At 41.5% G+C, this 57671-nt stretch carries 47 protein-coding genes and 1 riboswitch (1 of these 48 running past the window's edge); of the genes, 38 read left to right on the top strand and 9 right to left on the bottom strand.

Annotation, left to right across the window (positions count from 1 at the left end; translation table 11 throughout):
• The 3 genes from K1F36_RS14405 to K1F36_RS14395 all read left to right on the top strand — a co-directional run.
• Positions 1-988, top strand: partial view of a xylulokinase gene (locus K1F36_RS14405; RefSeq protein ID WP_220114466.1) — the 3' portion only. 500 nt of this gene lie to the left of the window's left edge; only the last 988 of its 1488 coding nucleotides appear in the window; the start codon falls outside the window, past its left edge; it ends in the stop codon at positions 986-988.
• Positions 988-2313: a xylose isomerase gene (gene xylA / locus K1F36_RS14400; protein WP_220114465.1), complete on the top strand. Its 1326-nt coding sequence runs from the start codon at positions 988-990 to the stop codon at positions 2311-2313. Before K1F36_RS14405 ends, xylA begins: the two co-directional genes overlap by 1 nt.
• Positions 2314-2480: 167 nt before the next feature.
• Complete coding sequence (locus K1F36_RS14395; protein ID WP_220114464.1) at positions 2481-3518, top strand: LacI family DNA-binding transcriptional regulator; 1038 nt, start codon at positions 2481-2483, stop codon at positions 3516-3518.
• A gap of 333 nt (positions 3519-3851) precedes the next feature.
• On the opposite strand, the gene K1F36_RS14390 is transcribed toward K1F36_RS14395, so the two are convergent.
• The 5 genes from K1F36_RS14390 to K1F36_RS14370 form a co-directional block, all read right to left on the bottom strand.
• Positions 3852-5162 carry a metal-dependent hydrolase family protein gene (locus tag K1F36_RS14390; RefSeq protein ID WP_220114463.1) on the bottom strand — a complete coding sequence of 437 codons (1311 nt, stop codon included), beginning with the start codon at positions 5160-5162 and terminating at the stop codon, positions 3852-3854.
• A gap of 36 nt (positions 5163-5198) precedes the next feature.
• Entirely contained in the window at positions 5199-5846 is a 648-nt protein-coding gene (locus K1F36_RS14385) for a head GIN domain-containing protein (RefSeq protein ID WP_220114462.1), read from the bottom strand.
• Between the two features lie 3 nt (positions 5847-5849).
• Positions 5850-6629: a sterol desaturase family protein gene (locus tag K1F36_RS14380; protein WP_220114461.1), complete on the bottom strand. Its 780-nt coding sequence runs from the start codon at positions 6627-6629 to the stop codon at positions 5850-5852.
• A gap of 332 nt (positions 6630-6961) precedes the next feature.
• Complete coding sequence (locus tag K1F36_RS14375) at positions 6962-8620, bottom strand: tetratricopeptide repeat protein (RefSeq protein WP_220114460.1); 1659 nt, start codon at positions 8618-8620, stop codon at positions 6962-6964.
• A gap of 252 nt (positions 8621-8872) precedes the next feature.
• Positions 8873-9847, bottom strand: a complete 975-nt coding sequence (locus tag K1F36_RS14370; protein WP_220114459.1) for a GlxA family transcriptional regulator — start codon at positions 9845-9847, stop codon at positions 8873-8875.
• 256 nt (positions 9848-10103) lie between these two features.
• On the opposite strand from K1F36_RS14370, the gene K1F36_RS14365 reads away from it, so the two are divergent.
• The 15 genes from K1F36_RS14365 to K1F36_RS14295 all read left to right on the top strand — a co-directional run bounded on the left by K1F36_RS14365 (position 10104) and on the right by K1F36_RS14295 (position 24602).
• The gene (locus K1F36_RS14365; protein ID WP_220114458.1) at positions 10104-10607 is read left to right on the top strand and encodes a DinB family protein; all 504 of its coding nucleotides are present in this window, start codon (positions 10104-10106) and stop codon (positions 10605-10607) included.
• Positions 10604-11020 (top strand): VOC family protein, encoded by a 417-nt coding sequence (locus tag K1F36_RS14360; protein ID WP_220114457.1) that lies wholly within the window; start codon positions 10604-10606, stop codon positions 11018-11020. Before K1F36_RS14365 ends, K1F36_RS14360 begins: the two co-directional genes overlap by 4 nt.
• Positions 11021-11042: 22 nt before the next feature.
• Positions 11043-11486, top strand: coding sequence for an SRPBCC family protein (locus K1F36_RS14355; RefSeq protein ID WP_220114456.1), 444 nt, complete (start codon positions 11043-11045; stop codon positions 11484-11486).
• A 34-nt stretch (positions 11487-11520) separates the two neighbouring features.
• Positions 11521-11943: a VOC family protein gene (locus tag K1F36_RS14350; RefSeq protein ID WP_220114455.1), complete on the top strand. Its 423-nt coding sequence runs from the start codon at positions 11521-11523 to the stop codon at positions 11941-11943.
• A 29-nt stretch (positions 11944-11972) separates the two neighbouring features.
• The gene (locus tag K1F36_RS14345; protein ID WP_220114454.1) at positions 11973-12218 is read left to right on the top strand and encodes a hypothetical protein; all 246 of its coding nucleotides are present in this window, start codon (positions 11973-11975) and stop codon (positions 12216-12218) included.
• A 107-nt stretch (positions 12219-12325) separates the two neighbouring features.
• Positions 12326-12536: riboswitch (cobalamin riboswitch) on the top strand.
• A gap of 159 nt (positions 12537-12695) precedes the next feature.
• Positions 12696-15017 carry a 5-methyltetrahydropteroyltriglutamate--homocysteine S-methyltransferase gene (gene metE / locus K1F36_RS14340; protein WP_220114453.1) on the top strand — a complete coding sequence of 774 codons (2322 nt, stop codon included), beginning with the start codon at positions 12696-12698 and terminating at the stop codon, positions 15015-15017.
• 47 nt (positions 15018-15064) lie between these two features.
• Entirely contained in the window at positions 15065-15556 is a 492-nt protein-coding gene (locus K1F36_RS14335; protein WP_220114452.1) for a PAS domain-containing protein, read from the top strand.
• Positions 15557-15636: 80 nt separating this feature from the next.
• Positions 15637-16005: a hypothetical protein gene (locus K1F36_RS14330; RefSeq protein ID WP_220114451.1), complete on the top strand. Its 369-nt coding sequence runs from the start codon at positions 15637-15639 to the stop codon at positions 16003-16005.
• A 168-nt stretch (positions 16006-16173) separates the two neighbouring features.
• Positions 16174-16974 (top strand): MbnP family protein, encoded by an 801-nt coding sequence (locus tag K1F36_RS14325; RefSeq protein WP_220114450.1) that lies wholly within the window; start codon positions 16174-16176, stop codon positions 16972-16974.
• Between the two features lie 48 nt (positions 16975-17022).
• Positions 17023-18075 carry a cytochrome-c peroxidase gene (locus K1F36_RS14320; RefSeq protein WP_220114449.1) on the top strand — a complete coding sequence of 351 codons (1053 nt, stop codon included), beginning with the start codon at positions 17023-17025 and terminating at the stop codon, positions 18073-18075.
• A 4-nt stretch (positions 18076-18079) separates the two neighbouring features.
• Positions 18080-19060 (top strand): transporter, encoded by a 981-nt coding sequence (locus tag K1F36_RS14315; RefSeq protein ID WP_220114448.1) that lies wholly within the window; start codon positions 18080-18082, stop codon positions 19058-19060.
• A 283-nt stretch (positions 19061-19343) separates the two neighbouring features.
• Positions 19344-19943 carry a nicotinamide riboside transporter PnuC gene (gene pnuC / locus K1F36_RS14310; RefSeq protein ID WP_220114447.1) on the top strand — a complete coding sequence of 200 codons (600 nt, stop codon included), beginning with the start codon at positions 19344-19346 and terminating at the stop codon, positions 19941-19943.
• The gene (locus K1F36_RS14305) at positions 19930-20967 is read left to right on the top strand and encodes an acyl-CoA dehydrogenase family protein (protein ID WP_220114446.1); all 1038 of its coding nucleotides are present in this window, start codon (positions 19930-19932) and stop codon (positions 20965-20967) included. Before pnuC ends, K1F36_RS14305 begins: the two co-directional genes overlap by 14 nt.
• A gap of 56 nt (positions 20968-21023) precedes the next feature.
• Positions 21024-21455 (top strand): hypothetical protein, encoded by a 432-nt coding sequence (locus K1F36_RS14300; RefSeq protein ID WP_220114445.1) that lies wholly within the window; start codon positions 21024-21026, stop codon positions 21453-21455.
• Between the two features lie 132 nt (positions 21456-21587).
• Complete coding sequence (locus tag K1F36_RS14295; RefSeq protein WP_220114444.1) at positions 21588-24602, top strand: VPS10 domain-containing protein; 3015 nt, start codon at positions 21588-21590, stop codon at positions 24600-24602.
• Positions 24603-24644: 42 nt separating this feature from the next.
• Here the strand turns inward: K1F36_RS14295 and K1F36_RS14290 are convergent, their stop codons facing one another.
• Positions 24645-24863, bottom strand: a complete 219-nt coding sequence (locus K1F36_RS14290) for a hypothetical protein (protein WP_220114443.1) — start codon at positions 24861-24863, stop codon at positions 24645-24647.
• Between the two features lie 3 nt (positions 24864-24866).
• Positions 24867-25364, bottom strand: coding sequence for a DinB family protein (locus tag K1F36_RS14285; RefSeq protein WP_220114442.1), 498 nt, complete (start codon positions 25362-25364; stop codon positions 24867-24869).
• Between the two features lie 232 nt (positions 25365-25596).
• Between K1F36_RS14285 and K1F36_RS14280 the strand changes: the two genes are divergently transcribed.
• The 11 genes from K1F36_RS14280 to K1F36_RS14230 all read left to right on the top strand — a co-directional run bounded on the left by K1F36_RS14280 (position 25597) and on the right by K1F36_RS14230 (position 44236).
• Positions 25597-26559, top strand: a complete 963-nt coding sequence (locus K1F36_RS14280; RefSeq protein WP_258539083.1) for a helix-turn-helix transcriptional regulator — start codon at positions 25597-25599, stop codon at positions 26557-26559.
• Positions 26560-26577: 18 nt separating this feature from the next.
• Positions 26578-27186: an alpha-ketoglutarate-dependent dioxygenase AlkB family protein gene (locus K1F36_RS14275; RefSeq protein ID WP_220114440.1), complete on the top strand. Its 609-nt coding sequence runs from the start codon at positions 26578-26580 to the stop codon at positions 27184-27186.
• Between the two features lie 94 nt (positions 27187-27280).
• Positions 27281-30034 (top strand): helix-turn-helix and ligand-binding sensor domain-containing protein, encoded by a 2754-nt coding sequence (locus K1F36_RS14270; RefSeq protein ID WP_258539080.1) that lies wholly within the window; start codon positions 27281-27283, stop codon positions 30032-30034.
• Between the two features lie 262 nt (positions 30035-30296).
• A complete protein-coding gene (locus K1F36_RS14265; protein ID WP_258539079.1) occupies positions 30297-33329 on the top strand; it encodes a SusC/RagA family TonB-linked outer membrane protein in 3033 nt (1010 codons plus the stop codon).
• 10 nt (positions 33330-33339) lie between these two features.
• Positions 33340-34890, top strand: a complete 1551-nt coding sequence (locus tag K1F36_RS14260; protein ID WP_220114438.1) for a RagB/SusD family nutrient uptake outer membrane protein — start codon at positions 33340-33342, stop codon at positions 34888-34890.
• Positions 34891-34901: 11 nt separating this feature from the next.
• Positions 34902-36698: a LamG-like jellyroll fold domain-containing protein gene (locus K1F36_RS14255; protein ID WP_220114437.1), complete on the top strand. Its 1797-nt coding sequence runs from the start codon at positions 34902-34904 to the stop codon at positions 36696-36698.
• A gap of 57 nt (positions 36699-36755) precedes the next feature.
• Positions 36756-38135 (top strand): glucoamylase family protein, encoded by a 1380-nt coding sequence (locus tag K1F36_RS14250; RefSeq protein WP_220114436.1) that lies wholly within the window; start codon positions 36756-36758, stop codon positions 38133-38135.
• Entirely contained in the window at positions 38128-39501 is a 1374-nt protein-coding gene (locus K1F36_RS14245) for a glucoamylase family protein (RefSeq protein WP_220114435.1), read from the top strand. Before K1F36_RS14250 ends, K1F36_RS14245 begins: the two co-directional genes overlap by 8 nt.
• A gap of 1 nt (position 39502) precedes the next feature.
• Positions 39503-40306, top strand: coding sequence for a carboxylesterase family protein (locus K1F36_RS14240; protein WP_220114434.1), 804 nt, complete (start codon positions 39503-39505; stop codon positions 40304-40306).
• A 26-nt stretch (positions 40307-40332) separates the two neighbouring features.
• Complete coding sequence (gene bglX / locus K1F36_RS14235; RefSeq protein WP_220114433.1) at positions 40333-42600, top strand: beta-glucosidase BglX; 2268 nt, start codon at positions 40333-40335, stop codon at positions 42598-42600.
• Positions 42601-42607: 7 nt separating this feature from the next.
• On the top strand, positions 42608-44236 hold the full coding sequence (locus K1F36_RS14230; RefSeq protein ID WP_220114432.1) for a sulfatase family protein: 1629 nt from the start codon (positions 42608-42610) through the stop codon (positions 44234-44236).
• An 83-nt stretch (positions 44237-44319) separates the two neighbouring features.
• Here the strand turns inward: K1F36_RS14230 and K1F36_RS14225 are convergent, their stop codons facing one another.
• Together K1F36_RS14225 and K1F36_RS14220 are read right to left on the bottom strand one after the other, a co-directional pair.
• Positions 44320-45870, bottom strand: a complete 1551-nt coding sequence (locus K1F36_RS14225) for a vanadium-dependent haloperoxidase (protein ID WP_258539078.1) — start codon at positions 45868-45870, stop codon at positions 44320-44322.
• Positions 45851-46858 (bottom strand): transporter, encoded by a 1008-nt coding sequence (locus tag K1F36_RS14220; RefSeq protein WP_220114431.1) that lies wholly within the window; start codon positions 46856-46858, stop codon positions 45851-45853. The genes K1F36_RS14225 and K1F36_RS14220 overlap by 20 nt, the downstream gene beginning before the upstream one ends.
• A gap of 325 nt (positions 46859-47183) precedes the next feature.
• Here K1F36_RS14220 and K1F36_RS14215 point away from each other — a divergent pair, with 325 nt between their 5' ends.
• The 9 genes from K1F36_RS14215 to rimK all read left to right on the top strand — a co-directional run bounded on the left by K1F36_RS14215 (position 47184) and on the right by rimK (position 57237).
• Positions 47184-48014 carry an endonuclease/exonuclease/phosphatase family protein gene (locus K1F36_RS14215; RefSeq protein ID WP_220114430.1) on the top strand — a complete coding sequence of 277 codons (831 nt, stop codon included), beginning with the start codon at positions 47184-47186 and terminating at the stop codon, positions 48012-48014.
• Positions 48015-48207: 193 nt separating this feature from the next.
• Positions 48208-48663, top strand: a complete 456-nt coding sequence (locus tag K1F36_RS14210) for a (2Fe-2S)-binding protein (RefSeq protein ID WP_108244531.1) — start codon at positions 48208-48210, stop codon at positions 48661-48663.
• Between the two features lie 17 nt (positions 48664-48680).
• Complete coding sequence (locus K1F36_RS14205) at positions 48681-50882, top strand: xanthine dehydrogenase family protein molybdopterin-binding subunit (RefSeq protein WP_220114429.1); 2202 nt, start codon at positions 48681-48683, stop codon at positions 50880-50882.
• Positions 50883-51350: 468 nt separating this feature from the next.
• Positions 51351-52805 (top strand): arginine decarboxylase, encoded by a 1455-nt coding sequence (locus tag K1F36_RS14200; RefSeq protein WP_220114428.1) that lies wholly within the window; start codon positions 51351-51353, stop codon positions 52803-52805.
• A 20-nt stretch (positions 52806-52825) separates the two neighbouring features.
• Complete coding sequence (gene speB, locus K1F36_RS14195) at positions 52826-53761, top strand: agmatinase (RefSeq protein WP_220114427.1); 936 nt, start codon at positions 52826-52828, stop codon at positions 53759-53761.
• Positions 53754-54728 carry a deoxyhypusine synthase family protein gene (locus tag K1F36_RS14190; RefSeq protein ID WP_220114426.1) on the top strand — a complete coding sequence of 325 codons (975 nt, stop codon included), beginning with the start codon at positions 53754-53756 and terminating at the stop codon, positions 54726-54728. The genes speB and K1F36_RS14190 overlap by 8 nt, the downstream gene beginning before the upstream one ends.
• A gap of 2 nt (positions 54729-54730) precedes the next feature.
• A complete protein-coding gene (locus K1F36_RS14185) occupies positions 54731-55039 on the top strand; it encodes a hypothetical protein (RefSeq protein ID WP_207032885.1) in 309 nt (102 codons plus the stop codon).
• Between the two features lie 28 nt (positions 55040-55067).
• Positions 55068-55853 carry an RMD1 family protein gene (locus K1F36_RS14180; protein WP_220114425.1) on the top strand — a complete coding sequence of 262 codons (786 nt, stop codon included), beginning with the start codon at positions 55068-55070 and terminating at the stop codon, positions 55851-55853.
• A gap of 13 nt (positions 55854-55866) precedes the next feature.
• Complete coding sequence (gene rimK / locus K1F36_RS14175; protein WP_220114424.1) at positions 55867-57237, top strand: 30S ribosomal protein S6--L-glutamate ligase; 1371 nt, start codon at positions 55867-55869, stop codon at positions 57235-57237.
• The last annotated feature ends 434 nt before the right edge of the window (positions 57238-57671 follow it).

The following is a 57671-nucleotide window of genomic DNA, read 5'->3' as shown; positions in this document are numbered from 1 at the left end:
ACTGACTGGTAAAATAGCTTCAACCATATCAGGTTTATCAGAAGGTGTTTTTTGGGATTTCGTGGAGAACCAGGTTTCCAAAGAGGTCCTAAAACATTATGGAATTCCAGAATCCATGGTCCCCGATACGGTAGATACTTTTGGGAACCAAGGAGAGGTATCCAAAGAAGGTGCACAACAAAGCGGTCTATTGGAAGGTACACCAATTTTGTATCGTTCAGGGGACCAGCCCAACAATGCACTGTCCCTTAACATTTTTGAACCGGGTGAAGTGGCTGCTACAGGCGGCACTTCGGGAGTAGTATATGCCATTACGGACAATCTTTCGGTTAAGGAAAGCTCTCGGGTCAATAACTTTGCCCATGTCAACTATCGTCAGGATACTCACACTAGAATAGGAAAGCTGCTATGTATCAATGGGTCCGGTATACAATATAGATGGCTTCTGAACAACCTAGATGTATCCTCCTATGAAGAAATGAACGATTTGGCATCGAAAATAGGAATTGGTTCGGACGGACTCAGTATAATTCCCTTTGGTAACGGAGCTGAGCGTATGTTGAACAACCAAGATATCGGTACCCGCATTGTGAACCTTGACCTTAATAGACACTCAAAGGCACATCTCTGTCGGGCCGCCTTGGAGGGGATTGCATTTTCCTTTGTATACGGTATGGAAATCATGAGTTCGGATGGCGCAAAGGCAAAGGTTATAAGGGCAGGCAACGATAATCTATTTAGGTCTGCCATATTTGCCGGTACCATTTCTACCCTAATTCAAGAAGAAATAGAAATATACAATACAACGGGCGCCATAGGTGCGGCCAGAGCATGTGCCATATATGAACATGGCCAAGAAAAGTTTACATCTTATATGGACAACGACCATGTGATGACCTATAGGCCCCATGAAAACAAGGAGCTCTATCAAAAGGCATATGAGAATTGGAAAAATGAACTACAACTAATATTAAAAACCAAAAAATAATGGCACATTTAGGCAACAAAGAATATTTCACCGGAATAGGTGATATTAAATTTGAAGGAAAGGAATCCGACAACCCTTTGGCATTTAAATTTTATAATCCGGACCAAGTGGTGGCGGGCAAAACCATGAGGGAACATTTTAAGTTTGCCATGGCTTATTGGCATACGCTATGTGGAACAGGGGGAGACCCTTTTGGACCTGGCACCAAACAGTTTCCATGGTCTGTGGATAAAGACCCAATTAAGGCAGCAAAGGATAAGGCCGATGCCGCTTTCGAGTTTGTGACCAAAATGGGATTCGATTATTATTGCTTCCATGATTTTGACTTGGTGGATGAGGCAGATTCTTTGGCCGAATCCGAAAAACGATTGTCTACCATAGTGGATTATTTGAAGGAAAAGCAATCTGCCTCTGGTGTAAAATTGCTCTGGGGCACCGCCAATTGCTTTTCAAACCCTCGTTACATGAACGGTGCAGCTTCCAATCCCAATTTTGATGTACTGGCCTATGCCGGTGCACAAGTGAAAATGGCTCTGGACGCTACTATTGCACTTGGAGGTGAAAATTATGTGTTTTGGGGAGGTCGTGAAGGATACATGTCTCTATTGAACACGGATATGAAACGGGAGCAGGACAATATAGGCCGATTTTTGGGCATGGCTCGGGACTATGCTCGCAAGCAAGGTTTCAAAGGAACTTTCTTTATCGAGCCAAAACCGATGGAACCCACAAAACATCAATATGACTTTGATGCTGCTACCTCTATCAACTCTATACGGGAATACGGACTGGAGGATGATTTTAAGCTCAATATTGAAGTGAACCACGCCACCTTGGCACAACACACCTTTCAACACGAACTACAAGTCGCAGCCAATGCGGGGATGCTTGGAAGTATCGATGCTAACCGGGGTGACTATCAAAATGGTTGGGACACCGACCAGTTCCCTAATAATGTGCTAGAGGTAACCGAAGCCATGTTGGTCTTCCTCAAATCGGGTGGATTGCAAGGCGGAGGTGTCAATTTTGACGCCAAAACACGAAGAAACAGTACCGATATGGAGGATATTTTCTATGCCCACATAGGAGGCGCGGACACCTTTGCCAGGGCACTTTTGGCCGCTAATGCAATCATTGAGGAATCTTCATACGAAGAACTTTTAAGTCAAAGGTATGCATCTTTTCAAGAGGGTAAAGGAGCTGAGTTCAGCTCAGGAAAATTGGAATTTTCCGATCTTTTTAAGCATGCTCTCGAAACAGGTGAGCCAAAACAGATTAGTGGCAAACAAGAGTTGTTCGAGAACATTGTTGGGAGATTTGTTTAGTACTCCAAATAATTAAAATTCACGTTTATACTGACCGCCCATTGAATTTTTTAAAATTCTGAATGGGCGGTTTGCCGTTAACTAAATTTCTTCTGGAATGCTCCTGCCCTAAAGATGGTTTCGATGATATTAAATTGCTATCTTTTAGAGCTATATTTATGGTATCCATGAAAAAGTTGACCCTAAAGGCCATTGCTGCCCATTTTAATGTATCTGTATCCACGGTTTCCAAAGCTATAAACGATAGCCATGAAATTAGTGAGGAGCTTAAGGTCAAGATCAGGAAATTTGCCAAACAGAACCACTACAAGCCCAATCGTGTAGCCCTCAACCTTTTGAATAGGAACACCAAGACAATTGGCGTGGTGATCCCTAATATTTTGAACTATTTTTTTGTCCAGGTCCTATTTGGTATAGAACAGGTTGCCGATGAAAGGGGATATAGTATTATTACCTGCAGTACCAATGAATCTTTGGGAAAGGAGGTTAAGATTCTGGACTTCTTATGCTCAGGATCAGTGGACGGGGTTATTATTTCTACTGTTGCAGGAGAAGCTCAATTGTCCGAACACATTGCACATTTTGAGGAATTGTTACAAAAGCAGATTCCATTGGTCATGTTTGATAGGGTAACCGAAATGATCGAGTGTGACAAAGTGGTCGTGGACGATATTGAGGCCGGTTACAAGGCCACAAAACATTTTTTGGAAACAGGGTGCCGCTCTTTGGCCATCATAAACCCAATCCCCAATTCTTCAATAGGTCGGTTAAGGATTGAAGGTTTTAAAAGAGCATTGAAGGAACAAGGCATTCCTTTTGATTCAGATATGGTGGTATCGCTCGGAGTTGAGGATGATCTAGAACTTACTCTTTCACTTTCTTTGAACTTGAAAGCACTAAATGGAATTTTGGTCTTTGATGAGATTACTACCGTTAAGGTAATGGACCTTTTGCGCTCCAAGGGCTTTTTGATACCAAAGGATATCTCTGTAATCGGGTTTACCAATGGAGAACTATCAAGATACGCCAGTCCACCAGTAACAATGATCAGTCAGCATGGGCGATTTATCGGGGAGACCTCTGCCAATAAATTGATTGATAGGATAGAGGGAAAGGACGATAAAGCGAAGTTTGAAACTAAGACTATAAAAACAAGTCTTGTGGTAAGGCAATCCACGCTTAGTATGGAACAACAAAATTCTTGAAGTATAAGCGAAGAATATTGGGATGATGGAATTTGCAACGCCCCTGTTTATTAGGCTAGTTTATCTTTCAAGAATTAGTAAAACGTTTCATCATCAACAATCAAACTAATTCCGGCAATGTCTTTAGCAAAAAAGTTAGAAGATACTGCGTTTAGTGGCAAAACCAATCCATGTACTGGCAATCCAGCTAAGTAACCAGTTTTTTTAAAGATTGTAAGTGCTGTTTTGATTACCGTTGTGGTCAGCCAATATTCCAACAAACATCAAGAGAGCAATAATGCTCTCCTGAATTGTAGGGTATGCTCCTTGGTCTACTTTAATATTTCAGCTGGTTTATTTCGATGAATCCCCAATATTTCTATAAACCTTTCCGCCCTTCATTACAAAGACCACATTATCCATGGTGGAAATAAAATCATTTTCCAGATTTCCTTTTACTGCAATAATATCCGCATATGCCATAGGACTTATTGTGCCGATGTCCTTTTCTTTATTTAAGTGCATAGCAGAAATATAAGTGGCGGACTGCAGGATATCAAGGGGTTTCATGCCGGCCTCAAAATAGGTTCGCAGCATATCTGTGGATGATTTACCACGACTGACTTCCATTTTGGTATAATTATCGGAACCTGCCACAATGGGAACCCCTTTTTCAATAGCTGTCATTAACCTCTTTTTTCCTCTACTAATATATCCATTCACCCAATCCATGCCATCTAAGTCATCACCTATTAATTTGGCGTAAGTTTCCATATAAGACCTGCTGTTTTCCGTAGGAACAAGAAAAATCTTTTTTTTAGCCATGAGGGTCAATGTAGAATCGGTTAAGTTGAATCCATGTTCAATACCGTCCACACCAGCCTCTATGGCATTTCTTGCAGATTCATTGGTAATACAGTGTGCAGTTACAGTGAGGTCATATGCATGGGCCATTTCAACTATGGCAGACATTTCTTCTATGGTCAAAAATGCTTTGTTGGGAAGGTTGTCCGCACAAATTTTAATGAGGTCCACATTTTGGTTAACGTGTTCCCGGACAGCATTTTTTGCATCTTCAGAAGATTTAATGATTCTATATTCCAGATCAATAATATTTTGATGCTGATGTGTTACTCCATAAACTTGACCTCCAACAGCACTTAAAATAGGGCCGGCGGCAAAGATTCGTGGACCATCAATGGTTCCCTCATTAATTGCATCGCGAAGGGCCACATCCAAATACAGCCCAGAATTGCCCAAATCCTTAATACTGGTGATTCCTTCCTCTAGATAGCTTTCTGCTCTTTTGGCTCCCCGTAAAGCCCGTAATGCATCACTTTCCATGGTAAGGGTCTGTATACTGTGGTCTGCAAAATCTTCATTGGCCTCTTGGGAAAAAAGAACATGGGTATGAGCATCGATCAATCCGGGAAGAACTGTATAATCGGACAGGTCAATTACCTTTTTGTCTTTGTCCATCTTACGGAACCCGGTAATGGATTTTATTGTGGAGCCTTGAATATGAATAATCTTGTTGGGCAATAATTGATTGCTCTTACTGTCATACAAAAAGCCGGCCTTGATGAAAACATCACTTTGTTGCCCAATTGATTTGGTGTGAGGGTATAAGAAAATCAGCAGGAAAATAACGAGTACTCTGGTCATGTCCAGCTCAATTTAAGAAATTTTTTACGGCTATACTTAGTTTTCATCAATCACATTTCCGCTTCCCAAGATATTTTTGGTTACGTGTGGATTTCCTTTGTAGAATACTTTGGCACTGCCATCGATTTTCACATCAAGTTCGTCCGTACAGCTGATTTCTACATCTCCGGAACCCATAATAGCTATTGAACACTTATCGGCTAAAAATGAAAATCCGGAAATTCTGCCACTTCCTTCGTTTTCTATACGTAATGTGTTTGATGTTCCTGAGAGACTGATGTCGCCAGAACCCAAATTATCCAAATAAAACTCTGGACTTTCCACGTTGGCAACTTTCAATGTGCCAGAACCTTTATTGGCAACACCGTTCAATCCTTTTGCCATAATTTCGACGCTGACATCAATATTTTTATAGTTATGTCCCGAAGTAAGGTAAATTTCCAAGACACCGTCTTTGATTTCTGTTTTAACAAGGCCGATGATGTTGTCATCGGCCGTTATTTTTACACTTTGGGCATTACCTTGAACAATGTTCACATTTGCTATTCCATCCACTGAAATAGCGATAAATGCATTGAGTTCCCTGTTTTCAGTAGTGAGCACACCTGAACCGGAGATATCATCCGATGTACATGATACAAGGGACATCACTACTAATACTATTCCAACAATACTATTCTTCATTTTCTATTTTGATTGATTTTCCTTGCTTATGTCCTTGAAAAAAAGCATTTCTTTAATTCTTTTTGAAGCTCCATCATAGAATCCAGTTTCATGTGAATAACCCTTGGGGTTATTGAAAGTGCCAAAGATGATATCGAAAATGGGCAGGTCGGAATAATTGTACGCATGTATACCCTTGGCATGGTGCACGGTATGGCTTTCAGGTCGTTGGATGAGATATCCTAACCATTGCGGGGTAACAATATTACTGTGCTGAAAAATGCCCAAAAACACGGTAGTCAATAAGATAATGGTGGACGCTCCAGGGGTAAAACCAGTAATTCCAACTAGGCAAAGACTTCCTAAAAGCGTAAAACCTGCCATGTCCATTGGGCTAAAGTAAAAGGCACCGTACGTATCTATACGTTCTGCACTATGGTGCATTTGATGGAAAACTTTCCACAGAAAATCGCTTTTATGAAGGCTGTAATGCCAAAGAAACAGGCCAAATTCATAAATAACTACACCTACTACCGCACCTCCTAAATCTCCCAAGAAGGACAAATCAAAAAGCTGGTATTTAGATATATAACCGTCCCAAATTAGAGGTAAATAACTGGATAGGTAAAAAAACACTCCGAAAGTGAGCAGTCCTCTGGTTTTCCAATTCTTGACCTTTGGTAGCTCCCTGGCAGGAAACAACGCCTCCCAAATCATTAAGCTTGCATACATCCCCAAGACAACCAAGGAGATAGGGTCCAATAAAATTTCTAGCGGTGTAGGTAAATTTTGTAGTGTCTCCATGATTGTTAAATTTTAGATTTAAACTTAGCGTTGAACTCCATTTTCCTTCTCTTCTTTATGGCCCATAATCCTTCATTGGATTGATAGGCCTCAATAAATAATTGTCGTTTCATTTTTAATTGATTTTTGAATTGATGAATAAACACGGGTGTATCCCGCTGATTTTGAGAGCGCAAACCTAGCGTGACAATTTTAAATCAAAAAAAAGGGGGAGGTATATGGAGTGTACAGCGTAAGAATAAGAAGTAGACTTGATTGCCTATCAGGTAGACATCAGGTAGACAAAATGTATTCTGAATATTGTAAAATATTGAAAATCAATAAATTATTTTTTATTTAAAATCCAACAAAAAATCAAACAAATCTGTTTCAGGAGACAGGTTCAACTTTTTTCTGAGCCTGTAGCGAGCTGTTTTTGTACTCTCCGGGGAGATGCCGAGGATGTTGGAAGCCTCTTTGATGGATAAATTGAGCCTGGTGAGGGCGGCAACTTTTAAGTCATTTGCACTTAAATCGGGGAATTGTAGCTTCAAGTTGGTGAAAAATTCAGGATGTACATTTTCAAAATGTTGCTTAAAGTCTTCCCAATCCTTTTCCTTGCCCTGATTTATTTTTATGGTTCTTTCCATATCGGTCATAATTTTGCTGACCTGATTTAATGTAGTTGCTTTTTTTGCATCTTGTATTTTGTTCTGGAACTCATCCAATAACTGATTTTTTTGAACAAAGTTCATGGCATATGAAGTAAGTTCCCGGTTTTTGGTATCCAGTTCACCCTCTAGGTCCATACCTTTGAGCTGTTGGTTTTCCAGTTCTTTTTGGGCAATAATATTTTGTTGTTCCAGCAAATGTTTTTGGTTTTTTGAACGTTGCCTCATGCTTTTGATCAGGAAGAAAGATAATAGGGCAATGATCCAAATACCGCCGATCAATATCCATTGTATGATTTTGCTCAATTGCTGCCTTTTGGAAAGCTGTTCCAGTTCGTTTGTCTTTTGCTCCAGTTCGTTCCTGAATTCCAAACCGGCAATTTGATGGGATTTTTTAATGGTAAAGAGAGAATCCTTTAAATCTACATATCGGGAGAAATAGTATAAGGCCGAGTCGTTTTGTTGGGTCTGTCTTTTAAGATCTGCCAAATTTTTTAAAATTGACAATTGATAATTTTTCAGGTTCATTTCATTGGCCCTGCTCAGTGCTAGCTTAAAATGCATGTCGGCCAACTCATACTCTTTTTCCATGGTAAACATTCTGCCAAATTGAAGCAGGTTGCTCACCATACCATCTTTATCGTCTATTCTTCGCCCAAGAGTCAACGATTGCCTAAAATGGTAATTGGCCTGTTCTAGGTCGCCCTGTTCCAAATATACACGGCCCAACCGATTGTGGGCCTCTGCCATACCATATTGAAAATTGTTTTTGGTATGAATATTAAGTGCATTGCTGATATTGGTGTGGGCTTTGTCCAACCGCCCTGTTTCCATTTGTAGGGTCCCCAACTTTGTATACGCAGTGGCAACTCTGTTATCCAAATTTAGCTGACTAAATCCATTGATGGCCTCGCGGTAATTTTTAAGGGCCAACGAATCTTCATCGATATCGGCATACACCATGCCTATATTTAATTTTATGTTGGAGACCCCCTCAAGGTCATTTAAGCCTTCATACAGTTCCAGTCCTTCATAAAGATCAAAGAGAGCATTTTTTGACTCACCGAGCGTCCAATGTCCTACTCCTGACACCCTTTTGGCGAAAGCGGCACCCTTGGAATACTTTATTTCATCAGCCAATGCATAGGCTTGCTGGCCCAACTTCACTGACTCCGCGGGGTCCCTTATCCATAAATCATACCCCTGTTGGGCTATGCTATCGATTATTTTTGTCTCGGGACTTGTTTGTTGGTGGTTTGGTTTGTCTTGTGAAAAGATACTGAAGCTAAAAACAAGCCAAAACAACAATGTCCAGAAACAGTTTGTAATGCGAGGTTCCATTACTGGCTGATTTAGATATTTTGGATTAAAAATTCTAAAATTAAAGAATTGTATTGAATTGAAAATCCTATTGTTATCAAATGGCAAAATATGACTGAAATGGAAATAATCGTAGCGCAAGGAAACCTGTCCCTTTGGCTGTTGTGGTTTATTTTCTATAATTGGCTCCACTTCTGCCATTGGTTGGGAAAGGAGCACTATCAAAAAATGTACAAGGTTCAACTTTTGCAATGATGGAGTTTCATAACTACTTCAATTGACTCTACTGTATTTGTTCAAGTATTCCAGAGGAGTGACCCTTGTATGTTTCTTAAAAACATCCCTAAAGGCCTTTGGGTCATTGTACCCCACATCATACATAACTTCATTAACGGTTTTTCTTCCTTTTTCCAGCTCCTTTTTTGCGGCCTCTACCTTAACCCGTTGCAAGTATTCGATGACTGTGTTCGAAGTTGCTTTTTTAAAACGTCTCTCAAAAGTGCGTCGACTCACGGCAACTTTTTCGGAAAGTTCATCCACGGTAATCTTATCCAAGTAGTTTTTTTCTATAAACTCTTGGGCTTTCAAAACCTCTTTATCGTTGTGGGATTTTTGTCCTTTAAAAATAATAAAGGGCGATTGGCTGGCACGGCTGATATCAATTTCAAAAATTTTTGATGATAGGACGGCCATTTCACGGCCTGCAAATTTTTCGACCAAATAAAGATTCAGGTTTAAAGATGAATAGGCCCCTCCACTGGTATACAATCCATTTGAGTCGGTAATGATCTTGTCATCGATCAGGTTAACTTCTGGATACATGGCCCTAAACTCACTTGCAGCCAGCCAATGGGTGGCACAATCCCGTCCATCCAACAAACCGGTGCCGGCCAGTATAAATGCACCAATGCACAAGCTGGCCACCTCGGCACCCTTACCATATTGTTGTTTGATCCAAGGAATAAATGCTTCGTTTTTGGCAACCACCTCCTTGTAATCGCCATGTATGGCAGGGATTATGATCAAATCCGTTTTGTCTACCTCATCAATTGTAGTATTGGGTATAATGCTGAACATTCCATTGCTCAACCTTGCTTTATTATGGGTGCCAACAAGGTGTGTAGAGAACAATGGAGCTTTACCAGCTTTTTTCAAGGCATCATTGGTCATATTGAACATTTTAAAGGTGGCCTCTAAATTGCTCAGGCTAGAATCGCCTTCGGGAACAAGTATCGAAATATGTTTCATATTACAAAAATCAATGGATTGTGGTTGACTTAAAGGTAGACCAACATCTTGTCGTAATCAACCCGTGATATTGACGTAAATGTACCTCTAAAGTACGGATTGGTACCTGTATCTTTGGTAACCTGTTGAATATTAGATAAGAATAAAGGATTGAAAGATTATATTAAAGAAGCTACTATTTGAAACGGGAGAAAATTTTCAGCTCACTTTGGTCTTAACAAACCTTATATATCTCAACATATTAAACATAGATAAAATGGATGATAGAGTTTTAAAAGAATATGATACAACAACATCAAAACTTGTAGGATTGCTTTCCTCATTGACCAATGAGCAACTCAATTCAAGACCTGTAAATGGCGGCTGGACAGCGGGACAGATCGGCGATCATTTGGATAGATCTTATAATGTATCCAATATTTTGATGGGAACCACGGAGGAGGCGGAGCGAGCCCCTGACCAAAAAATGGAGGAAATACGCGAACTATTTTTGAATTTTGATATAAAAATGGACTCACCCAAAGCTGTGGAACCAACCGATAGACCGATTGACAAGAAAAATCTCCTGACCAGTTTGAAGAAGAAAATTGAATGGGTGAACCAAACCTGCAAGGATATGGACCTCTCAAAAACGTGTTTGGATTTTGAAATCCCGGAATATGGTCCGTTCACTCGCCTGGAGTGGATAGGTTTCAATACCGTACATACACAGCGCCATATCCATCAACAGGAACAAATCATTAAATACATTACAGCATGATACCTAAAAAAATCTGGGTAAACCTTGGCGTAGAAAATGTGGAACGAACACAGGAATTTTATCTGGCATTGGGAATTAAGCAAAATGGCATTCCTACAAATGATTTGGTAAGCTTTCTATTTGGCGAGGATGAGTTTGTGATTCACTTTTTTGAAAAAGAAAAACTAAGGACAAGTCTTGAGGGAGAAGTGGCCGACTTGGATCAAGGCAACGAAATTATGTTCACCCTCTCGGCCGGAAGCAAGCAAGAAATCCATGATTGGTTGGATACCGTGAAAAAGTTAGGAGGGAGTATTAGATTTGATCCTAGAAAAGACAGCAAAAAGTTTTATGACGAAAACGGTTATTACGTCGGCGTTTTTGCCGATTTGGATGGGCATTTGTTCAATTTGTTTTGTAATTTGAATGGTTAACCTGTTAAAATTCAAACAAATAATGATACTTCAAAAATTTAAAATAACCATTAATGCTACACCCGAAAAAGTATGGAAAATACTTTGGAACGATAGCACCTATCGAAAATGGACAACTGTTTTTGCGGAAGGATCTTTCGCCGAAACCGATTGGCAGGAAGGAAGCAAGGTTCTTTTTCTCGGCCCCGAAGGGAGAGGCATGGTAAGTCGAATCAAACGGAACATACCCAATGAGCGAATGACCATAGAACATTTGGGAGTTGTTGAGGGAGGTATTGAAAACTTTGAAAGTAAGGAGGCCAATCAATGGGCAGGAGCAACAGAAGATTATACGCTAGAGTCGGTCGATGAAGGAACCCTATTGCGGGTAGAAATGGAGACAATCGAAGAGTACAAGAACTTTTTCGAGGAAACTTGGCCAAAAGCGCTGGAGAAAGTAAAGGAACTGGCAGAAAAGTCATTATAAACACATATATCACATTAATTTAAAACCTTACACAATGAAGCTAAGCCCTTATTTAAATTTTAACGGAAATGCCGAAGAAGCCTTTAATTTTTATAAGTCAGTATTTGGTGGAGATTTTACAGCAGTCATGAAAATGAGCGATGCACCGGACAGCGATAAAATACCAGCAGAAGAAAAGGACCGCATCATGCATATCTCGCTTCCCATTTCCCAGGACATCACATTAATGGCGTCGGATATTTTACCTTCTATGGGCCATTCCCTCAACAATGGTAACAACGTTTACCTATCGTTGCATCCCAACACTAAAGAAGAAGCTGACCGTTTGTTCAAAGGGCTTTCCCAAAATGGTGATATAGAAATGCCCATGGCCGATCAATTTTGGGGAGATTACTTCGGAAGTTTCGTAGATCAGTTTGGTGTTCATTGGATGATCAACTATAACCCAGAATTTTAGTAATCTTTCAAAAATTTACAGAAACCGCTATGCACAACAGTTATATTGAGCAATCTATAAAAATAGTGGAAGTGTTTTCTACCTCTGTGTCATCAATTGAACAAGCTGAATTCCTTTTGGATAAACTCCAAGAGGAATTCCCTTGCTATGAGATCAATTTTGATTTGGAAGATTGTGATAATATTCTCCGTGTAGCGAGTGTTGGTTCCAACATAGATTCCGAAATGGTTATCTTGATTATGGACAAGCATGGGGCAAAAATCCAAATATTATGATTATTTAATGGTCACAATAGGTTGACCATATAAAGAAGGTGTACCCAGAGACAAAAGGAAAATAATATTGCATACATTTACACCTAAATAAGTTCTTTACTTAATTTCTTTATCAAAACGATAGGGGTTCTCGACAAGTCATTGTCGGGATTAAAAGGGAATCGTGTGTAAATCACGAGCTGACGCGCAACTGTAAGTCCGATTCCAATTTGGGATAGCATGTTTTTGCCAATTATGCCATTGTCCACCATATATAGTGGATGAGAAGGCGGCAGAAATCGAACAAGCCAGGATACCTGCCTATATCGTTCCTACTTTGTAGGATTTTGACGGTGCCTTCGCGTAAAGGGCAGGTCGAACGTTTGATGTTTGTTGGTTTTCACCATAAATATTCCCTGCGTTCTTCTTGTTTAAGGCATTGCGAAGTTGAGCTAAGGAGCTTTTATCTAATTATTCAATTTTATAAAAGCTTTAGCAATGAAAACAAGCAATTTGGGCTACCCTAGAATTGGGGCCCACCGTGAGCTGAAAAGAGCTTGCGAAAAGTATTGGTCCAACAAAATTTCTTTGGAAGACCTTATCGAGGCGGGTAAAAGTATCCGAACGGAAAACTGGAAGCTTCAAAAAGAGAAAGGAATCGAACTGATTCCATCCAACGATTTTTCCTTCTACGATCAAGTTTTGGACACCACCTTAATGGTCGGGGCCATTCCAGAGCGTTACAAAAACGCTAAAAAGTCAAGCAAGAACATTTTGGACCTCTATTTTGCGATGGCCAGGGGTTTACAAAAGGATGGAGTGGACGTCATCGCCATGGAAATGACCAAATGGTTCGATACCAACTACCATTACATTGTCCCAGAATTTACAAAAGAACAAGAATTTGAATTGGTCTCTCAAAAAATCGTGGAAGAGTTTAAGGAAGCTAAAAACCTGGGCATTCAGACAAAACCTGTGCTTTTGGGTCCTGTGACCTATTTATTGTTGGGCAAGGAAAAAGAGGAAGGCTTCCAGCGTCTTGATCTTTTACCGAAATTACTTCCCGTCTATCATTCTATTTTGAAAATGCTGGCAGATGCAGGAGCAACGTGGGTACAGTTTGATGAACCTATACTTTCCACAGGTCTTTCAGAAAAGGAAAAAGAAGCAATCGGTAAAGTCTATAATGGAATTACAGAAGCATTTTCGAACCTAAAAATCCTATTGGCCAGTTATTTTGGCGATTATGGCGATAACCTCGATACCGTCCTAAACCTACCTGTTTGTGCCCTGCATTTGGATTTAAGACGTGGAGCGGATGATTTGGATAAAGTTTTGGAAACGGGAAGGCTACATCAAAGTACATCTTTGTCATTAGGTGTTATTGACGGTAGAAATATCTGGAAAAATGATTTTGAATCCTCACTAAGGTTTATTCAGAAAGCCAAAGAAAAATTAGGGGAAGAACGTATCATTATTTCACCGTCCTGTTCATTGTTACATGTGCCCCATGATTTAGATTTGGAGCAAAATGAAGAGGTTCTATCAACCGAAATAAAGAACTGGATGGCGTTTGCCAAACAGAAATTGGAAGAACTCCAAAGCTTGAAAATACTAGCGAACAATCCAGACTACAAGCACCAACAGCTATTTTTGGACAATGTCGCATCCATGGAAAAGAGACGTAATTCCAAACTGATCCATAAAACCAAGGTAAAACAACGGCTCGAACATTTGGAAGCCAAGGATTACCGTAGAGAGTCCTCATTCGATAAAAGAAAAATCCTTCAGGACGAACATTTAAAATTGCCACTTTTTCCTACTACAACCATTGGTTCCTTTCCACAAACGAAAGAAGTTAGGCAAAAGAGGTCACTGTTTAAAAAAGGAGAGCTTACGGAGCAGGGGTATGTGAATTTTTTAATGGAACAAACGTTTGAGACCATTCGTTTACAAGAAAATATAGGCCTAGATGTTCCCGTTCACGGCGAATTTGAACGGAATGATATGGTGGAATACTTTGGAGAACAGTTGGAAGGCTTTACGTTTACCCAAAACGGTTGGGTGCAGAGTTACGGTTCGCGCTGTGTTAAGCCACCGATTATTTATGGGGATGTTTCAAGACCTGTTCCCATGACGGTCTTTTGGACATCGTTTGCACAATCATTGACCAATAGACCTGTAAAGGGAATGTTAACGGGACCGGTAACCATCTTGCAATGGTCCTTTGTCCGGGATGACCAAGCACGCTCCGTGACCTGCGAACAAATTGCATTGGCCATTTTGGACGAAGTACTTGATTTGGAAAAAGAGGGCATCAACATAATACAAGTAGACGAACCAGCAATTCGCGAAGGTCTGCCCCTGCGTAAAAAGGGCTGGCAAACGTATTTGGACTGGGCGATAGGAGCCTTTAAACTGTCCACGAGCGGTGTGAAGGATTCCACACAGATTCATACCCACATGTGTTATTCCGAGTTCAACGACATTATTCAGAGCATTGCGGATATGGATGCCGATGTGATAACCATAGAATGCTCCCGTTCCCAAATGGAATTGTTGGATGCCTTTTCCGAGTTTGATTATCCCAACGATATTGGTCCCGGGGTGTACGACATCCATTCTCCAAGGGTTCCGTCCGAGGAGGAGATCATCAAATTATTGCAAAAAGCAGAAAATGTATTGCCAGCATCCAAATTGTGGGTAAATCCAGATTGTGGTCTAAAGACCAGAGGTTGGGAGGAAACCATCAGTGCGTTAAAGATAATGGTGTCCGCAGCACAGCAGATGAGAGAAACTGTTGGTCAACCATCAAATTAAAATAAATTGGGGCCAATATGCGTATTGGCCCCTTAAACAAAAAGAATATGGTAAACGAAAGTAACATCCGCATTTCACCATTGCTCAGTTTCGACTTTTATTTGGAAAATTATCACAAGTTGATGTTGCAACTCAAAAAAGAAGTTGATTTGAAGCAGATGAAATCACTCTTGAGAAACGATATTGACCACAACATCCAACAGATTATAAAGACAGAGGATTATGATGCCTTGGTGATTACCGATTTAAACCAAGCAATAGTCTGGGTAAACGAGGGTTTTACAGAAATGACAGGCTACCATAAAAAATATGCATTGGGAAAAAAACCTAGTTTTCTGCAAGGAGCCGAAACATCAAAAATGATTAAAAGGCAGATTAAAGAGCAGCTTGTGTCCCATCATTGCTACAAAGGGGCCATAGTAAATTATAGAAAGAGTGGGGAAGCCTATCGTTGCCAAATCAACATCTTTCCAATCTACGGTTCTAAGGGAGACCCCACCCATTTTATTGCATTGGAAAAGGAGTTGCTGGCCGCTTAAAAAAGAAAATTAATTTGCATGATCTTCTTAAGATTGCAACTATCCTGTTTTATCTTTGCAATACCAAATAATCGTTTTCGTTGACGAACCGCAGTCTTCCCATAGTATTCACACTTTTATATATAATGGCCATGTTGCGGCCTGTTATGCCCGTGTTCGAATATATGGTGAACCAAGATTATATTGCGGAATACCTTTGTGTGAACAAGGACAAGCCCATGTTGAATTGTAACGGAAAGTGTTATTTGGCCAAAATGCTACAAGAGGAACAGGACGAGAAAAGGCAAAATTTGCCATCCATTAATTTAGAGGAATATCCAATCGGTTTTGTGAACATCCTTTTCTGTGATTTTGTGGAAATTATATCGGAAACGAACAAGTTGCCCGAATTTATACCGAGTGATCCCAGGCAGTTCGCTCAATCTGTTTTTCACCCGCCCAACTGTTGATTCAAATTTTATTGGTTCTAAGGCTATTTTCCATTTTGGGGTCATAGTCCTATGCAAAAGTATTTGGTGATGTTCATACCGTCCACCATCCAATGCTGCGCAATTAATTTTAACAGGAAATCCAAACCATTATGAAGGATTTCCCATAACCTTAATATTTGAATTAAAATGAAATCATTATATAAATTATCCACCTTACTGTTTCTATTTGTTTCTGTAACCTCTTGTAGTGATGACGATTCTTCCCGAGACGAACTAACGGGATCGGGAATGGTCAAAATTGAATTTGACAATAGTGTTGCAGGAGACGACCTTATTTTGGGCTCTTCGTACACCAACTCCCAAGCTGAGACCTTGACCATAAACCGCCTTAATTACATAGTGAGCAATTTTAGGCTCACCGATACCCAAGGTAATGTGTTTACTTACCCTAAAGAAGCGGGCTATTTCATAACAAGCGAAGAAACTGGTAATACTGAAGTGGTTTTGATGGATGTTCCCGCCGGGAGGTATACCTCTATGACCTTTGGTATAGGTGTGGACCAAGAAAAATACCTTTTGGGGGCAGAAGGCCAAGGTGATTTGTTGACCGAAGCCGAAAGTACTGAGATGATGTGGTCTTGGCAAGCAGGATATAAGTTCCTAAATTTTGAAGGTACGTTCACGTCCTCAACAGTACCGGAAAACACTAATTTTCAAATTCACATGGGAAGCCACGGCTCCAGCTTGGACAACTATAAGGAGACTACCTTGAGTTTGGGCACCGAAGCTTTGGTAAGCGATAAAATGACCCCAATTATTCATCTAGTGGTCAATGCAGGTAATATTCTAGACGGTGACAACAAAATATCGCTGACAGAACAGGCTGTGATTATGGTGAGTGAGGAAAAATCACCAAAGATTGCTGAAAATACCGCGAATATGTTCAGTGTGGATCACGTGCATAACGGAGATGGAAGCTCACATTAAAAGATACTTTGGGCTGTCCTTTTACGGACGGCCCATAAATCAAAAAGTATGAAAACAAAGTATCTTTTTTGGGCAATACCACTTTTGATGCTGGGAGCCTGTAATAACGACAATGGGGAGTATATCGATATAAAGGACAATGAGCCCCTGTCCGTAACCATGCCCTCCAATTTTCCTCCCATGGTATACAACGTGGAGGAAAACCCCCCGACCAAATATGGTTTTGAACTGGGCAAAAAATTGTTCTACGACGGAAAACTGTCCGCGAATGGTTTTATATCATGCGGCTTCTGTCATGAACAACGATTCTCCTTTACGCATCATGCCCATCAATTCAGTCACGGTATAGACGACAAAGAGGGGACAAGGAACACGCCCTCGATAGCCAACATGGCCTTTTTCTCCGAATTTGCTTGGGACGGGGCAACTAGTCATTTGGACCTATTTCCCATAATTCCTATAACAAACGAGGTTGAAATGGGTGAGACCATGACGAGCGTATTGGAAAAATTAAGGGCGGATAGTCAGTATCAAAAGGAGTTCGAAGCAGCCTTTGAAGAAGGGGGCGTCAACCACGAAAACTTTTTGAAGGCGATTGCCCAATTTATGGTGATGATGGTTTCCTATAATTCAAAATATGACAAATATGTGCGAAAAGAAGACGGTGTAGCTTTAACTGAGCAAGAACTCCAAGGGATGCATGTTTTTCAGGAAAAATGTGCAAGCTGCCATACTACGGACCTTTTTTCTGATGGGAGTTTCAGGAATAATGGACTTCCACCAAATCCAAGTATAAATGATATTGGACGGGCCGAAGTGAGTGGAAGCGGGAATGATAACTATAAATTCAAGGTGCCCAGTCTAAGAAATGTGTCGCTCACCGCACCCTATATGCACGATGGCAGGTTCGGCAGTTTGGAATCCGTATTGAATTTTTATCAAAGCGGTGTAGAGGATTCACCTACTCTAGATCCCTTGCTCAAAACTGAAGAAGGTCTTGGAATCTCCCTTGACGATACCGAAAAACTAGCCTTGATCGCATTTTTGGGCACACTAACCGACGACGAATTTATTAATGACGAACGTTTCTCCGAATACTAATTTTATGAAAACATATATAATAACAGCTTTACTGATTATAATGGGCATTTATGCAATGCAAGCAAGCGAAATGCCCGCAAGACCTTGTTACCGGACCGTTTCGTCCCCTTTGATGGAATTTGACGATTTCTGTGATGTTTGCGGTTGTAGCGGCAATGGCGGAAGTATGGGGTTTGGCACCGGACTGAACAACAACTTTATAGGACTTCGGTACATTGGACAGCGCTATAGGTCACGGGATGGCATTTTCTCCAATTCTCCGTGGATCGATGAGAATTTCAATACCATCCAATTATGGACACAGATTCCGGTTGGAAGAAGGTTGATCATCAATGCGGTGATGCCGTATCAATTCCATTCCAGGGAGTTTGCCGATGATACGGAACAGCATATCAATGGGCTGGGGGATGCCACGGTTCTCGGGTTTTATCAAATCCTAAAACAAACACCGGACAGTATCATTTCTATTGAACCACAGCACACTTTACAATTGGGGGGAGGAATAAAAATGCCGACCGGTAAGTTCGATGAAGAAAACCTTGAAGGAAGTGTCAACCCAAGTTTTCAGCTGGGCACTGGTAGTTGGGACTATGTTCTGGGAGCCAATTACGGCGTTACCTATCGAAATTGGGGTCTTTCTGCCATGGTCAACTACACCATCAAAACCAAAAATGATAAAGAATATCGTTTCGGAAACCAGTTCAACTATGCCCTAAATGCCTATAAAACCTATTATTTGGGAACCAATTTCGCTTTAACACCCCAGGCTGGAATTGGTGGGGAACATTTTGAGAAAAACAAGGAGTTTGGGTTTGAAGTGAACGACACAGGCGGAAATGCCCTATTCAGTAGGTTGGGGGTTGAGGTAAATTACAGACAATATGCCTTGGGGCTGTCTTCGATGCTGCCCGTTGCCCAAGATTTGAACAATGGTAAGGTTGAAGTAAAGAGTAGATTTTCGGTCTATCTGAATATCAACATTTAACACATGAAGAGTACCGGGAAGCATTTTGTTTCTTGGTACTCTTATAAAAGTATGGGTAATTAACATCCTTGGAAGTTTATGTGAATCTGTCATGGAACATCTATTACTTTAAAGTATAATTTTTACCTTCGCCGAACATGGGGTGCCCTAAATGGGCTGAGATTATACCCGGAAGTCGAGTACTTCGCACCTGATCCAGGTAATGCTGGCGTAGGGATTTAGGCAAGTTTGCCCGTATTCCAATTTGGGTACCCATGATTTTAAATATAGGTTACTTAAAAGAATGGAATACTTTTCTCAACTCGTGGTGTTACAATGGATCGGAACCCTTTTTGGGGTGGTTCAGGTGTTATTGGCCAGACAGAACAATATCCACAACTATCTTTTCGGCATTATCGCGATTTTGATTAGTATTTGGGTGCTCTATCAATCCCAATTATATGCCGATATCTTGCTCAATATGTATTATCTGGTCATGAGCATTTACGGCTGGTTTTATTGGAAGATGGGCAAGCAAAAACAAGAAGCCCCCATCTCTTATTCCACCAAAAAGGAGCATGGCATAGCTGGGGGCATTGTACTGGGCTGTTTTATTTTGATGGCTTATTGGCTAGGGCAACATACAGATTCCGATGTGCCGTATTGGGATGCCGTGGTCTGCGCTTTTGCATGGGCCGGTATGTGGTTGATGGCCAAACGGAAGATTGAGAACTGGGTCTATTTGAACATCAGTAACCTTATTTCCATCCCATTATTGATTTACAAGGAGTTGTATATCTACGCAGGGCTGACCGCTTTCTTGTTCACCGTTGCAATTTCGGGATACATCAAATGGAAAAAAATCATTGATAAGAAAAACAGCGAGACCTATGCAGGAGCTTGATGCGTTGGATTTTAAAAAACCGATTTTTAGCCAAGAAGTGTTGGAGTGGATAGCCAAAGAAAACCTTTGGAATCTTTGGGTGCCCAAAAAGTATGGGGGACTGGAAATGTCGTTCTCCGAAGGTCTGAAAAAACTTCGATTGCTCGCTAAAACAGATGGTAGCCTTGGCTGGACGGTTACCCTGTGCAGCGGAGCCAATTTTTTTATAGGGAATCTAAAAAAGGAGGTAGCCGACGATATTTTTCTCGATGCCGCAAAACCTGTTTGTTTTGGGGGAAGCGGCGGCGTCTTTGGAACAGCAGAAAGGGATTCCGAAGGATATATTATTTCCGGAACATGGAAATACGCAACGGGTGCTCCCTACCTTACCCATTTCACATTAAACGCAAAAATTCAGGAGAATGGCAATGATATTCTTCAAGAGAACGGTACGCCCATGGTGCGCTCCTTTGTATTGGAAAAAAGTCAAGTAGAAATTATACGGGATTGGGAAACTATGGGTTTAAAGGCAACCGCAACGGAATCATTTAAAGTGGAAAGTAAATGGGTTCATGAAAAATATAGTTTTGTCTATAACCAAGTGCATCAGCCACATCCGATTTTTAAGATCCATTTTTCGTTGTTTGCCGATCTTACTTTGTGGGTCAATTATGTTGGAATGGCAGAGCATTTTCTGGAAGAAGCCAGAAATGTAAGCGCGTCTGAAGAATATACCGTCCCACTCGTTTCAAATCTAAAAAGGGCGGATACCTTGTTGATAGACTATGCCAAAGAAATTGAAGAAGGTATTGAACAAGGCCGCGGGTTTACCGAAAAGTTCATAAATCGAGTTCATCATGAAGCATCTAAATCGGTACAATTGATTTCTCAAAGTATTTTGATGGTCTACCCAAGTTTGGGAATTTTGGCCAGTACAGAAGGTCACCTACTGAATCAGATTTTTAGGGACTATTTTACTGCTACGCAGCACCATATTTTTCGAAAGGGGACTACTGAATCAAGGATCTTTAAAGACTTGGAGTAGAGGCTTGGATGACGCAACTAATTGACAAATCCTCATCTTTAGACAAAAAGGAACCTATGGAAAAGTTAATCTCGAGTTTGGTCGTAATTGTATTATTGAGTCAATTTTCGGCATGTAACAACGATAATAATGGTACTCCAAACCCAACAGATACTTCCATTTTAGGAAAATGGAAATTGACCGCGGCATACATTAGTTCGGGCGGACCACAATACTGGGTAGATGTGGAAGATGGTGAAGAAATTGAATTCCTTTCTGATGGTAGTTTCACTTCGACCAATTACCCAGAATGTAAAGAAGAAGGGTATATCCTTGATGGTGAAACTCTGGTACTGGATTATGATTGTGGAGATACGGAGCTGGTAGCCGAAAACGAAGAAGGCTTGATTACCTTCCATATCGAATTTGAAAATGACCACTTTCTTTTATCCCCAACCAGTGTTATCTGCATAGAAGGATGCAGCTACAAATATGAAAGGATGGATTAACGACCAGTTTAGTTTGTAGAATTCGTAAATAACATTGTTTTAAATAATAAAGCCTGTAATTCCTCTATCATACCATTTTAGATTGGCTAGGTATTTAGTAGATTTGGAAACAAACCAACTTCTAACTAACTCATGACTTTGAAACAGCGCTTATCTTATTTCCTTTTTACATTTTTATTGAGTTGTGCCACCTTTGCACAAGATTTTGAAGCCTTGGAATACCGTACCATAGGTCCCGCTAGGGGAGGTAGGGTAACCACAGTTACCGGAACAGCCATGTTGCCGGGTACTTTTTATTTTGGAGCTACCGGTGCCGGTGTCTGGAAAACCGAGGACTACGGAACCAGTTGGCACAATATTTCCGATGGATTTTTCAAAACGCCTTCTATTGGAGCTATTGAAGTGGCCGCCAACGACCCCAATATTATTTATGTGGGTACAGGATCCGATGGTATCCGTAGCAACATCATTGAAGGAAAGGGAATGTACAAATCCATTGATGCCGGAAAAACGTGGGAACACATCGGGCTGGAAAATGCGGGCCAAATTGGTGCCGTGGAAATAGACCCGACCAATAGCAATATTGTGTGGGTAGCCGCCATTGGAAACGCATTCAAATCAAATAAAGAAAGAGGAATATTTAAAACTACGGATGGCGGCGAAACTTGGGAAAAGGTTTTGTTCGTTTCAGAAGAGACAGGTTTTGCCGATTTGGAACTGCTTCCCGGAAACCCGAATGTCGTCTATGCCGCTGCCTGGAAAGCAAGACGTACCCCTTGGACCATTGATTCAGGTGGGGAGAACAGTGAAGGTGGAATTTATAAATCCGTTAATGGCGGAAAAAATTGGGAGAAATTGGAGGAAGGACTTCCAACGGGATTGATTGGAAAGATTGATTTAGCCGTTTCTCCATCGGACTCCAGAATACTTTATGCGGTTGTTGAAGCACCGAATGAAGATACGGGATTGTACAAATCCGTAGACCAAGGTAAATCCTTTGAACATGTTTCGGATGATGAAAGACTGGTCAACCGACCTTTTTATTACACCAATATTGAGCTGGACCCTACCAATCCAGATATTGTGTATTCCAATGCCAATCCTTTGATAAAATCCACCGATGGCGGTAAATCTTGGAGGCGTATGAGTGTTCCCCATGGAGACAACCATGATATTTGGCTCAATCCGGATAACCCAGACCTGTTGGTTCAATGTAACGATGGTGGGGCAAATATATCCCACAACGGAGGAAAAACATGGTCTACCCAATACAACCAGCCTACGGCCGAGATTTATCAAGTAGCGGTGGATGATCAATACCCTTACTGGGTGTATGGCGCACAGCAGGATAACACAACGATAGCCATCCCAAGTATGGCGCCCACAGCAACTTCCCCTGCCAATGGAAGTATAATGATGGATGTTGGAGGATGTGAAACCGGGCCAGTAATCCCAATGCCGGGCAATCATTATATCGTTTACAACAACTGTAAGGGACGCTTTAGCGTGTACAGTAAAAAAACAGGGCAAAGCCGTGAATATTCCATCGGGGCATCCAACATTTACGGGCATAACCCTAAAGATTTAAAGTATAGGTTCCAACGTGTGGCGCCTATCCATGTTTCCCCATTCGACCCTGAAGTGGTGTACATGGGCTCCCAATTTCTACATAAAACAAATGATGGAGGTAAAAACTGGGAAATCATATCTCCAGACCTAACGGAGAACGACCCTGATAAACAAGTGATTTCTGGTAACCCCATAACAAGGGACATTACCGGTGAAGAATATTACAGTACGCTATATTCCATCAGGGAATCCAAGATAAGCAAAGGTGTGATATGGACAGGGTCCAACGATGGTGTCATTTCGGTCACGAAAGATGGTGGTTCCACTTGGAAGAACGTTACACCTAAAAAATTACCAAAGGGCGGTAGGGTAGAGTCCGTGGAACCATCACAGTTTGACCCGGCAACTGCCTACATCGCTGTAGATCGCCATTTATTGGGAGATACCACGCCTTACTTCTACAAAACCGATAATTATGGCGAAAGCTGGGAGCTGATCAGTACCGAATCCAACGGGATACCATCCGACCATACGGCAAGGGTATTGCGAGAGGACCCCTTACGCAAGGGGCTTTTGTATGCCGGTACCGAGTACGGAATGTTTGTTTCTTTTGATGATGGCGGGTCATGGAAAAAATTCCAACAAAATCTGCCCGTGACACCGATTACCGATATCATTTTGTTCCGTGGAGATTTGATTTTAAGTACTATGGGACGTGGCTTTTGGATTCTGGATAAAGTTACCACCTTAACCGATGAAAACATTACACAATTGGGAGAGACTCCGGTTTTGTTTAAACCTGATGATACATACAGGTACCAGACTCCGTGGGGCGGTGGAGACTTTCCACAATACCCATCTACCAGCGTAATTATTGATTACTACCTACCATCGGATATAGAGGAAGGAATCAGTCTACAGATTTTGGATGCTCAAGGAAAAGAAGTTTCGACTATTGTAAGCGATTCCACAAAATTGAAGGCCGCTACGGAGCTGGTCGAGGACATGAGCCTTAGCATGACTTTTGTTTATATGAACGAGAAATTGGAAGCTAAAAAGGGACTCAATCGTTTTGAGTGGAACATGCAACAAAAAGGAGCATGGGACCAAAATAAAAGAAGGAGATTTGGAAATGGTCCTATGGTATTGCCCGGCACGTATACCGCGAAACTCACCGTAGGGGAGCAATCACTCGAGAAAAGTTTTGAAGTGCTCATGGACCCGAAGCTTGAAGAAGACGGAATTTCTTTGGCCAACATGAAGGAGCAACAGGAACTTCAGTTTAAGGTAATTGATTTGTTGTCGGAAACTCGAAAATTTCAGGATAAGGTCGAAAAGAAGATTAAGGAGTTGGAAAAGTCAAATGCGAGCGAAGCCCAGCTTCAGCCCTATAAAGATGTTTTAAAGGAGCTAAAAAACGATGAAGGAGCCTATCCCGAAGTGGTTATGGTAGCTCAAATTTCGTATCTATATTATATTTTAAGTAGTGCGGACAAAGAACCTGGACAAGAGGAAAAAGACCGTTATCAAGAATTGCTGGCCCAATTCAACGAACTTAAGGGAAAAGTTAATCTATAATTTAAAAGCCCCTTTTTAAAAAGGGGCTTTTTGTTTTACTGCTCAGTGCAATTCTTCACAATGAAAACCATTGTTCTGTAAGAGCGTGGAAATTATTGTAGCCTTCAGGTTCTTGGTTTCGACCCTGAGTATGTTGTCACAATCTTCGAGGTCAAAATTCCAGCAACCATTAGTATCGACCAGCCTGTTCAGCCAAGGACGAAGCTGTTTCACTTCTCCTTTTCGTTTTACGGATGTCTTAAAAACATGGACGGTCATCATAACTTAGCTTCGGTCGTAAAAAAATGGAGGTTCAATATCAAGGGCACGCAGGTAAACATAACCTTGGGCACGGTGGTGAATCTCGTTATCCACAAAATACTGTATACTGGATAAGACGGTACCCTCATACTGCCCAAAAAGTTTTATCTCCTCTTGAAATCTCTCGAGGCTAATTTGGCTCCAAAGTTTATTGATTTCTTCGGTATCCTGGTCCCATTTTTTTAAAAAATCGGCCTTGGTGCTACCGTAGTCACGATGTTCGTCAAATTCAACGGTTTTTCCTGATACGATTTCAGTAAGTCCTGGAACTGCAATGGCAAAAAGTTCTTTGGTCATTTCAGCAAAAGGACGCATCCCTCCAATACTGTAATTAAAAAACTCTTTTTCAGGAAAGGCCTCGATAACCCTTCGGGTAAGTCTTCTGTGTCCTTGGTATTGTTCCAAAAACTGTTCAGGTGTCATTACTTGGGTCGTTGTCTGTTCATTAATGGTGTTTTCCATTTGATTGTGATTTAAAGGTTTATTGTTTCTGAAAACAAAATTAGGAGGGGTGTGTGACAGCCCCGTGTCAGTAGTAAAAATTGAATTCAAAAAAAATACTGTTGACAAGCTGCTGTCATATGTTCCAAATAATTTTGATGGAGACAATGCGTATAAATGATATAATATGAGCAGGAAAACATCTTCCATCCACGGATTGAAATCCTATCTTTGGGAGATAGCTCACGCAATTATGGGAATGGACACCGTAAAACGTTTTGATAGGATAGTTGCTATTTTAATACAGTTGCAGACCAAACGGATTGTAAAGGCACAGGAACTTGCGGACCGCTTTGAGGTAAGCTTGCGTACCATTTACCGGGACGTGAGAACTTTGGAAGCCTCTGGAGTCCCCATTATTAGCGAGGCAGGTGTTGGATATTCCATTATGGAGGGGTATCGATTGCCCCCGGTCATGTTTACACGCGAAGAGGCGGGGAGCTTTGTGGCAGCGGAAAAATTGATGCAACAATTTACGGATAAGTCCCTTGGTGCTTACTACGAATCTGCAATGTTCAAGTTGAAATCGGTTCTTCGGGGCAAGGAAAAGGATTGGGTGGAAGCATTGGAATCCCAAGTTTCCATAGTGCCAGGGCAAGTTTTGTTCAATGATAAGGTGCCCAATGCCCTTGAAATTTTGTTCGAAAGCATTGCAGAGCGGAAACAAGTGTTTTTGAGATATGAATCGTTACGGGAAGAGGCACCCTTAGAGAGACACATAGAGCCTGTTGGACTTTTTAACGAAAATGGATTTTGGTACATTTTGGGTTATTGTCATCTGAGGACCGATTATCGCCATTTTAGAACGGATAGAATCCATAAAATAGCAAGGACTTCGCTTGATTTCTTATTGGAACACGGCACCATTGATGAGCACAGGAAAAAAAAAGAGGAAGTTTCCAAAACCAAGGTAAAAATATTGGTGGAGAAGTCCGTGGCCAAGTATATAAGAGGTCAAACCAAGCATTATGGCTTGGTTGCCAGCGAAGAAAAGGGAGACCAAGTTGAAATGACTTTTATGACGACCGATTGGAAAAATGGTTTTTCCCGCTGGTACCTTATGTTTGGTGACTATGCCAAAATTATTGAGCCGGAAGTGCTAAGGGAGCGGGTTGCCGAAATATTGGAGAAAAGTCAAAAAAGGCTTTCCCGTTAAAAATGCAAAGGACAGAAGATGGATTTATTCAGGAATCAGATAGACCCGAATCAGAATATACTGCCCAAGGACGGCACCGTGAATTATTTCGGACCTATTGTAGCACTGGAAAAAGCTGATTTTTACTTCGAACAACTGCTCAATACCATTCCTTGGGAACACGATGTGGTACATATGTTCGGCAAGCGCATAGTAACCAAGAGAAAAGTGGCTTGGTTTGGTGATAAACCTTTTGAGTACACTTATTCCAACAGCACAAAGAGGGCATTGTTTTGGACTCCCGAGTTAATGGAACTTAAAAAATTGACGGAGAGCCTTTCCATGGAAACCTATAATTCATGTTTGCTCAATGTGTACCATTCGGGTGAAGAAGGTATGGGCTGGCATTCCGACAATGAAAAGGAATTAAAACAAGAGGGAGCCATAGCCTCGTTGAGTTTTGGAGTGGAACGTAAATTTGTCTTCAAACATAAAAGCACCAAAGAAAAGGTGGAATTATGGCTGGGTCATGGTAGCTTATTGGTAATGAAGGGTGAGACACAAACACATTGGCTACACCGTTTACCGCCAACAAAGAAAGTGCGTACTCCCAGAATCAATTTGACATTTAGGACAATCGAATTATAATTTTCATGCATGTGCATAAGGTAACGCTCTATTTCCAAAGGCAGTTTTGTAAATTCATGGTTTAGAAAGATCTTTGACCGATAAATCAACGAGAATGCCAGTGTTACTTAGGATGAAATCCATTTTGTTTTTAGTTGTCTGTTTATCGGTCAACGGGCAACAGTTGTTACCGCCCATCCAAAATTATCAATTGTTGGATTATAAGGGAGGCACCAAAAACTGGGATGTTTCTATCAATGAAAATGGAGAGTTGTTTGTGGCGAACAACAAAGGTCTGTTGCATTATAATGGTGAACAATGGACGTTGAACAAACTACCCAACAATACGATCATAAGGTCTGTGAAAAGCATTGGCGATAAGGTTTATACCGGATCTTATGAAGAATTTGGTTATTGGACCAAAAACGAGTTTGGTGAACTGGCCTATACCTCATTGACTCACCTTATCAAAAATCATACGTTTACAAATGAAGAATTCTGGGAAATTTTTCAATCATCGGACGGTAAGGTCATGTTCCGTTCCTTTTCGGCCATTTATTGTTATGCAGATGATAAGATTACGGTTATAGACCCGCCCTTTGTGGTCTCGGACCTTATCGAGTTCAACGGTAAATTGATAGTCGCTGGAGGATTTGTTGGACTTTTTGAAATCCAAGGAGATACCTATCTCCCTTTACCGGGCCATGATATATTGACAGGGAAAACCATTAATGACATAGCTATTTTTGGAGGAAATTTACTGATAGGCACCAAACTAAGTGGGTGTTTTTTATATGATGGGAAACAGTTGACTCCATGGCAGGCATCTATCAACGATGACCTCAAGGAACACCAATTAAACAAAATAACCCTTTTGGGAGAAAACCTCTTGGGCTTTGGAACCATTAAAAATGGAATGTACCTGTATAATTCCGAATCGGGTAAGTACAATGTTTTAAATCGGGAATCCGGGCTTCAGAACAATACAGTGCTTTCCTCATTATTGTATAAGGATCTACTCTGGCTGGGACTGGACAATGGAATGGCGAGGGCGAAGCTGAACAATCCCATAACATACTTTACGGATTATACCGGTTCGCTGGGAATGGTCTACGATATTGCTTGGTATAATGGTACATTATTTCTGGGAAGCAACACAGGAGTTTTTTATTTTGATGGCAGCCAGCTTAAGTTCGTGAACGGCTCACAGGGTCATGTATGGGATTTGGAAGTGATCGAGGGGGATTTGCTCTGTGGGCATACCCGGGGAACCTTTAAAGTGTCCAAAAACAGTTTTGAGCTCATCAGTGAGGTTGCCGGTGGTTATCAGATGATTAAAGTGCCGGACAAGAAATCTACCTATGTTCAAGGTACATACAATGGACTTGCCAAATTCACCAAACTTGAAGATGGAACGTGGAGCGTAGTCAAGATTGAAGGTGTAGATGAGCCCGTGAAACAGTTGTGTTTTGAAACACCCAATATTCTCTGGACGGCACATCCGTACAAGGGTTTTTCAAGAATTCATTTTAAAGGGGCTGAGTACAACAAGATTGACAAAGTCCAAAAATTCAAGCAAAAAGATGCGCCCAGCGAGTACAATGCAAAGTTGTACAACATCAAAAATCATATTGTGCTCAATAGCGAGGGCAATTGGTTTACCTACAATCCTATTGGTGATAAAATTGAAAGGTTTGAGGAATTCAAGCATTATAAGAACAAGGAGTTGTTGTTTTTTGATGAAGAATATTTTTGGTTCGTGGATGATGATGAACAAAAGGCCATTATATATACCGACCTGAAGGGAGACAGTTTAATGCTTACCGATCTGCCATTACGGGAACGTTTGGCACCGGACTCTCAAAACTTGGTCAAGGTAAACGATAGCACCTCTTACATCACCCTTATAGATGGATTTGCCAAGATCAATGTAAAGGAAATTTCTAAACAAGAAAAGCTTCCGACCCCAAGCTTTATCGTTTTTAAAGATCAAGAAAGCAAGCATTCCGTAATGGATGATAATATTGAAGTGCCATTTCGATACGCACAGTCCATAACCATCGAAGTGGCTTCGCCCGAGTACATATACCCACATTACTATTACAAATTGGAAGGGCCCAAAGAATACTCCCAATATGTGGAAGGCGGTGCCATCAATTTTCAAAACCTGCCCTATGGGGAATACACCTTCAAGATTGCCACGGCGGGCATGGACACCACCACTTCTGAACTTAAACAGCTTAATTTTACCATATCACCACCGTGGTACTTTTCTTGGTGGAGTCTGTTCTTCTATGCTGCTTTAGGATTTTTGGCCATTTACTTGGTAAGAAGGTACAACCGGAAGAAATTGGAAAGAAAACATAGGGAACTGGAGGAGCGATTACATCACGAACAGCAAGAGCGCATGGACAAGATGGAGAAGGAGGAATTGGCCAAGGAGGTAAAACAAAAACAGAACGAACTGGCCAGTACAACCTTGAACATTGCCCGAAAAAACGAAATGATCTTGGAGTTGAAGAATATGCTGATCATGAACAAGGATAAGTTCTCCAATTCACAGCGATACCGAACATTTATAAAAAAGCTGAACAGTTCCATAGAAGATACCGAGGATTGGAGACGTTTTGAAGTAAATTTCAAGGAATTGCACCAAGATTTCTTTGAGCGATTGTTGAAATCCTACCCGTCTTTGACCCCAAAAGATCTAAAGCTATGTGCTTACCTAAAAATGAATCTTTCTACAAAGGAAATCGCACCGTTGATGGGGATAACCGTTAGAGGGGTGGAAATACATCGATACCGTCTCCGAAAAAAGCTCGATATGGATAGTTCGGATAATCTTTCCAACTTTCTCATCACTTTTTAAAACCTGTAATATAAGAGTTTTAAAAGTGGTTGGCGCAGTTTTTTTGACTACATCAAGACTACATCACTATGTTAATTTTTTTTACATCAAAATAAAGAGAGTATACTGCAAACGCTGTGAAACAAGGCTTTCAAAGCATTTTAAAAATGATGTATTTATTATGTATTCCAATCAGCCTGCCATCGACACACTCTTTATTAATTTAGTAAAAATCTAACTCTATTTTTGCACAATTATGAAAATTAAAAGCAAACTTTTGCTAATGTCATTTTTATTGTTTCAGGTCGTCGTTTTGGCCCAAAACAATATAACGGTTTCGGGAACGGTAACCGATGAACAAGGGCAACCCTTGCCTGGAGCAAGTGTGGTACTTGAGGGTACTACAACAGGAATCCAAACGGACTTTGATGGAAACTATACCTTGGACAACGTTCCGGGAGATGGTTCATTGGTATTCAGTTACGTTGGTTTTACCTCTCAAACCATACCAATTAATAATAGAACAACTATCAACTTGACGATGCAGGAAGACACGCAAAGTCTAGATGAAGTTGTTGTGGTCGGCTATGGAACACAGAAGAAAGCTGATTTAACAGGTTCCATTGCAACTGTGAAATCTGAAGATATAGCCCGAACCCCTTCCGGTGCCGCTATGCAGGCTCTTCAAGGTAAGGTGGCGGGTTTACAGGTGGTAAGTAGTGGTGCACCAGGTACCGGTCCTACTATTCGGGTAAGAGGTATCGGTTCATATGTAGGGGGGGCATCCAATCCGCTCTATGTTGTGGATGGTACTTTTTTCGACGACATCGATTTTTTGAATACGGAGGATATAGAAAGTATTTCTGTACTTAAAGATGCTTCCGCGGCTGCTATTTATGGTGTTCGTGCTGCAAATGGTGTTGTATTGATCGAAACCAAATCAGGTAGGCCAAATCAAAAGCCTCAGATTACTTATAGCGGTTATCAAGGGGTCCAAGTGGCCCAAAACTTGGTGAAACTTTCCAATTCGGAACAGTTTGTAAACTTAGCTAGGGAATCGGGGTCGGCAGCTGAGGCACAATACATTGAAAATGCCATACAACGATATGGTAGAAGTAGGATTAATCCCAATGTTCCAAACGTTAATACGGATTGGTACGATTTGATTCTTAGGCATGCCCTACAGCAAAACCATAGTTTTGGTGTAGCCGGTGGATCGGAAAATATTACTTATTCTGTTGGCTTGAACTATTTTGAACAGGAAGGGATACTTAAAATGAAGAACGATTATGAACGATTCAATATTCGGAGCAAATTGAATTTTGATGTTAGTGATCGTCTAAGCGTAGGAGTGTCCACTCTTTTTAGCAATGCTACCAGATTTAGGCCAGAAGACACTGCTTTTGCACTGGCATATTTTGCAGTACCCGTTATGCCTGTTCTGGATCCTTCCAAAACAGAGGCCTACCCAAGACCTTATGCCAATGCACAGGATTTAGGATATAGGGGCACCCAAAACCCTTTCCCAATAATGGAAAATACGCAAAATAGAAACAAGACAAGGAATACATTGATGACCATTGACTTGAGCTATGAACTAGTTCCGGATAAATTAACATTTAAGACAGCGTATTACCACAACTATGAAACTTTGGAAGTTAGAGAAGTAAGACTTCCTTACTTTTTTGGAAATGGAGATGCCTTTAGGGAAAATGCAGAATTGATAAAAAGAACCGAAAATTTTTCAGAACAGACCTGGGACAATACTTTAACTTATAACGACAGTTTTGGAAAACATAACTTGACCGTTTTGGCAGGTACTGCATTTAGGGATAGATCTTTTGAACTCTTGGAAGTAAAAGGATTGAATTTCCCCAATGGCCCGGGAATTGGGGATGAATCCTATTATTTGGATTTGGCCGATACTATCGATACCAGTGTGGATAACGACCGCGTTAGGGTTACGGGTGACGACGGTGCAAGGGAATATTTCTTTTCCTATTTTGGCCGGATTGCCTATAATTTTGATGACCGATACCTTCTATATGGTACGGTACGTGCGGATGGAACCAGTAAGTATCAAGAGAAATGGGGGTATTTTCCAACAATTGGTGCTGGTTGGGTAATTTCCGAAGAATCTTTTTTTCCTGAAACCAATGCAATCAATTTTCTAAAGTTTAGAGGAAGCTGGGGTGAATTGGGGAACGCCAACGTGGCATCCAGTTCAGGAGGTATTACTTCGGAGGAAGTGGTTGCGGCATTTGGAGACACCCCATATCCCGGGCAGGTCACCAGTAGCGATTTTGAAGCTCTTAAATGGGAAGTAACGGCAGAGACCAATGTGGGTATAACGGCAAGAATGTTCAACAATCAATTGTCCATGGAGGCCGATTACTTTAGAAGGGATACTCGGGACGCGGTTATTCCAGTTTCCAGATTGTTAGTGCCGGGAACCACTAGGCAGAATGTTGGAAAAATAAGGAATACAGGATTTGAAGTGGTGTTGAATTGGAACAAGAAGGTTTCAGACAATTTCAGTTACAATATAGGTGCAAACTTTTCAACCCTTAAAAATGAAGTACTGGACCTTAAAGGCCAGGAAAATTTGACTTCAGGGGGCGATGTTGCACAAAGGACCGTGGTCGGGGGAACTATAAATCCTTTCTTCGGACTTGAGGTTGCTGGGGTGTACCAAACACCAGAAGAGATACAAAATGACCCAGCTGCTCAAACTGCTATAGCTAATGGTTTGACTGTTGAACCTGGCGATTTTAGGTTCGTGGACCACAATGGAGATATGATGATAGATGCGCAAGACCGTGTCGATTTAGGGTCGTACATACCCACCTATACTTTTGGATTCAATCTTGGTCTCAATTACAAGGCATGGGATTTCTCCTTAAATGTAATAGGACAAGGAGGAAATGTTATTGCCAATCAAAAACGATTCGCAATTCGTCAAACCCCTGACCCGAACATAGATAGGGATTTTGCAGTAAACCGTTGGACCAGTGCTGGCTCTACCAATTCCTATCCTTCTGCAAGAGGTATCAGAAACCCATGGAGCAATCAGTTCCTCAATAGCTTCTTTGTTGAAAAAGGTGATTTCGTGAGGTTGCAAAATGTAACTCTGGGATATACCCTACCAGAATTGACAGGGAAGTTCAGCCCACAAATACGATTTTATGTGACAGCGGAGAGACCTCTTACCTTATTTAATTATAACGGTTTCACTCCGGAGGTGCAAGATGGAAGGGACAATCAGACTTACCCAATACCAGGAGTATACACATTGGGTGTCAATATTAAAATATAAAACAAAAGCTATGAAATTAATAAAAACAAACAATTTTTTTACGGTCTTCGCATTCTTGGGCATCTTGATTTCAAGCTGCAGTAGTGAACTTGACCAACCAGAACTCAACAATAATTTTGCTGGTGGGACCGATTTTTCAAAGACAAGTGATATGATTTTCTCCTTAACCGGAATCTATCAGGCAGTCAACGATAGAGGGTGGGAGCAGCCTTTGGTTGTGGCAACCCGGGGAGATGATGTAAATGCAGCAGGTGATCAGCAGGGTCTTAAAAATCAAGACCGTTATGTATATGATAACTCCTTTTTTGGTTCAAGAACCTTATGGGAAACCTACTACGGTGATATCATTGCGGCACATACAGGAATGGAACAAATTGAAAGGTACATGGAGTTTGCCGATGAGGACGGAATTGCCCTAGGGAACCGATACATAGCCGAGGCAAAGGTTCTACGATCTATATTGCTTTTTCAATTGTCGCAGGTCTATGGCGCAGTATTTATTCCGGAGTCTTCAGATTTAAGTGCTTTTGAAAATGTGACCTCTGTACCCACCAAAGAAGAGGTGATGCAGCACATATCCGACCAAATGGACGAAGCAATTCCATTATTGCCCAATATGAGGCCCAACGAACGTACAGATTTGCCAGGTGGAGTAACCCGATATACAGCATTAATGGTGAAAGCTTTGGCGAATCAAGAACTGGAAAACTACCAAGCAGTTGCAGATGCGGCCGGTCAGATAATAAGTTCGGGTAAATTCTCCTTGATGTCAGATTATTATGAGTTGTTTAAAACCCCCGGAAAGTTGAGCGATGAAAACCTGTTCGAACTCCAATATTCGGACTTTAATTCGGGAACGGGAGATAGGGTAGGTCATCTTTACGCACCTTACGGCCCCAATGGATGGACACCGTCCGTAGCTGGTTCAGCAGGTGGATGGGGCTTTTTCGAACCCAGTATGAAATATGTTAAATTCATGTTGGATAGGGGAGAAACCGAACGTCTGGAAACAACTGTACTGTTCACCCAAAACGGAATAGACAGTATTATTTCATCCACTGGTTATACTGCCGAAACATTGCCAGATTTCGTTTCACCAGAAACTCGGGACGGAGATGTATTGTTGGATAATGAAAGGGCTATTTTCTGTAGTGGAAAACATTATTTGCCCAGTAATCAATTGATTATGGGTCGAACAGATTATGGAAGTAATAAAAACTATATAGTTTATAGATACGCAGAAACATTGTTGATTTATGCAGAAGCCTTGCTACATGGGGCAACTGGTTCCGGAATGACTGCAGATCAAGCGGTGAACATGGTAAGGGGCAGAGTTGGATTGGCACCCATAAGCGGAGTTACCCTAGATCAGGTGGTCGACGAGAAATATGCAGAACTGGCCATGGAATGGGGCAAGCGATTTTTGGACATGGTCAGATTGGGCAGATATGAGGAGCTGAGCTTCGAAGGAAGAACCTTTACCCCGGATAGAACTTTTGTTACTTACCATCAAGATCAAATTGATGAATTCCCGATTTTGATGGATATAATCAACAATTAATACAAGTAAAAATGAAAACCATAAGATTTATTCTGATTAACTGTCTGGCCGTTCTGCTTTTTTATGGATGTGACCAAGGAATCGACCCTATAACGGCAGTGGATGCCGGAGTGGATGAAACAGCACCACAGGTTACCATAAATACGCCAGTGGCAGGAAATGTGATTAAAGTGCCTGCCGAGACTACATCGATAAACATATCCTTTGAAGTTACCGATGATATTGAGGTCGGATCTATAAATGTAATATTGGATGGCAATACAATTGCCAGTTATAATGGAGGATACATAGATTACCGCCGTGTACTCGTAAACGATTTGGTATACGAAGGGTTGGGTGACGGAGAGCACGAGTTAATGGTAACCGCTACCGATTTGGATGGTAAAACTACTTCTACGACTGTAAACTTCTCAAAGGAACCACCTTATATTCCAAAATATGAAGGTGAGATTTTATATATGCCTTTTGACGGCGATTGGATAGATTTAATTTCTTTCCAAACTCCGACCATAGTAGGTAGCCCATCATTTGCAAGTGAAGAAGAAAGCCTAAGCGGTTCAGGTGCTTATGTCGGAGCAGAAGGAGCTTATTTAACATTGCCAACAGATGGATTGACAAATCCTGAGTTCAGTGCCATTTTCTGGGTGAAAATAAATGCCGTGCCGGACAGGGCTGGTATTTTGACCATGAGCCCTCCAATGACTGATGGAACCACAAATGATAGAAACAAAGGCTTTGCCTTTTTTAGGGAAAATGCCGGTGGAGAACAAAGATTCAAGCTCACCGCAGGTTATGGTGAAGGAGCAGAATGGTTTGATGGTGGAGAAATGGCAGATGTAGATCCTTCTACCGGTGAATGGGTGAACTTGGCATTTACTTTATCAGGTTCCGAGGCCACGGTTTATATCAATGGTCAAGTCGTAAGTCAAAATGCCTTCCCAGGTATTGATTGGACCGATTGCAATGTCCTTTCTATCATGTCGGGAGCACCTAACTTTACCGAGTGGAACCATCTTTCCGACCAAAGTTTGATGGATGAGCTTAGAATTTTCAATCGAGCAATCACCCAAGAAGAAATTCAAACTATTATGGCCGATGATTCGGGAGAATTTGTTTCATCTTACCCACCAACATTTGACGGGGAATTCTTCTACATGCCATTTGACGGGGATTATATGGAAATGTTCAGGGAAATTGAGGCAACCGAAGTTGGAAACCCAGGATTTGCAGGAGAGAGCTTAGAAGGTACGGATGCCTACGCCGGAGCTGTAGATTCATATTTGACATTCCCAACGCAAGGATTGACATCAGACAATTTTAGTGCTACCATGTGGTACAAAATGAATGTGACCGAAAATAACGCAGGTATTTTAACGTCAGGACCGGAGGATACCGAAAATGCTGGCTATCCAGAAGTTCAGAACCTTAGAACCAGCGGATTCCGTTTCTTTAGGGAAAATGTAGGTGGAATGCAACGCTTCAAGCTAAATGTAGGTGATGGCACAGCGGATGTATGGGTAGATGGCGGAGAAAATGCCGACCTAGATCCATTGGTTGCAACGGGTTGGATACACTTGGCCATTACAATTTCTGGTTCCAATGCTGTCGTTTATATCGATGGAGAACCAGTGGGACAAAATACAATATCCGGTATCGATTGGACCGATTGTGATTTCTTCAGTATAGGTTCCGGTGCACCAAGATTTACCGAGTGGGGCCATTTATCGGACGAAAGTCAAATAGATGAACTACGGTTCTACAATAAATCCCTTACCCAAGAAGAGGTACAGGAAGTCATGAACAATTAATGAGCTACTTGTTTGTAGCACATCAAAATATTTGAGTTAGTAAGTTTAGTTATTTCTATGAGGTTAATTGTATTACCATTGGCCGTTGTCACCCTACTTATAGGGTGCAATGGCCAAAAAACTAAGGAAAAAAGCAAAGAATCAACATCTGAAAGTTATTCGGATAGTTTGGCTTATACCGATGAGGCGTTGCTCGATTCGGTCCAATACCAGACCTTCAACTACTTTTGGGATGGAGCAGAACCGGTCTCAGGATTGGCTAGGGAACGAATTCACATGGATGGAGTCTACCCCAACCACGATAAGGACATTATTACCACAGGAGGTTCAGGTTTTGGACTGATGGCCATTTTGGTAGGTGTCGAAAGAGAATTCATCACCCGTGAACAGGCACTGGAACGCTACGAGCAAATTGTTGGTTTTTTAGAAAATGCAGACCGTTTTCATGGGGCTTGGCCCCATTGGCTGTTACCATCAGGAAAAGTGACCCCTTTTAGCAAAAAAGACAATGGAGGAGATTTGGTAGAGACAGCTTTTTTGGTGCAAGGATTACTGACCGTTCAAGCCTATTTTAAGGATGGAAATGAACGTGAACAGCAATTGGCCCAAAAAATCCAAGAGCTATGGGAAGAAGTTGAGTGGGACTGGTATACCAAGAACGGAGAAGAGGTGCTATACTGGCATTGGAGTCCCGAGTACCAATGGGAAATGAACTTTCCCGTAGGTGGTTACAACGAAGCCCTGATTATGTATATTTTGGCAGCAGCATCTCCCTCACACCCTATCAAAAAATCAGTTTATGAAAAAGGTTGGGGAGTCGACGGACAAATCGCCAAAGATACCACATACTACGGCCTAGAAACTGAACTCAATCATTATGAGCATAGTAATGCACCCGTTGGGCCCTTGTTTTGGGCGCATTATTCCTACTTAGGACTTAATCCTAAAGGGTTGAAGGATCAATTTGGCGACTATTGGAAACTGAACAAGAACCATGCATTGATTCACTATAAATATTGTGTGGACAATCCGAAGGATTATGAAGGGTATGGAAAAGATTGCTGGGGTCTCACCTCAAGCTATTCCATAAATGGATATGCTGGGCACCGACCCGAAGCTGATTTGGGCGTAATTTCCCCAACCGCAGCACTTTCTTCCATGCCATATACTCCCGAAGAGAGCAAGCAATTTTTACGGTTTATGTACAAAGAACAGGATAGCCTCATAGGAAAGTACGGTCCTTACGACGCTTTCAGCCTAGAGGAAGATTGGTACTTGCCACGATACTTGGCAATAGACCAAGGTCCAATTCCAGTGATGATTGAAAACTATCGAAGTGGATTGTTCTGGAAATTGTTCATGGCCAATGAAGAAGTACAAAAAGGCTTGAAGAAGTTGGGTTTTGAAAGCCCCGAGATCACAAACACAGATGATTAAAAAAGCAATATACCTCTCACTTTTTTCGATTGTGATGCTGTCCTGTGGAGGCGATGACTATACCTATGTTCCCACAGAACCAGAGCTGCCAGGTAGCGGTTCCGAAGAAGAGGAAGAAGAACCTGCAATTTCGGATGAAGAACTATTGGATTTGACCCAAGAGGAAACCTTTAAATATTTCTGGGACTATGCCGATTCCAACTCCGGTGGCGCAAGGGAAAGATATCACCCCAATGACCCCGGAAACAGTGAAGGTGTTGTAACGGCAGGTGGAACGGGGTTCGGGCTTATGGCTATTTTGGTAGGTATTGAAAGAGGATATGTTTCTCGGACAGAAGCCGTGGAGCGATTGAATACCTTATTGGATTTTCTTGAAAATGCGGACCGATTTCATGGGGCTTGGCCACATTGGATAAATGGTGCTACAGGTGCCGTTATCCCATTTAGCGACTTGGATGATGGAGGTGATTTGGTAGAGACCGCCTTCTTGGCACAAGGTTTGGTTTGTATAAAGGAATATTTCAAAAATGGGACGGATGTAGAACAAGCACTGGCCCAACATGCTGATAATCTCTGGAAAGGTGTGGAATGGGATTGGTATACACAAAATCAAAATGTATTGTATTGGCACTGGAGCCCAAATCATGATTTTGCAATCAATATGCCGCTTGAAGGGTACAACGAAGTTTTGATAACCTATGTCATGGCGGCCGCTTCACCCGATTTTACTATCGAAAAGGAAGTTTATACCAACGGTTGGGCTTCCAATGGAGGAATACAATCATCAAATACCCAATACGGTTATCCACTCTTGGTAAAGCACAACGGCGCTGAGCAATTTGGTGGGCCACTATTTTGGGCACATTATTCCTATTTGGGGCTCGACCCAAGAAACCTTTCCGATGATTATGTCAACTATTGGGATGTAAACGTAAATCACACCATGATCAATTATGAATATTGTGTGGCAAATCCCGGGTTTCATCAAGATTACGGAGCAGATTGTTGGGGGCTTACAGCGAGTTACTCAAGAAATAATGATGGGAGCATAGGGTACAATGCCCATAGCCCCAATAACGATACAGGCGTTATCTCACCAACGGCGGCTATAAGCTCAATTCCTTACGCGCCGGACGAATCTCTTGTCGCAATGCATTATTTTTACAGAAATAGAGACGATTTGTTGGGGCCTGCAGGATTTTATGATGCTTTTAGCCCAGAACACGATTGGGTGGCAGAGGCTTATTTAGCGATTGACCAAGGACCACAGATCATTATGATTGAAAACTATCGAACCGGATTGCTTTGGGATTTGTTCATGGGTAACGAAGACATTCAAGCTGGTTTGACCAAAATTGGATTTTAATATGGCAAAAAAATTATCATTATTTCTGATGTTCCTTGCTTGTACTTTGGTTTCTGCACAATGGCAGTCCAAATATGAAGCTAAAATGTTAATTGATGGAAACGATACATTAAGGTACCGCATTATGTATCCAAAGAACTTTAAAGAAGATGGGAATTATCCTGTTGTTCTATTTCTTCATGGTGCAGGTGAGCGTGGTAACGACAATGAAAAACAATTGTGGAACGGAGGCAAACTGTTTGCGACGGATTATTTACAGGAAAAATATCCGGCCGTGGTAATTTTTCCACAGTGCCCTACAGATAGTTATTGGGCAAGTGTAGATGTGGACAGAAGTTCGTACCCTATCAATTTGGATTTTAAATACAGTGAAGGCCCTACCAAACCATTGGAAATGGTAATGGAGTTACTGGAAACCACCATCGCCGAGCCGTACACCAACGATAATCAAGTGTATTTAATGGGGCTATCCATGGGAGGTATGGGCACCTTTGAGCTATTGAGCAGAAAGCCGGATACCTTTGCAGCGGCAGTGCCGATTTGTGGTGGAGGTGAACCGGAATCCGTGTCCAATTATGCACAAAATACCCCATTGTGGGTCTTTCACGGAGCTCAGGACAATGTGGTACATCCATTACAATCCATGGAAATGGTCTCCGCACTTTTAAAAGCTGGGGTATATCCAAAATTTACAATCTACGATTTTGCCAATCACAATAGTTGGGACCCAGCTTTTGCTGAGCCTGATCTATTGCCTTGGTTGTTTTCTCATGTCAAAAAACCAATTCAGGCAATATCAGAATAAGAATAAAATATCAAAACAACCTGATCATGTACTATAAAAAACTCTTGCTCGCACTAATGGGATTTGCCGTTATGGGTGCAAAAGCCCAAAAACGGATTCCTCAAGTAGAAGAGTTACTGAACAAAATGACCATTGAAGAAAAAATAGGTCAATTGAACCTATTAACGCCTGGGGGCGGCGTGGCCACAGGAGAAGTGGTCAGTAAAGATGTAGGGACAAAAATAAAGTCCGGGCAAGTAGGAGGCCTTTTTGGCGTAGCGGGCCCGGATAGGGTTAGGAAAGCACAGGAAATTGCGGTAAACGATAGCCGATTGGGCATACCGCTTCTTATTGGGTCGGATGTTATCCATGGTTATAAGACCACATACCCAATTCCATTGGGTCTTTCTGCCAGTTGGGACATGGATTTGGTAGAACAAGCAGCCCAAATGGCCGCTAGGGAAGCCACCGCAGATGGTATCAACTGGAATTTTTCCCCTATGGTCGATATTGCACGCGACCCACGTTGGGGACGAATCTCCGAAGGGGCGGGCGAGGATCCATATTTAGGTTCCAGAATTGCCGAAGCCATGGTAAAAGGATATCAGGGAGATGATTTGGCTGCTTCCCATACTATGTTGGCTTGTGTAAAACATTTTGCGCTTTACGGTGCTGTCGAGGCCGGTAGGGATTATCATTCAGTGGACATGAGTAAAATCAAAATGTTCAACCAATATATGCAGCCCTATAAAGCTGCCATCGATGCAGGAGCTGCCAGTGTGATGAGTTCTTTCAATGATGTGGACGGTGTGCCCGCCACAGGAAATAAATGGCTGTTGACTGATTTACTTCGTAATCAATGGGGGTTTGAAGGTTTCGTAGTATCCGATTATACCTCATTGAACGAAATGATTCCACATGGCTTGGGAGATCTTCAAGCAGTTTCTGCATTGGCGTTGAAGGCGGGATTGGATATGGATATGGTAGGTGAGGGCTTTTTGACCACTTTAAAGAAATCCTTGGATGAAGGCAAAGTAACCGAAGCGGATATTACTAACGCTTGCCGAAGAGTATTGGAGGCCAAATACATTTCCGGACTTTTTGATGACCCCTACAAATACTTGGATTCCAAGCGTCCTAAAAAGGATATATTGACCGATGCGAACAGGGCACTGTCACGCAAATTGGCGACCCGTTCCTTCGTATTGCTAAAAAACCACAACAACGTTCTTCCTTTGAAAAAGCAAGGAAAAATTGCTTTAGTAGGTCCATTGGCCGATAGCAGGGAAAATATGCTCGGAACTTGGGCGCCAACAGGGGATTTTAATCTGGCAGTGACCATTTTGGAAGGATTCAAAAACGTGGCACCAAATGCTACCATTGATTATACCAAGGGCGCCAATATCTCAAATGATGTTGATTTTGCCAAAAATGTAAATTCACTTGGAGAAAGAATAGTCATCGATATGCAATCGCCTGAAGCAATGCTTCAAGAAGCTATTGTATTGGCAAAAACTTCGGATGTGGTCGTTGCAGTGGTCGGTGAGGCGACCGAAATGAGTGGAGAGTCATCCAGTCGGACCGATATTTCCATTCCAGAAAGTCAAAAGAAACTGATAAATGCATTAGTGGAGACTGGGAAACCGGTTGCCTTGGTTTTGATGAGCGGCAGACCGTTAACGATTCCAGAAGAATTTGATATGCCCGTTTCCATTTTGCAGGTTTGGCATCCAGGAGTGGAAGCCGGTAATGCTATTGCCGATGTGGTTTTTGGTGATTACAATCCATCGGGAAAGTTGACCGCTACGTGGCCGGTAAATGTGGGGCAAATACCAATCTATCATAGTGCAAAGGTCACTGGTAGGCCTGCACCGGAAAGTGGCGAATTTCAAAAATTCCGGTCCAATTATCTGGATGCGCCCAATGCACCACTCTTACCTTTCGGTTATGGATTAAGCTATACCACATTTGAGTATGGGAAACTCAAATTGAATAAAAAAGAAATCGCTCAGGGTGAATCAGTTTCAGCTACCGTAACGGTTAAAAATACAGGGGATTACGATGGAGAAGAAGTGGTGCAATTATATTTGAGGGATGTGGTCAGAAGCATCACGCCACCAAAACGACAGTTAAAAGGTTTTAAGAAAGTCATGCTTAAGAAAGGGGAGAGCAAGGAAGTAACGATTACCCTTTCGGCAGACGATTTGAAATTCTATAATGCCCAACTCGAATTTGTATCAGAACCAGGTGAATTCGAAGTGTTTGTTGGAACCGATTCCGATGCAGAGCTATCAGAATCATTCACGCTAAAATAGATTGGTTATGCGCATTGGATTAACACTTCTTGGATTATTCCTTATCGTTTCTTGCAAACAGAAAGAAAAACCTAAAGAAGAGCTTGCCATAGGTCCTCCCAACATCATTTTTATAATGTCGGATGATCATGCCTATCAGGCTATCAGTGCCTATAACCATGAGTTGGGAAAATTAGCTCCGACCCCAAATATTGACAGGATTGCCAAGAATGGGGCCATTTTTCAGAATAACTTCTGTACCAATTCCATTTGCGGGCCAAGTAGAGCGGTTATATTGACAGGAAAACACAGTCATATCAACGGGTTTCGGATGAACGGTGAACGGTTTGACAACAGTCAACCTACCTTACCAAAACATTTGAAAAAGCTAGGATATGAGACCGCCATTGTCGGCAAATGGCATCTGCATGGCAAACCAACTGGGTTTGATTATTGGGATATTCTCAATGATCAAGGGAACTATTATAATCCTGAATTTATCCAAGGAGAAGACACCACCGTGGTCGAAGGCTATGCCACGGATTTGATCACTGATAAAAGTTTGGAGTGGCTTCAAGAAAGAAAAGATGGCCAAAAACCTTTTTATTTGATGGTGCACCACAAAGCCCCTCACCGAAATTGGATGCCGGCCTTACGCCATTTAAATGTTTACGATTCCATCACGTTTCCTTTGCCCGATACCTATTTTCCTGAGTTCGAAAATCAAACTGCGGCTGCCGAGCAACAACAGACCATATACAAGGATATGTACGAAGGGCATGATCTAAAAATGAGCGATGGTCTCGGAAGTACCGATTTGGCCCATAATCCATGGACAACCGATTTTGAGCGGATGACCCCAGAACAACGAAAAATTTGGGACGAAGCCTATCTACCGAAAAACAATGCCTTTTATGAAGCTGACCTTCATGGAAAGGAATTGGCGAAATGGAAGGGGCAACGGTATCTACACGAGTATTTAGCCACCGTAAAATCGGTTGATGAGGGTATAGGACGGATTTTGGACTACTTGGAGGAAACCGGCTTGGACGAGAACACCTTGGTGGTATATACTTCCGATCAAGGGTTTTATTTGGGCGAGCACGGTTGGTTCGATAAGCGGTTTATGTACGAAGAGTCCATGAAAATGCCGTTGTTGATGCAGTTGCCTGGGGTTATCGAACCTGGGACTAGTATTAATGCCCTTGTGCAGAACTTGGATTTTGCCCCAACGTTTTTGGATTTGGCAGGCGGACAGCAATATGCTTCTGAAATGCAAGGAGAATCATTTAGGGGGTTATTGGATGGAACTCAAGATGATTTTAAGGATGCCGTTTATTATCATTATTACGATTTTCCTGCCTTTCATATGGTCAAAAGACAATATGGGGTTAGAACAGACAGGTACAAGCTTATCCATTTTTATGATGATATTGATGAATGGGAGTTCTATGATTTGGAAAAGGACCCCAAAGAATTACATAATGCCATTAATGACGAAGAATATAAAGAGGTGATTGTTGCCATGCATCACAAACTGGACAGTTTACAAGCATACTACAAGGTGACGGACAAAGAGTTTGAGACCACTCCAAAAGAAAAAGTGGACAAGACTTATGAAGCTTTTAAAAAATTAAGAGGAATACCGATAGAGTAAAATCAGATAGGAAAAGCCCGATCATATATGATCGGGCTTTTTTATTAACCATGGTCAGTTTTTAGTATATCCTATTTTTTTAACTACTGGTCTGCGCCATCAGCTTTGGCCCTGTCGATGGTGTATTGGGCTACTTCACGACCTTGGTCTGTTCCAACCGTGGCATCAAAACTCCAATGAATGCCGCCATACACACGTGAGATAGCCGCTTCTTCCGCCCATGCCCTTACGGTAGATGCCTCGTTCGGAAAAACATAGGCCAACACCTCCGAGGCAGCAGCGGAAAAAACACTGTGGCCTGATGTATAACTAGGGAAGTTGGGAGTTCCGGCGATAGTTTCAAAACCTTCAATTAATTGAATGGGTCTTGGGTAGTGGTAATAGTATTTTGCATCCCAACAACTGATACCTGCGTCCATTATGGCCATATTCATATAGGCAAGTGTTCTAGTGGTTTGCAAAGGGTTGAGTTTGTATTCTACCATAAACTCGTTGGCAATACGGTTCCAATGCCCTGGAGGAGTATAGGTGCCCAAACCGTCTTGCCAGAAATTGGCAATTCTTCTTTTTTCATCCGTCATGTTTTTGGCATAGTCCTTTAAAAGTTCCACATCGTCCAAAAGTTCTTGCGAATCCAATTGTGGAGGTGGAATCGGGCGCACACTTTCCACATCATCAATGCTCCACATGGTTACCTTACTAAACAATGGTGTAAGCCCTACGGGTCGCACAGGTATTTCTAGATTGTCCCAAGCCCAACCAAAACGGTCGTAAGCAGCTTGTTTGATGGAGTCGGATACGGCCTTTGGCGTTTGTGCGTTTTTCATTCCATCGTTGGATGCTCTTGTCAACGCTGTTTCGGACACGGCATCACCTATTTCCAGTCCTGCCGTAATATCGCTCATAACATTGCCACCGGACAGCAACAGACTTTCAAGATGTTCCTCTTCCATTTTTTGAAGGTATTCCACTTCCAAAGGAAACATGGCCGAAAGAATATTTCTGGAAGCCCTTGCAACTACGGCCCCGTCGGAAGGGTAGGATGGAAGGTCATTCTCTCCGTAGGCATAATCAATGGTCTCATCCAGTTGAAAAGGAGCAGGCCTATTGTATTCGTATTTGTAGTGCCAAGCCGAAATAAGTCCATCAAACTGTGCCACCGACATATAGGCCAAAGCTCTACAGGCATACGGTGGATGTGCAAATGGAAAAGCAGGTGGGCCTTCTGGATTGGATGGGTTTGGCAATGTGTAGGTGCCATCAGCATTGGGTCCGGGAATCAAATTGTATTTGGCAATGAGTTCCAACGCAATTTCATTCCAACGAATCGCAGGGTTGTTGGTCCAATATTTTATAGCTTTTCTTTGATCGGAAGTCATGGTTGACATGGCAGCTTTTAATTCCTCCAGTTCATCTTGGTATTCCTGTGAATCCGTTGAGGAAGGTGCCGTAACCTCTATCGCATCGCCGGAAGATTGGAGCACGGGAACCCAATCCCCGCCATTTGTATTAAGTTCGGCATAGGTGTATCCTTCATAGGGTAGGTATTGCGGGGTATCCTTTTCACAGGATATTAAGCTGATGACCAATGCGGTCAAAAGCAGTATGGTAATATTATTGCGCATTTTCTTCATCAGTTTGTTTTTTGATTACGCTGAATTGATAAGTCAGTCCAAAGCCGGTATTGCTCATTTTTGGTGCATTTCTTCCATCAATTACTCGGTTATGGTAGGCCACGACACCCAATCCTTTAATGGATTTAAAATAATATTGGGCCGAGAATCCCAATCTATCAACTTCAACTTTGTTGGTGGGTTGGGCCGCATTATAGGCCCTAATGTCATCACCACTGGTGGAGGTGAGGCTAGAGTAGCTCAGTTCCAGTTTCAAGGAGGTGTCGAACAACCATTTTCCAAGAATGGTTTCATAGGTCCATGCATTGGGCACGTCCATCCAAGCGGTATAATAGCTCCCATCATTATAATAATAATCGCGCTCTGCCTCGGTATATCCTCTCCAAAGGTGTGCTGCGGAAGCACGGAAATAAAGTTGATTTTTAAATTCATATTGGGCTATTGCCCTAAGGGAAAACTCCGGCGCTCCTGCACCAATGCTATAGGGCCTGTAATCGGAAAGATAGTTGGTAAAGGGAGTGGAAAATCCAGCTGTTCCCAAAAAGGAAATCCGCCCAGGTCCCCAGTCCGTTCGAATTGGCCTGTATTTCAAGGCGAAACCAATGTCCTGAAATCCTCTGGCCCCGGTAAAAAAACCTCCGTTAGGTTCTGAAGATTCGGTGCTGATAAAGGGTAGGCTCACATAAAAATTAAGGTTGTCCAAAATACCAATGGCAGCCATGGGCAGAACCATATTTCGGTCAACAGTAGCTATGGTCTCATTGGACCGTAGATAGGAACCTTCCCAATACCTATCAAAAGTACCCATGTCATAGGAGAAAAGAACACAGATGTTTTTGGAAGGCATCATAAGCCCATCGGAGGGAGTTTGTGCATGTAGTGCTTCGGATGTAATGATTGCGATCACTATCCCCAATAGCCGCATTGTCCTTCCTCGTTTTTTATCCCAATCAGGAATAAAGGAATTTAATTGTTGGTGTAATATCATAATTTGAATTGGATGGATTGCCCGTTTGGCAATACTGGTTGTGATTGATAATGGTTTGTTTGTAACAGATTTGCAGGCTAAAATAGACCTCTGGCCAACTATTGAAGACTAAGGGATTACCAAAAGATATTATGAAAAAGGTAAGATGGTTGTTGAACGATTAATTTGGATTAAGGAAACATAAATTCCACTTTATTTTTCTGATAGTTATCATGTTATGGAGTGGAACAGACCTACGAAGCGTTAAAATAAAGATATGATAACATCTATACTACAGAAATTGGATAGCTTGCATATTCTTTAATAATTTGATGACCTTATACCAATGCAAAAAATAGTATTCTTTTTAGTAGCAATGCTTTCTGTTTCAATTGCTAAAAGTCAAACCATTGACATTATCTCCTACAATATCCGTTATGATAATCCAGATGATGCTCCCAATAATTGGGACAACCGAAAGGACTTTCTCATTTCGCAACTCAATTTTTACAATCCTGATGTATTCGGTATTCAAGAGGGATTGATTCATCAGATAAAGGAGATAGATGAGGGACTGAAGGATTACGCTTATTTTGGTGTGGGTCGTGACCATGGCGATGAAAGAGGGGAGCATACAGCAGTTTTCTATAATAGGGAAAGAGTCAAATTACTTGAAAAATCCACATTTTGGTTATCCTTAACTCCCGAAGAACCATCCAAAGGATGGGACGCAGCCTTGCCAAGAACATGTACCTATGGGATTTTCCGGAATAAGGAAGATGGTACAAAATTTATGGTATTCAACACCCATTTTGATCATGTGGGAGTAAAGGCGCGTGAAGAAAGTTCCAAGCTCATTCTTGCAAAAATAAAAGAATTGAACACGGAGCATTATCCGGTAGTGGTCACAGGAGATTTTAATCTGGAAAGTGATAGCCCTGGCGTTCAAGTAATTTTGACCAAAATGAAAGATACCCATTTGGCAGCAGGCGAAAATGCATTCGGGCCAGATGGAACCTTTAATGGTTTTGAATTTAACAAACCGGTTAAAAATAGAATTGACTACATCTTTGTTTCCGATGAATTTGAGGTTTTAAAAAGTGCCATTTTGAGTGATTCCAAGGATACACGATACCCATCCGACCATTTACCCGTTTTTGCCCGGTTGAAGTATTGAAATCAAGACTCTTAAACTATCTATCATTATCCGATTTTTTGATTTGTGGAACCAATAATGCCACCTAGTTATTTATATCTATTTTAATTAACCTCAAAAAACCTAAAAACAATGTTAATTTTTAGGGATGTTGTAAGGGAGTTTCCAGAAATGTTCCAAGAAATATTTAACTTCAAAGGAATTAATCAACTTTATGGCAACTTATACACTTAACATCAACGGAACAAAACAGGAGGTTGACGTGGATCCTTCCACTCCAATGCTCTGGGTTTTACGAGACCACTTAAATTTAGTTGGGACAAAATACGGATGCGGAATAGCACAATGCGGTGCTTGTACAATTCATTTGAATGGCACGGCTACTCGAGCATGTATGTTGACGGTCTCATCTGTAGGAGACCAAGAAATCACCACTATAGAGGGGTTGTCAGAAGAAGGTGACCATCCCGTACAAAAAGCTTGGTTGGAAGTGGACGTACCTCAATGCGGGTATTGTCAAGCAGGTCAAATTATGACAGCTTCTGCTTTTCTGGAGAAAAATCCAAATCCAACTGACGAAGAAATTGAAATGGCCATGAACGGTAATATCTGCCGTTGTGGAACTTACACAAGAATCAAAAAAGCCGTAAAACTAGCGGCTAAATCATAACCCATAAAACTAGTACAATGACACTTGTAAAGACTAAAATAGGACGACGCGCCTTTATTCGGAATACAGGATTAGCTAGTGGTGGGCTTGTGATAGGCTTCAGCTGGTTGGCTTCTTGTAAAATGACTCCCGAACAGGTAAATAATTTACCCAAAGAATGGTTCGACCTGAACGGCTTTCTAAAAGTAGGGGATAACGGTATGGTGACCATAATGTCGCCAAACCCTGAAATCGGCCAAAACGTAAAAACATCCATGCCTATGATCGTGGCCGAAGAATTGGACATTGCATGGAAAGATGTAATTGTGGAGCAAGCACCACTGAATACGGACATCTTCACTCGCCAATTGGCGGGAGGAAGCCAATCTATCCGACAAGGGTGGGAAAGCCTGCGTATGGCCGGTGCCACCGCAAAGCAAATGTTGAAAGAGGCCGCCGCCCAAGCATGGAACGTTTCAGCAGATGAGATTACAACCAAAGATGGTGTCCTAACCCACGAAGCCAGTGGAAATTCAGCTGGTTATGGTGAAATGGCCTCCGCTGCCACAAGTATAGAAGTGCCCGAAGAGGTGCAATTGAAAGAAAATGGAACTTTTTCCATAATTGGAACAGACAAGAAAAACGTGGATGGGCCCAAATTAGTTACAGGGAAACCATTGTTTGGTCTCGATGTCTATAAAGAAGGAATGTTGACCGCCATGATTGTGCATCCACCAGCATTTGGCATGAAATATAAAGGCATGAACGCCGATACGGTTAAGTCCATGCCGGGCATCAAGGATGTTTTCCATTTTGAAGTATATCCCGAAGGCATAGAGAAGCAATGGTCCGATCAAGGAGGTATTGCCGAATTGGTTGCCATTGTTGGGAACAGTACTTGGGAATGCATGCAGGCAAAAAAGGCTTTAGAAGTAGATTGGGAGCAAGATTCAACGGCGGAAAGTACTGCGTACCATGAAGAAGAACTGACCGCATTACTGGAAAAGCCAACGGAAACACCAGCAAGAAAAGATGGTGATGTGAACGCGGCATTTGCCAAAGCGGCCAAAATTGTGGAAAGCACCTACTCGGCACCTTATTTGGCACACAATACCATGGAGCCGATGAACTTCTTTGCGCATGTCACACCTGAGAAAGCCGAATTGCTGGGACCTATACAAACACCAGAGTTTACCGAGAAAACAGTAGCTGCGCGTTTGGGAATGCCAGTAGAAAAAATAGATATTATGATGACCCGTATGGGAGGTGGTTTTGGTCGCCGACTCTATGGCCCATTTGTGATAGAAGCAGCTGTGATTTCCCAAAAAATGAACGCTCCTGTTAAATTGGTGTACTCAAGGGAGGATGATATGACCCAAGGTACTTATAGGCCATCATACAAGGTTAAGTTCAAAGCAGGACTTGATGATGAGGGCAATTTGATTGCCTGGCATGTAAGGGGAGCCGGTACCAACGATGATTTGATTTTTGAAAACCGATTCCCGGCAGGTGCAGTGGACAATTATCTGGCCGAAAAACATAGTTTACAGACCAATGTTACCACAGGTGCTTGGAGAGCGCCCCGTTCCAATTTTATTGCGGGGGCAGAACAAGCTTTTATAGATGAGGTGGCCGAAGCTGCGGGCAAAGACCCATTGGATTTCAGGTTGGAACTATTTGATAGGGCCATAAACAATCCAGTCGGTGACCCAGAAAGCAACGATTACGACCCTGCACGATATGCTGGAGTACTTAAATTGGTCAAAGAGAAAGCCAATTGGGGAACCGACACGGGAAAAGCCAGAGGCGTAGCGGCTTACTATTGCCATAATTCTTATGTGGCTCAAGTAATAGAACTGGAAGATGGCGGAGATATACCTAGGGTAGATAATATTTGGTGTGCGGTGGATTGTGGAATCGTAATCAACCCATTGGCGGCCAAAAACCAGATAGAAGGTGGTATGATAGATGGAATAGGCCACTCTACTTACAGTGCCATGACATTTAAGGATGGTAAGCCAGAGCAATCCAATTTTGATACCTATCGACTTATCCGTCATTCAGAGGCTCCAAAAAATATCGAGGTTTATTTTGTAGACAATGGAATTGATCCAACAGGTCTGGGAGAACCTTCTTTGCCACCGGCAATTGCAGCGTTGTCCAATGCTTTGTATAAGGCAACAGGAAGGCGTTATTACAAGCAGCCGTTTATTAATGACAAACCACCATTAGTGGGTTGATCTAAACAAGCATAAAATAATCTGTTTAAGATGGCCGGTAATTTCCAAATTACTGGCCATTTTTATTTTGGAATGATATAAAATAAATCTTATTTAATTATAAAATACATGTAATCAATTAGTTAGATGTATTAAAAAAATATCCAAAAAAAGTTGCAGTATTGGATTTTTATTTATGTTTGCCCCCATAAAATGAATCCGACCAATTAGGGTTCATTGCCTATAAGCTTTGAAGAATTTTTTCATGTTCGGGCTTTTGGAGATAAGAAAGTCTACCCCAAAAGCCGTCTTAAGATCAAGACACCGAATACACGGGCTGACTTTCGAAGAACTACATCATTATAACCGTGATTTTTCACGGAATCCCTATTTTGTGCCTTATACCGTATTTGAATTTCGTATCTGAGAAAGTTTGATTTTTAGACTTCTATTTTTCTCATTATCTTTTAATACAATTACGAAATTTAAATGAAAACAAAATATATCGATCTTATCGAGCAGACCTACGATTTTCCACAAGAGGAATTTCAATTGGAGGACAACAAATTACAATTTCATGGTATAGACCTTTACGGACTTGCCCAAAAATACGGGACTCCCTTAAAGTTTACCTATCTACCCAAAATATCGGATAATATCCAAAGGGCGAAGGGGTGGTTCAATTCAGCTATAAAAAAGCACAAATATGCTGGTAAATATCATTATTGCTATTGTACCAAGAGTTCGCACTTTGAGCATGTTTTGAATGAAGCGCTCAAAAATGATATCCATATCGAAACCTCCTCGGCTTTTGATATAAATATTGTGGAACATCTAAAAAAGACTGGAAAAATCACCAAGGACAATTATGTGATTTGCAACGGATTCAAAAGAGATCAGTACATTCAGAACATAGCCCGTTTAATAAACAACGGACATAAAAAATGTATTCCGATAATCGATAATTATGAGGAAATCAATCTCTTGAGCGAAGAAATCGATGGCAAGTTCCAAATTGGTGTCCGTATCGCTTCGGAAGAAGAACCAAAATTTGAGTTCTATACATCAAGATTGGGCATAGGGTACAAGAACATAGTTCCATTCTTTAACCAATCTATAAAACCAAATGAGCAGGTGGAGCTGAAGATGCTTCATTTCTTTATCAATACCGGAATCCGTGATACTGCGTATTACTGGAACGAATTGATGAAATGCCTAAAGGTGTATATCAGCCTTAAAAAAGTCTGTCCAACATTGGATAGTCTTAATATTGGCGGTGGTTTCCCCATAAAAAATTCTTTGGCCTTTGAATATGATTATGAGTATATGGTGGATGAGATCATTCACCAAATTGGTCAGGCCTGTGATGAAGCAGAAGTGGAAGTCCCCAATATTTTTACCGAGTTCGGAAGCTTTACCGTAGGTGAGAGTGGGGGAAATATTTATGAAGTACTCTATCAAAAACAACAGAACGATAGGGAAAAATGGAACATGATCAACTCGTCCTTCATTACCACCATGCCAGATTCTTGGGCAATCAGTAAACGTTTCATCATGTTGTCAATTAATAGATGGAACGATGAATATGAGCGTATCCTATTAGGCGGCCTAACCTGTGATAGTGATGATTATTACAATTCGGAGCAGCACATGAACGCCATTTATTTGCCAAAATATAGAAAGGACAAACCACTGTATATAGGTTTCTTCAATACAGGGGCATACCAAGAGACCATTGGAGGTTTTGGAGGCCTACAGCATTGCCTAATTCCACATCCTAAACATATTTTGATCAATAGGGATGAGGATGGGAACATAACTACATCGGTATTCGCCAAACAACAAACGGCAGGCGAGTTTTTATCCATATTGGGCTATGAAAGCAAAAAAGATTCCGATGTTTTGGTAGCGGTGGAAAACCTTCAGGAGCCAAGCAAAAATTGAAAAAGGAATTAAAAATAAAAATGAAAACAGAAAAAACATATGCCGGAATTCCAAAGGAATACGGTTCGGCCGAAAAAGCTAAAGTAGTATTGTTGCCCATTCCTTACGATGGTACCAGTACTTGGGGCAAAGGTGCGGACAAAGGTCCGCAAGCCTTCTTGGAAGCCTCCGAAAACATGGAGACTTACGATATCGAGACCGATAGCGAAGTGTACAAACAAGGAATTTATCTCGCAGATGCGATAACCGAGCTGGATTCCCCGGAAGAAATGGTAGAAGCCGTTCATGGAACGGTAAAAGATTACATTAAACGCAATAAGTTGGTCACCATGATAGGTGGTGAACATTCCATTTCCATAGGAGCTATAAGGGCGTTCAGTGAATGTTTCGAAGATTTGACCGTACTTCAGCTAGATGCACATACCGATCTTAGAAAAGAATATTTGGGATCCAAGTACAATCATGCCTGTGCAATGTACGAGGCCAAGGAAACCACAAATCTGGTCCAAGTTGGAATTCGTAGTATGGATTATACCGAAACCTTGGTAATGGACAGGGACAATGTTTTCTTTGCCCATGAGATGATTTCCGATGATTTTTGGATGGACTCTGCATTGGACCTAATGACGGATGATGTGTATATAACATTTGACCTCGATGCACTAGATCCATCGATAATGCCATCAACGGGAACCCCGGAGCCAGGTGGACTTTTCTGGTACGAGACCCTTGACTTTTTAAGAAGGGTCTTTAAAGAGAAAAACGTGGTCGGTTTTGATATTGTGGAGCTATGCCCCAACAAAAATGATAAATCATCCGACTTTTTGGCAGCGAAACTGTATTACAAGATGTTGAGCTACAAATTTTCAAACAATAATGAATTCATGGATGAAAACTTTGAGGACGGTGACGACTTCAAAAAATCCAAAAATAATTTAGAAGATTACGATGAGTAACAAAGGAGAAATATCACAATTTATACAAAAATACTTTTTGCACTTTAACTCGGCAGCCCTAGTGGATGCCGCCAAAGGGTACGAAGACCAATTGAACCAAGGATCCAAAATGCTGGTGTCCCTTGCCGGGGCGATGAGTACCGCGGAACTAGGAAAAATATTTGCTGAAATGATCCGTACCGATAAGGTTCATATTATTTCGTGCACCGGGGCCAACCTAGAGGAGGATTTAATGAATCTTGTGGCACATTCCCATTACAAAAGAGTACCAAATTATAGGGACCTTACACCACAGGAAGAATGGGATCTGTTGGAGAAGGGACTTAACCGAGTAACCGATACCTGTATTCCGGAAGAAGAAGCGTTTAGGAGATTGCAGAAACATATTTACGATATATGGAAAAATGCCGAAGAAAAGGGCGAGCGCTATTTTCCACATGAATATATGTACAAGCTCTTGCTATCTGGTGTCTTGGAGCAGTATTATGAAATCGATATCAAGGATTCTTGGATGTATGCAGCTGCCGAAAAAAACTTGCCGATCGTAGTGCCAGGATGGGAAGACAGTACCATGGGCAACATCTTCGCCAGTTATGTGATCAAAGGCGAATTGAAGGCAAGCACGATGAAATCAGGTATCGAGTATATGACCTTTTTGGCCGATTGGTACATGAACAATTCAGAAAAAGGCATTGGCTTCTTCCAAATAGGTGGGGGTATTGCAGGTGATTTCCCTATTTGTGTTGTACCCATGCTATATCAGGATTTGGAACAGACAGAAACTCCATTTTGGAGCTACTTTTGTCAAATCAGTGATTCCACCACAAGTTATGGATCATACTCCGGAGCAGTTCCCAACGAAAAAATCACTTGGGGCAAATTGGACATAGACACACCCAAATTTATTGTAGAATCTGATGCGACCATTGTGGCGCCTTTGATTTTCGCATACTTATTAGACATGTAACCATGAGAAAAGGACAAACCCCCGTTTTAAAACGTGTAATAGTTGATTATAAAAAGTTGGATAATAACATACTCAACCTTCTTGTTGAGAAATTTCCCGATGGTTATGACGACGATGATATAGTAACATACAGAAACGCCAGCAACGAAGTAGTGGAATGTGTTGAAGTGAGAACTGATGACACGGCTTATCTTATAAAAGTAAGTAAGCGTTTGGTGATGGCCATGGAGGATTTTGATGATTCTGACAATGAAGACAGCGAAGATTCTGATTTGGACACCGATGAGCTCGAAAGTTCTGAAGAAGAATAACCTTGTTGGTTAGACTAACTTATTAAAGATGGAATCAAAAGCAATGGCGCTTTACCTCGCAGCAAGTATCAACATACCAGCTTGCAGGAACGCCTTGAGCAAAGAGCTGGTTTACGGAGATCGTGATGAACTTTTTTATTCCGATGCATCACGTTACCTTTATATTTTCAGATATGGTGTTGTTTCCTTTTTTGGGTACGCCGAGAACGAAATATCAGAAATTTTAATGGAAATCAAGCCATTTTGTGAAGAATGGCGTCAATCGGACATTACGGAGACCATGGATATGGAACTCGTTTCTGATCAGGGAAGAGCAACAATAGACCATGATAAAGTGATATTGCCAAAATCAAATGTGGAAGGTATACGTTTGGCATTGTTGCATTTATCCCAGTCGGTAGCTTTGGATTATTTTGCAGGACTCTCCGAACAAGCCATGAAAGAGACTCGGCAGCACACCACCTATCTGGAACAAAATGGTAAGTTGGACCTGGGGGGAAAGAAGCTGAAGCGTCACATTGCAAAAGTGTTGAACATCAACAACCAAATTTCCGAGAACCTTTATATTTTTGATTCACATGAAGTAGTGTGGGAAGACATGGAACTGGACCGACTGGACAAGGGCCTAAAACAAATCTTTGACCTCAAGGAAAGGTATCGAAATATAAAGGAGCAGGGTATTGTGATCAAAGAGAACTTAAGTCTGTTCATGAATATTATGGATCACAGGGAAAGCAGCAGACTGGAATGGATCATTATTATTTTGATCTTGGTCGAGGTGGTTGACCTGTTTATTATGAGATTAATCAGTTAAATAAATAGTTGTTTTGGACGATTTAAAAATATTGGGTAGCGAAGAATGGTGCCGTTTTGATGATTTAGGAATTCCCGCCATAAAGGCAAGAGTGGATTCCGGTGCAAAAACATCATCGATTCAAGCCAGTAAAATCAAGGTTTTTAACAAAGGATTGGAAGAATGGGTCCGGTTCGAGGTGAATCCCGTTCAAGACAATAGAAGCATATCCATATTATGTCAGGCCAAATTAGTTGATGTCCGTAATGTAAAAAGTTCTCAGGGCATCGCGGAGGAACGTCCCGTAATAAGGACGTCGGTCACTATTGCGGGTAAAAGTTATGAGATAGATTTGACCTTGGCCAATAGGGATACTATGGAGTACCGTATGCTGTTGGGCCGTGAGGCTATGAACGATAGGTTTTTGGTGAATCCTTCCGAAAGCTTTATTCAGGGCGATATTACTGAGGAACAACTAGAACAAAAATACAAGCCCTATACAACAGAAAAAAAGGGGCTTAGAATCGGTCTTTTAGCCAGTAATCCAAACCTTTACAGTAACAAAAGAATCATTGAGGCAGGCGAGATGCGCGGGCATAAAGTGGTTTTTTTGAACGTGGAGCACGTATATATGAAATTGGATGCATCCACACCTGAAATCAGATATCGTGGAGGAAACATTCTGGACAAGTTCGATGCCGTTATTCCAAGGATAAAACCTGCGGTTACCTTTTACGGTTGCGCTTTGTTACGGCAGTTCGATACCCTCGGGGTTTATTGTTTAAACACGGCCGATTCTATAGGTAGGTCAAGGGACAAGCTTTTTGCATCACAATTGTTTTCCAAAAACGATATTCACATACCCACAACAGGTTTTGCCAAATCACCAATGGATACCAAAGACCTTATTCGTATGGTCAGCGGTGCCCCATTGATCATTAAATTATTGGAGAGCACTCAGGGCAAGGGCGTTGTGTTGGCCGAAACCAATAAGGCTGCCGAGAGTGTGATCAATGCCTTTAAAAGTGTACAGACCAATATCTTGGTTCAAGAATTTATTAAAGAAGCCAACGGGCATGACATTCGTTGTTTTGTAGTTAATGGCAAAGTTGTGGCCTCCATGCAACGTACAGCGCAAAAAGGAGAGTTTAGGGCGAATATCCACCAAGGTGGTGCGGCATCTAAAGTCAAAATAACCCCCGAAGAGCGCAAACTGGCCATAAAATCTGCAAAAGTGTTCAATTTGGACGTTGCCGGTGTGGACTTGATTAGATCCAATAAAGGCCCCCTTCTGTTGGAGGTGAATTCATCACCAGGTTTGGAAGGTATCGAAAATACCACAGGAAAAGACATTGCCAACGTAATGATCGAAACCATCGAAAGAAAGTTAAAATATAAGCACTAAATAGCTTAATCAATTCAATTTGCTGAAAATCAATAGATTGTTATTTTTGTAAATAACTTCCTACACAGGTCTCGAAAATCACGAATATAAATTGAAAAGGGGCATTCGTTAAACCAAATGCCCCATTCGTAAATTGTACCCATAAAAAATCACATAGCCGTTGTATGTTTGTCCCAGTTAACGCTAAGCTTTTAAGCTTTCGTTATAAACCTTAAATAGGATGGGGTGATTATGGGGTACTTTGTGTTCTTAACCTAATATCTTATTTACAAAAAGGTTTACGTTGCTCCAAGGGGTTTTTGAGGTTGAGCCCCTTGGTTGTAACGGTTTTCTAAGATCAAATATATGTTCCCATAAATTTGACCTACTTTTTCGGAAAAGAGCCGTTTTTACGGCAGTCATGGTCGGAAGATTATTCTTCCGACTTTTTTGTT

This window comes from Flagellimonas abyssi (genome assembly GCF_019457905.1).
Taxonomy (GTDB): domain Bacteria; phylum Bacteroidota; class Bacteroidia; order Flavobacteriales; family Flavobacteriaceae; genus Flagellimonas; species Flagellimonas abyssi.
Note: the sequence above shows the minus strand (reverse complement) of the source record. Positions and strands in the feature narration are given on the sequence as shown.

Coding starts and splice junctions, on each gene's coding strand:
- K1F36_RS14245 (WP_220114435.1), top strand. CDS start 38,128: ATGATTAAAAAAGCAATATACCTCTCACTTTTTTCGATTGTGATGCTG.
- K1F36_RS14315 (WP_220114448.1), top strand. CDS start 18,080: ATGAAAACATATATAATAACAGCTTTACTGATTATAATGGGCATTTAT.
- K1F36_RS14345 (WP_220114454.1), top strand. CDS start 11,973: ATGCACAACAGTTATATTGAGCAATCTATAAAAATAGTGGAAGTGTTT.
- K1F36_RS14320 (WP_220114449.1), top strand. CDS start 17,023: ATGAAAACAAAGTATCTTTTTTGGGCAATACCACTTTTGATGCTGGGA.
- K1F36_RS14300 (WP_220114445.1), top strand. CDS start 21,024: ATGGAAAAGTTAATCTCGAGTTTGGTCGTAATTGTATTATTGAGTCAA.
- K1F36_RS14355 (WP_220114456.1), top strand. CDS start 11,043: ATGATACTTCAAAAATTTAAAATAACCATTAATGCTACACCCGAAAAA.
- K1F36_RS14375 (WP_220114460.1), bottom strand. CDS start 8,620: ATGGAACCTCGCATTACAAACTGTTTCTGGACATTGTTGTTTTGGCTT.
- K1F36_RS14395 (WP_220114464.1), top strand. CDS start 2,481: ATGAAAAAGTTGACCCTAAAGGCCATTGCTGCCCATTTTAATGTATCT.
- K1F36_RS14230 (WP_220114432.1), top strand. CDS start 42,608: ATGCGCATTGGATTAACACTTCTTGGATTATTCCTTATCGTTTCTTGC.
- pnuC (WP_220114447.1), top strand. CDS start 19,344: ATGGAATACTTTTCTCAACTCGTGGTGTTACAATGGATCGGAACCCTT.
- K1F36_RS14390 (WP_220114463.1), bottom strand. CDS start 5,162: ATGACCAGAGTACTCGTTATTTTCCTGCTGATTTTCTTATACCCTCAC.
- K1F36_RS14380 (WP_220114461.1), bottom strand. CDS start 6,629: ATGGAGACACTACAAAATTTACCTACACCGCTAGAAATTTTATTGGAC.
- K1F36_RS14365 (WP_220114458.1), top strand. CDS start 10,104: ATGGATGATAGAGTTTTAAAAGAATATGATACAACAACATCAAAACTT.
- K1F36_RS14325 (WP_220114450.1), top strand. CDS start 16,174: ATGAAATCATTATATAAATTATCCACCTTACTGTTTCTATTTGTTTCT.
- K1F36_RS14200 (WP_220114428.1), top strand. CDS start 51,351: ATGAAAACAAAATATATCGATCTTATCGAGCAGACCTACGATTTTCCA.
- K1F36_RS14265 (WP_258539079.1), top strand. CDS start 30,297: ATGTCATTTTTATTGTTTCAGGTCGTCGTTTTGGCCCAAAACAATATA.
- K1F36_RS14185 (WP_207032885.1), top strand. CDS start 54,731: ATGAGAAAAGGACAAACCCCCGTTTTAAAACGTGTAATAGTTGATTAT.
- K1F36_RS14215 (WP_220114430.1), top strand. CDS start 47,184: ATGCAAAAAATAGTATTCTTTTTAGTAGCAATGCTTTCTGTTTCAATT.
- K1F36_RS14180 (WP_220114425.1), top strand. CDS start 55,068: ATGGAATCAAAAGCAATGGCGCTTTACCTCGCAGCAAGTATCAACATA.
- K1F36_RS14190 (WP_220114426.1), top strand. CDS start 53,754: ATGAGTAACAAAGGAGAAATATCACAATTTATACAAAAATACTTTTTG.
- K1F36_RS14240 (WP_220114434.1), top strand. CDS start 39,503: ATGGCAAAAAAATTATCATTATTTCTGATGTTCCTTGCTTGTACTTTG.
- K1F36_RS14360 (WP_220114457.1), top strand. CDS start 10,604: ATGATACCTAAAAAAATCTGGGTAAACCTTGGCGTAGAAAATGTGGAA.
- K1F36_RS14285 (WP_220114442.1), bottom strand. CDS start 25,364: ATGGAAAACACCATTAATGAACAGACAACGACCCAAGTAATGACACCT.
- K1F36_RS14335 (WP_220114452.1), top strand. CDS start 15,065: ATGGTAAACGAAAGTAACATCCGCATTTCACCATTGCTCAGTTTCGAC.
- metE (WP_220114453.1), top strand. CDS start 12,696: ATGAAAACAAGCAATTTGGGCTACCCTAGAATTGGGGCCCACCGTGAG.
- K1F36_RS14250 (WP_220114436.1), top strand. CDS start 36,756: ATGAGGTTAATTGTATTACCATTGGCCGTTGTCACCCTACTTATAGGG.
- xylA (WP_220114465.1), top strand. CDS start 988: ATGGCACATTTAGGCAACAAAGAATATTTCACCGGAATAGGTGATATT.
- K1F36_RS14370 (WP_220114459.1), bottom strand. CDS start 9,847: ATGAAACATATTTCGATACTTGTTCCCGAAGGCGATTCTAGCCTGAGC.
- speB (WP_220114427.1), top strand. CDS start 52,826: ATGAAAACAGAAAAAACATATGCCGGAATTCCAAAGGAATACGGTTCG.
- K1F36_RS14350 (WP_220114455.1), top strand. CDS start 11,521: ATGAAGCTAAGCCCTTATTTAAATTTTAACGGAAATGCCGAAGAAGCC.
- K1F36_RS14275 (WP_220114440.1), top strand. CDS start 26,578: ATGGATTTATTCAGGAATCAGATAGACCCGAATCAGAATATACTGCCC.
- K1F36_RS14290 (WP_220114443.1), bottom strand. CDS start 24,863: ATGATGACCGTCCATGTTTTTAAGACATCCGTAAAACGAAAAGGAGAA.
- K1F36_RS14255 (WP_220114437.1), top strand. CDS start 34,902: ATGAAAACCATAAGATTTATTCTGATTAACTGTCTGGCCGTTCTGCTT.
- K1F36_RS14305 (WP_220114446.1), top strand. CDS start 19,930: ATGCAGGAGCTTGATGCGTTGGATTTTAAAAAACCGATTTTTAGCCAA.
- K1F36_RS14260 (WP_220114438.1), top strand. CDS start 33,340: ATGAAATTAATAAAAACAAACAATTTTTTTACGGTCTTCGCATTCTTG.
- K1F36_RS14385 (WP_220114462.1), bottom strand. CDS start 5,846: ATGAAGAATAGTATTGTTGGAATAGTATTAGTAGTGATGTCCCTTGTA.
- K1F36_RS14280 (WP_258539083.1), top strand. CDS start 25,597: ATGGGAATGGACACCGTAAAACGTTTTGATAGGATAGTTGCTATTTTA.
- K1F36_RS14225 (WP_258539078.1), bottom strand. CDS start 45,870: ATGAAGAAAATGCGCAATAATATTACCATACTGCTTTTGACCGCATTG.
- K1F36_RS14205 (WP_220114429.1), top strand. CDS start 48,681: ATGACACTTGTAAAGACTAAAATAGGACGACGCGCCTTTATTCGGAAT.
- K1F36_RS14220 (WP_220114431.1), bottom strand. CDS start 46,858: ATGATATTACACCAACAATTAAATTCCTTTATTCCTGATTGGGATAAA.
- bglX (WP_220114433.1), top strand. CDS start 40,333: ATGTACTATAAAAAACTCTTGCTCGCACTAATGGGATTTGCCGTTATG.
- K1F36_RS14210 (WP_108244531.1), top strand. CDS start 48,208: ATGGCAACTTATACACTTAACATCAACGGAACAAAACAGGAGGTTGAC.
- K1F36_RS14270 (WP_258539080.1), top strand. CDS start 27,281: ATGCCAGTGTTACTTAGGATGAAATCCATTTTGTTTTTAGTTGTCTGT.
- K1F36_RS14295 (WP_220114444.1), top strand. CDS start 21,588: ATGACTTTGAAACAGCGCTTATCTTATTTCCTTTTTACATTTTTATTG.